This window comes from Poseidonocella sedimentorum, from assembly GCF_900116005.1.
Lineage (GTDB): Bacteria > Pseudomonadota > Alphaproteobacteria > Rhodobacterales > Rhodobacteraceae > Poseidonocella > Poseidonocella sedimentorum.
This window is the reverse complement of record NZ_FOYI01000016.1, coordinates 1-54,025: the sequence shown is the minus strand read 5'-3', so window position 1 is coordinate 54,025 and position 54,025 is coordinate 1. Positions and strand designations below refer to the sequence as shown.

40 protein-coding genes and 1 pseudogene are annotated in these 54,025 nt (G+C 68.7%); 25 read left to right on the top strand and 16 right to left on the bottom strand.

The annotated features are described in order from the left end of the window. Positions 1-610 (top strand): annotated as a pseudogene (locus tag BM353_RS17000) (hypothetical protein); the annotation flags it as partial. An 87-nt stretch (positions 611-697) separates the two neighbouring features. Here BM353_RS17000 and BM353_RS15565 read toward each other — a convergent pair. The 3 genes from BM353_RS15565 to xrtD all read right to left on the bottom strand — a co-directional run bounded on the left by BM353_RS15565 (position 698) and on the right by xrtD (position 5,157). Then, entirely contained in the window at positions 698-1,498 is an 801-nt protein-coding gene (locus tag BM353_RS15565; protein WP_143104199.1) for a sulfotransferase, read from the bottom strand. Between the two features lie 234 nt (positions 1,499-1,732). Next, complete coding sequence (locus BM353_RS15560; RefSeq protein WP_092082507.1) at positions 1,733-3,367, bottom strand: glycosyltransferase family 2 protein; 1,635 nt, start codon at positions 3,365-3,367, stop codon at positions 1,733-1,735. A 191-nt stretch (positions 3,368-3,558) separates the two neighbouring features. Then, positions 3,559-5,157, bottom strand: a complete 1,599-nt coding sequence (gene xrtD, locus BM353_RS15555; RefSeq protein WP_092082505.1) for a VPLPA-CTERM-specific exosortase XrtD — start codon at positions 5,155-5,157, stop codon at positions 3,559-3,561. Between the two features lie 143 nt (positions 5,158-5,300). Between xrtD and BM353_RS15550 the strand changes: the two genes are divergently transcribed. Then, positions 5,301-6,353, top strand: a complete 1,053-nt coding sequence (locus tag BM353_RS15550; RefSeq protein ID WP_092082503.1) for a glycosyltransferase family 2 protein — start codon at positions 5,301-5,303, stop codon at positions 6,351-6,353. A 124-nt stretch (positions 6,354-6,477) separates the two neighbouring features. On the opposite strand, the gene BM353_RS15545 is transcribed toward BM353_RS15550, so the two are convergent. After that, entirely contained in the window at positions 6,478-7,053 is a 576-nt protein-coding gene (locus tag BM353_RS15545) for a VPLPA-CTERM sorting domain-containing protein (protein WP_092082501.1), read from the bottom strand. 590 nt (positions 7,054-7,643) lie between these two features. Here BM353_RS15545 and BM353_RS15540 point away from each other — a divergent pair. The 5 genes from BM353_RS15540 to BM353_RS15520 are packed head-to-tail and all read left to right on the top strand — an operon-like array spanning position 7,644 to position 13,459. Further along, on the top strand, positions 7,644-8,765 hold the full coding sequence (locus tag BM353_RS15540) for a Gfo/Idh/MocA family protein (RefSeq protein ID WP_092082499.1): 1,122 nt from the start codon (positions 7,644-7,646) through the stop codon (positions 8,763-8,765). Next, positions 8,762-10,072, top strand: a complete 1,311-nt coding sequence (locus BM353_RS15535) for a Gfo/Idh/MocA family protein (RefSeq protein WP_177220575.1) — start codon at positions 8,762-8,764, stop codon at positions 10,070-10,072. Before BM353_RS15540 ends, BM353_RS15535 begins: the two co-directional genes overlap by 4 nt. 42 nt (positions 10,073-10,114) lie before the next feature. After that, a complete protein-coding gene (locus BM353_RS15530) occupies positions 10,115-11,422 on the top strand; it encodes a glycosyltransferase (RefSeq protein ID WP_092082517.1) in 1,308 nt (435 codons plus the stop codon). Further along, positions 11,415-12,500 carry a glycosyltransferase family 2 protein gene (locus BM353_RS15525; protein ID WP_092082495.1) on the top strand — a complete coding sequence of 362 codons (1,086 nt, stop codon included), beginning with the start codon at positions 11,415-11,417 and terminating at the stop codon, positions 12,498-12,500. Before BM353_RS15530 ends, BM353_RS15525 begins: the two co-directional genes overlap by 8 nt. A 23-nt stretch (positions 12,501-12,523) precedes the next feature. Then, positions 12,524-13,459, top strand: coding sequence for a glycosyltransferase family 2 protein (locus BM353_RS15520; RefSeq protein ID WP_092082493.1), 936 nt, complete (start codon positions 12,524-12,526; stop codon positions 13,457-13,459). 86 nt (positions 13,460-13,545) lie between these two features. Here BM353_RS15520 and BM353_RS15515 read toward each other — a convergent pair whose 3' ends face one another. The 5 genes from BM353_RS15515 to BM353_RS15495 form a co-directional block, all read right to left on the bottom strand. After that, entirely contained in the window at positions 13,546-15,789 is a 2,244-nt protein-coding gene (locus BM353_RS15515; RefSeq protein WP_177220574.1) for a PKD domain-containing protein, read from the bottom strand. Then, positions 15,789-17,648 carry a hypothetical protein gene (locus BM353_RS16995; protein WP_092082489.1) on the bottom strand — a complete coding sequence of 620 codons (1,860 nt, stop codon included), beginning with the start codon at positions 17,646-17,648 and terminating at the stop codon, positions 15,789-15,791. The genes BM353_RS15515 and BM353_RS16995 overlap by 1 nt, the downstream gene beginning before the upstream one ends. Then, a complete protein-coding gene (locus BM353_RS15505) occupies positions 17,648-17,908 on the bottom strand; it encodes a spike base protein, RCAP_Rcc01079 family (protein WP_092082487.1) in 261 nt (86 codons plus the stop codon). Before BM353_RS15505 ends, BM353_RS16995 begins: the two co-directional genes overlap by 1 nt. 279 nt (positions 17,909-18,187) lie before the next feature. Beyond that, on the bottom strand, positions 18,188-20,653 hold the full coding sequence (locus BM353_RS15500; RefSeq protein ID WP_092082485.1) for a tetratricopeptide repeat protein: 2,466 nt from the start codon (positions 20,651-20,653) through the stop codon (positions 18,188-18,190). Positions 20,654-20,981: 328 nt separating this feature from the next. Then, positions 20,982-21,626: a sugar transferase gene (locus BM353_RS15495; protein ID WP_092082483.1), complete on the bottom strand. Its 645-nt coding sequence runs from the start codon at positions 21,624-21,626 to the stop codon at positions 20,982-20,984. A 1,249-nt stretch (positions 21,627-22,875) separates the two neighbouring features. On the opposite strand from BM353_RS15495, the gene BM353_RS15490 reads away from it, so the two are divergent. The 3 genes from BM353_RS15490 to BM353_RS15480 are packed head-to-tail and all read left to right on the top strand — an operon-like array spanning position 22,876 to position 26,224. Beyond that, positions 22,876-23,775, top strand: coding sequence for an ExeA family protein (locus tag BM353_RS15490; protein WP_092082481.1), 900 nt, complete (start codon positions 22,876-22,878; stop codon positions 23,773-23,775). Further along, on the top strand, positions 23,772-25,325 hold the full coding sequence (locus BM353_RS15485; protein WP_092082479.1) for a GumC family protein: 1,554 nt from the start codon (positions 23,772-23,774) through the stop codon (positions 25,323-25,325). The genes BM353_RS15490 and BM353_RS15485 overlap by 4 nt, the downstream gene beginning before the upstream one ends. A gap of 59 nt (positions 25,326-25,384) precedes the next feature. Beyond that, positions 25,385-26,224: a CpsD/CapB family tyrosine-protein kinase gene (locus tag BM353_RS15480; RefSeq protein ID WP_092082477.1), complete on the top strand. Its 840-nt coding sequence runs from the start codon at positions 25,385-25,387 to the stop codon at positions 26,222-26,224. 38 nt (positions 26,225-26,262) lie between these two features. Here BM353_RS15480 and BM353_RS15475 read toward each other — a convergent pair whose 3' ends face one another. Further along, the gene (locus BM353_RS15475) at positions 26,263-27,072 is read right to left on the bottom strand and encodes a polysaccharide pyruvyl transferase family protein (RefSeq protein ID WP_177220573.1); all 810 of its coding nucleotides are present in this window, start codon (positions 27,070-27,072) and stop codon (positions 26,263-26,265) included. Positions 27,073-27,222: 150 nt separating this feature from the next. Between BM353_RS15475 and BM353_RS15470 the strand changes: the two genes are divergently transcribed. The 10 genes from BM353_RS15470 to BM353_RS15430 all read left to right on the top strand — a co-directional run bounded on the left by BM353_RS15470 (position 27,223) and on the right by BM353_RS15430 (position 40,699). Next, positions 27,223-28,386 (top strand): glycosyltransferase, encoded by a 1,164-nt coding sequence (locus BM353_RS15470; RefSeq protein ID WP_177220572.1) that lies wholly within the window; start codon positions 27,223-27,225, stop codon positions 28,384-28,386. Positions 28,387-28,557: 171 nt separating this feature from the next. After that, positions 28,558-29,163: a polysaccharide biosynthesis/export family protein gene (locus tag BM353_RS15465; RefSeq protein WP_092082472.1), complete on the top strand. Its 606-nt coding sequence runs from the start codon at positions 28,558-28,560 to the stop codon at positions 29,161-29,163. An 8-nt stretch (positions 29,164-29,171) separates the two neighbouring features. After that, a complete protein-coding gene (locus tag BM353_RS15460; RefSeq protein ID WP_092082470.1) occupies positions 29,172-30,569 on the top strand; it encodes a porin in 1,398 nt (465 codons plus the stop codon). Positions 30,570-30,597: 28 nt separating this feature from the next. Then, positions 30,598-31,281 (top strand): rhomboid family intramembrane serine protease, encoded by a 684-nt coding sequence (locus tag BM353_RS15455; RefSeq protein WP_092082515.1) that lies wholly within the window; start codon positions 30,598-30,600, stop codon positions 31,279-31,281. 363 nt (positions 31,282-31,644) lie between these two features. After that, positions 31,645-31,890 carry a hypothetical protein gene (locus tag BM353_RS16740; protein ID WP_143104195.1) on the top strand — a complete coding sequence of 82 codons (246 nt, stop codon included), beginning with the start codon at positions 31,645-31,647 and terminating at the stop codon, positions 31,888-31,890. 30 nt (positions 31,891-31,920) lie between these two features. Then, a complete protein-coding gene (locus tag BM353_RS15450) occupies positions 31,921-35,322 on the top strand; it encodes an Ig-like domain-containing protein (RefSeq protein ID WP_092082468.1) in 3,402 nt (1,133 codons plus the stop codon). Positions 35,323-35,448: 126 nt separating this feature from the next. Beyond that, entirely contained in the window at positions 35,449-36,072 is a 624-nt protein-coding gene (locus BM353_RS15445) for a VPLPA-CTERM sorting domain-containing protein (RefSeq protein WP_143104194.1), read from the top strand. A gap of 191 nt (positions 36,073-36,263) precedes the next feature. Further along, positions 36,264-37,898: an exosortase E/protease, VPEID-CTERM system gene (xrtE, locus tag BM353_RS15440; RefSeq protein WP_092082465.1), complete on the top strand. Its 1,635-nt coding sequence runs from the start codon at positions 36,264-36,266 to the stop codon at positions 37,896-37,898. Between the two features lie 181 nt (positions 37,899-38,079). Further along, on the top strand, positions 38,080-39,507 hold the full coding sequence (locus BM353_RS15435) for a mannose-1-phosphate guanylyltransferase/mannose-6-phosphate isomerase (RefSeq protein ID WP_092082464.1): 1,428 nt from the start codon (positions 38,080-38,082) through the stop codon (positions 39,505-39,507). A 25-nt stretch (positions 39,508-39,532) separates the two neighbouring features. Next, entirely contained in the window at positions 39,533-40,699 is a 1,167-nt protein-coding gene (locus BM353_RS15430; protein WP_092082513.1) for a nucleotide sugar dehydrogenase, read from the top strand. Between the two features lie 82 nt (positions 40,700-40,781). Here the strand turns inward: BM353_RS15430 and BM353_RS15425 are convergent, their stop codons facing one another. The 4 genes from BM353_RS15425 to BM353_RS15410 form a co-directional block, all read right to left on the bottom strand. Then, positions 40,782-41,909, bottom strand: a complete 1,128-nt coding sequence (locus tag BM353_RS15425) for a glycosyltransferase (protein ID WP_092082462.1) — start codon at positions 41,907-41,909, stop codon at positions 40,782-40,784. 79 nt (positions 41,910-41,988) lie between these two features. Continuing rightward, a complete protein-coding gene (locus tag BM353_RS15420; RefSeq protein ID WP_092082460.1) occupies positions 41,989-42,960 on the bottom strand; it encodes a glycosyltransferase family 2 protein in 972 nt (323 codons plus the stop codon). Positions 42,961-42,964: 4 nt separating this feature from the next. Beyond that, positions 42,965-44,524 carry a hypothetical protein gene (locus BM353_RS15415; protein ID WP_092082458.1) on the bottom strand — a complete coding sequence of 520 codons (1,560 nt, stop codon included), beginning with the start codon at positions 44,522-44,524 and terminating at the stop codon, positions 42,965-42,967. Between the two features lie 7 nt (positions 44,525-44,531). Next, complete coding sequence (locus BM353_RS15410; RefSeq protein ID WP_425439427.1) at positions 44,532-45,422, bottom strand: WecB/TagA/CpsF family glycosyltransferase; 891 nt, start codon at positions 45,420-45,422, stop codon at positions 44,532-44,534. A gap of 300 nt (positions 45,423-45,722) precedes the next feature. On the opposite strand from BM353_RS15410, the gene BM353_RS15405 reads away from it, so the two are divergent. The 3 genes from BM353_RS15405 (at position 45,723) to BM353_RS15395 (ending at position 49,044) form a co-directional block, all read left to right on the top strand. Next, on the top strand, positions 45,723-46,418 hold the full coding sequence (locus tag BM353_RS15405) for a VPLPA-CTERM sorting domain-containing protein (protein WP_092082456.1): 696 nt from the start codon (positions 45,723-45,725) through the stop codon (positions 46,416-46,418). 173 nt (positions 46,419-46,591) lie between these two features. Continuing rightward, complete coding sequence (locus BM353_RS15400) at positions 46,592-47,677, top strand: polysaccharide pyruvyl transferase family protein (protein ID WP_177220571.1); 1,086 nt, start codon at positions 46,592-46,594, stop codon at positions 47,675-47,677. Beyond that, on the top strand, positions 47,677-49,044 hold the full coding sequence (locus BM353_RS15395; RefSeq protein ID WP_092082452.1) for an oligosaccharide flippase family protein: 1,368 nt from the start codon (positions 47,677-47,679) through the stop codon (positions 49,042-49,044). The genes BM353_RS15400 and BM353_RS15395 overlap by 1 nt, the downstream gene beginning before the upstream one ends. Before the next feature lie 248 nt (positions 49,045-49,292). Here the strand turns inward: BM353_RS15395 and BM353_RS15390 are convergent, their stop codons facing one another. Together BM353_RS15390 and BM353_RS15385 are read right to left on the bottom strand one after the other, a co-directional pair. Then, positions 49,293-50,351 carry a ParB/RepB/Spo0J family partition protein gene (locus tag BM353_RS15390; protein WP_092082450.1) on the bottom strand — a complete coding sequence of 353 codons (1,059 nt, stop codon included), beginning with the start codon at positions 50,349-50,351 and terminating at the stop codon, positions 49,293-49,295. A 128-nt stretch (positions 50,352-50,479) separates the two neighbouring features. Further along, positions 50,480-51,874, bottom strand: a complete 1,395-nt coding sequence (locus BM353_RS15385; RefSeq protein ID WP_092082449.1) for an AAA family ATPase — start codon at positions 51,872-51,874, stop codon at positions 50,480-50,482. A gap of 437 nt (positions 51,875-52,311) precedes the next feature. Between BM353_RS15385 and BM353_RS15380 the strand changes: the two genes are divergently transcribed. Continuing rightward, the gene (locus tag BM353_RS15380) at positions 52,312-53,337 is read left to right on the top strand and encodes a replication initiator protein A (protein ID WP_092082447.1); all 1,026 of its coding nucleotides are present in this window, start codon (positions 52,312-52,314) and stop codon (positions 53,335-53,337) included. A 136-nt stretch (positions 53,338-53,473) separates the two neighbouring features. Continuing rightward, positions 53,474-54,025: acyltransferase family protein (locus BM353_RS15375; RefSeq protein WP_143104193.1), on the top strand; the 552-nt coding region annotated here is incomplete at its 3' end.

The window sequence follows — 54,025 nt, the reverse complement described above, 5'->3', positions numbered from 1 at the left end:
GGGGGGGGGGGGGCGTCTCCTCCTGTCGGCGGCGCTCTGCGGGGCGCTCCTTGCGCTGGCCGGCGGGGCGGGGGGCTACATCGCGCCGCGCGGCTTCCTCGGGCTGCATCTTGAGAAATTCGCGCTCGGCATCCTCTCGGCCCTGGCGCTCGACCGGGCCATGGGCGCGGGCTGGCGGCTCTCGCGGGGGGTCGTTGCGGCGCTCTTCGCTCTGGGCCTTGTGCTGACCCTTTCGGTGCTGGAGCGCAAATGGCTGCTACCCTACGGCGTCTGGTACTGGAGCATGTGGACGATCTGCGCCTGGCACATGGGCGGCAATGCGCTGGCCGGGTTCGGATCGCGCATCCTCACCGCGCGGCCGACGCTCTGGCTGGGCCGGATGAGCTATTCGGTCTACCTGTCGCACATGCTGTTGATCGTGCTGCTGGTGCGGCTGCTGCACATGCTCGGCCTCTCCCAGGGCTGGCTCGGCGCGGCGCTGCTGCTGGGGCTGCTGGTGCCGGTGACGCTGCTGGTCTCGTGGCTGAGCTACCTGTGGATCGAGAAACCCTTCAACGATTTCGGCCGCCAACTGCGCTACAGCCCGCGCCAGAGATCCACCGGGGTGTAGCCATGGCGCCGGAAAAGAGCAGGGCCCCGGACGGCGGCGGGTTTGGCGCGCCGTTGCGCGAATAGCAGCAGGCAGCGGGGCGCCCTCTCAGGCGGGGGCCTTGGCGGGTTTTGGGGCGCGCAGGCGGGCGATGTCTGCCTTGGCGCTCCAGCCGGGCAGGGCGCGGCGGGCGAGGGGGCCGGTTTCGCGCTCCAGCAGGCCCTCCAGGTAACTGTCCTCCAGCCCGTCAAGCAGGCCCGAGCGGACTCTGGTGGCATAGGCGTGGGTCGTCTTGGGGGCGGGCCCCGGCTCCAGCCCGCAGAAGGCGGCGATCTCGGCCGCGCGGGGGCCGATCTCCTCGGTGCGCAGGATCAGAAGCTGCGCCGGCGGAACCTTGTCAAGCGCCGCGCCCACCGATTGCTGCCAGTAGCCCAGATAGGCCGAGATCGGGTAGAGCCCGGCGGCGGCCAGCGCGGCCTCTTCGGGCGGGTGGCCCGAGCGGGGGCCGAAGCGCCAGGTGCGGAAGCGTTTCCAGGCCTCGGTCGGATCGTGCAGCACGCTGTGGTCGACCATCGAGCGCAGCCAGAGCCCCGGCGCGCGCACCGTGAGGATGAAGCGGCTGTCGGGGAAGAGCGCGAGCAACTCGTCGATCAGGTAGGCGTTGACCGAGGAGCTGTCGATCTTGAGCCCGCGCAGCGCGTCGCGCAGGCGCAAGACCCGGTTGAGCGGGGCGCCGTCGCCGGTCTCGGCCTTGTGCAGGATGCGCGGGATCAGCCGGTTGGCGTCGGCCTCGTGGCCGCAGCGGACGCGGGAGTCGAACATCTCCGAGAGCGTGTGCGTTCCGGTCTTGGAGGCGCCCAGCCCGTAGACGCGCACGCCCGTGCGGCGGGGCCGGGAGAGTTGGCGCATCTGTTTGCGAAAGATGGCCGGGAGGTGCTTGATGTGGATCACAGGCAGCAATCCTCGGTGGTGGCGCAGGGCAACAGAAGTCGAGGATATTGAGATCAGAATGCCGCGTCGGGCGGATGGTGCCAAGAGGGCAAGACTACGGAGGCGCGGCGCGCGGGGTCGGGGCGGGGCGATTGCCCCAGAGTTGTGCAACTCGGGGGGCCAAGGTCGGGGGGTGCAGAAGGTCGGGGGGGTTCAGCCGCCCGGCCCCTCCCGCAGGATGCGCGCGGGCACGCCGCCGGCGACCGCGCCGGGCGGCACGTCGCGCCGCACCACCGCATTGGCCCCGATGACCGCGCCTTCGCCCACCAGCACCGCGCCGAGGATCACCGCGCCCGCGCCGATGTCGGCGCCATCGGCGATCACCGGGCGATCCTGCAGCCGCCCCGTGTCGGGGATGCCCAGCGTCGTGTTCTGGCGCAGGGTCACGTCATCGCCGATCCATTGCGCCACCAGCACCATGCCGCCGAAATGCTCCAGCTTGACCCGCCGCCCGACCCGGACGGTATAGGGCAGCATGATGCCGCCGCGGATCTCGCAGCGCTTGGCCATCGCCCGGTATAGCAGCGTCAGCGGCGCGCGCAGCAGCCGCGAGCGCACCCCCATCCGCCAGTTGCCGAACCGGTGCCAGAAGAGCGCCCAGAACCCCTGCGCGCCCCAGTCGCGCCCGTGGGTGCGGAAATCCTCGGCCACCAGCGCGCGGAAGCCAAGGCCGGGGGGGTTGGCGTTTTCGGTGCCCGGGTTGGGGGCGAAGCGGGGGTCTTCGGCGGCGCGGGCGCAGAGGGTTTCCTTTGCCGCGCCGTCCTCTGTCTCGCCCGGCGGGGAGAGCAGCGCGCGCCCCGAGATCAGCGGGCGCAGCACCTCGCGCGTCATGTCGCCGAAGAACCGCTGCGGCGCGCGCGGGACCTGCCGGCGCAGGGCGGCGAGCCCGCGGTTGAGCGCGGCCCCCAGCATCCATGAGAGCGCGGCCAGCAGCGCGCCCGCGCGCCCGTAAGTCTTGGCGTAATAGTGGCGCCAGGAGTGGTACCAATAGGCCGGGCGCGGGCGGCTGCGGGCCTCGCCGCTGCGCACCTGGGTCGCGGCGCCCTCGGCGTGAATCACCTGCGCGCGCGGGACATAGAGCGTCTGGTAGCCGGCCCGCGCGATCCGGTGCATCAGCTCAACCTCTTCGAAATAAAGGAAAAACGCCGGATCGAAGCCCTCAAGCTCTTCCAGTACCGACCAGCGGAACATGACCGCCGCGCCCGCGACCCAGTCCACCGGCCCCTCCGGATGATCGGGCGGCAGCGCCACGCGCGCGCGGTTCAGGAGCCGGTCGACGGGGCCGAAATTCAGCGCGCGGGAAAACTCCCCCGCGGCCGAGGGGAAGCGGAAGGCGGCGGTGACGGCCTCGCCCGAGGGCAGCGCGATCCCCGCCCCGGCGGCCCCGGCGCGCGGCTCGGCCTCCAGCGCGCTGGCGAGGATGTCGACGGCCTCGTTGTCGAGCCGCGCATCGGGGTTGAGCAGGAAGACGAATGCGGGCGGGGTGGGGCGCTCGGCCAGTGCCCGGATCACGAGGTTGTTGCCGCGCCCGAAGCCGTGGTTGTCGGGCTCGAGATAAAGCGTCACCCGGCCCGCATGTTCCGGCCCGCCGAAGGCCGCCTCCAGCCGGGCCGCGTCATCGCCCGGCGAGGCATTGTCGACGATATGCACATCCACCCGCCGCCCACCGTGATCATGACCGAGCACGCTTTGAGCGCTCTCGATAGTGAGATCGGCGGTGCCGTAATTGACGATGATGACGGAGATTTCGGCCATCTGGGCCGGTGCGTCCGAAGCGGGGGAGGTCATGGCGTGTCATCCTTCGACGCAGGGGCAGGGGCGCACAGCCGGGCGCGCGCCCGGGGCATCGATCAGCTCAAGGGGTTAGGGGAACGGAGCCCGGAGGCAAGCGATTTCTCTCGCCCCGGGGCGCGGGCGCGGGGGCCCGGGCGGCGGCTGCGCGCCCGGCAGGCAGACAGAGCCGCGGCGGGCGCGCCATCTCAGGGGATGAAACGCGGCAGCACGCCGCGCACCTCCCCCAGCACCTCCATCAGCCGCGCCTCGGCGGCGGCGTCGGTCTCTTCGGGGCGGATCAGCGTCGTCAGCCGGACCAGCGCGCCATCGGTGCGCCCGGTGCGGATGCCATCGACCATGAGGTAGAACTTGGCGGCGAAATCCCAGGCGATCTTCCGGCCCTTCTGGTCGAACCAGTAATACACCATCATCCGGGTCTCGCCCTTCTGGATGATCGCGCGGTTGATGTTGAAATCGGTGTCGAGCCCGAGACGGGGGGCCACGTCCGTCCGCTCCAGCCAGGCGATCTCCCAGCCCGCGCCGGGCAGGCAGATCTCGGGGCTGTGGACCCCGCCGCGGCTCTGGTCTTCGTACCAGGCGGAGAAGAACCCGACCGTGGCCGCAGCGCCGGGGCGGATCAGGGTGACGGAGCGGTAATCATCGGCGCCGAGCGTGCGCGCCACATCGGGGCTCAGGATCTCCGGCGGGCCCGATTGCTCCCAGGCGCCGAGCGTGCGCGGGAAGGTGGCAAAGCCGTCGCGGGCGATGCGGCCGCTCTCGCGCTCGGGCATCAGCGCCATCGCGCCCACCGCCAGAACCATCGCCAGAGCCGTCGCGATCATCGCCGGCGAGGGCCGCAGATAGCCCAGCCGCCAGACCTGTGCCGCCATGCCCTCGGTTTCCAGATCGAGCGCTTCGGAGAGGCTCATCTTCTTGGGGTTGATCAGCAGCATGATCCAGGCCAGCCCGAAGAGCAGCACGATACAGATCAGGAAGATCACCCAGCCTTCGAAGAAATGGGTGAAGCCTTCGAGCCATTCGACCCCGAGCCGATCCGCCAGCAGCCCCGCCACCGCGATCCGCACCGAGTTCATCAGCACCGTGATCGGCACAGCCGAGATCAGCAGCACCGCCTTTTGCCAGCCCGGGCCGCGATAGAGCACGGCGAAGATGTAGGAAAAGCTCAGGATCGGGAACAGGTAGCGCAGCCCCGAACAGGCCTCGGCCACGTGCAGCTTGAGCACGCCGAGGTCGATGATGTTGCCTTCGAGGAACACCGGCACCGAGAGCGCCTGAAGCATCCAGACGCCGAGCTCGGAGGAGATATATTGCAGCGAGGTCGAGAGCTTGTAGTAAACCACGCCGGGCAGCGGCAGCATGTAGACCAGGTGCAGCACCGAGGGCCAGAAGACCCAGCCCGTGCGCCAGCCGAAGCTCACCAGAAGGATGCCCGCCGTCCAGACGATCGTGGCATAGGCCACCAGATCGGAGATATTGGCCAGCTTGCCCAGGGTCGCGAGCGCGATCGACAGCAGGATGACGGCCACCCCCGGCCAGCGGTCGCGCTTGGGGCCCGGCTCGGCGGGCACCTGACGCAAGTGGCGCAGGAAGAGCAGCAACGACAGGATCGGGATCAGCGGCCCGTGGCTGTATTCCGGCAGGCTCCAGGCGCGCAAGAGCGCGTCGAGCCCGTCGGCGAAAAACACCCCGGCGCCGATCAGGGCGATCAGGAACCAGAACACTCCCCAGGAAGCGAAATCGCGCGGACCGGCCGCGGGATGAGCGAGGGAACCTGTGACCGACATTCCATGTCCTCAAATAAACGCAAGCTATGGCTACCTTGTTACGCCAAGCTCACCTAGAAAAGAAGTGGCCGGGAATACAACCCATTGGCCGCATCAGATCATGATGTTGTGAGTTTGTCGTAAACGCATGAAGGGGCGCGGCCATGACGCAGAACGGCGGGGCGATCCGGCTCGATATCGGGATTTTCGCCCATAACGAGGCACAGACGCTGCCCCGGCTCCTCGCCGAGCTGACGCGCCAGAGCCTGTTTGACGCGGAGGGCATCGATCTGCGCGTGCTCGTGCTGGCCAATGGCTGCACCGACGGGACAGCCGCCGCCGCCGAGGCCGCCCGCGCCGCGCTGCCCGAGGCGATGGGCGCGCGGATCGTGATCCATGATTTCCCCCAGGGCGGCAAATCGCGCACCGTGACCCGCTTTCTGCGCGACTGCGCCCGGCCCGAGGCCGATCTCGTCGGGTTCATGGATGCCGATATCCTCCTGCCCGCGCCCGATACGCTGGAGCGCATGGCCGCGGCGCTCATCGCCCGGCCCGAGTTGCAGGTCTTTGTCAGCCGGCCGGTCAAGGATGTGACCCATTTCAAGCTCGATGTCGGCCCGGTCGCGCGGCTCATCGCCTCGGCCGGGGACGGGCTCACCGATTTCCGCCGCTCGATCTGCGGCCAGCTCTACATGATGCGCGCGGGGCTCGCCCGGCGCATGGCGTTGCCCGCGGGCCTGCCGGTGGAGGATGGATTCGTGCGGGCGATGGTGCTGACCGATCTGTTCACCGGGCCGGAGGATTTCACGCGGATCGACGGCGACCCGGCGGTGTTTCATGTCTACGAGTCGATCCGGGGCGTCGGCGAGCTGCTGCACCACCAGACCCGGCTCGTGGTCGGCAGCGCGATCAACGCCGCGCTTTACGGCTATTTCAACCGCGAGGGGCTGCGGGGCGAGGCGCTCGGCGCGGTCCTGCGCGGCCCGGCGCAGGAGGAGGGCTGGCTCCCGGCGCGGCTCGACGCCGAGCTGCCGCGCCGGCCCTATGGCTATGTGCCGTTCAGCTTCGCCACCAATCGCCTCACCCGGTTCCGCCGCCAGGGCGCGCGCGGGCTGAAACCGCTGGTGATCGCGCTGGCGGGCACCGGGCTGGATGGTCTGGTCTATCTGCGGGCGAGCCTGCGCATGTGGCGCGGGCGGGGCGCGGGGTTCTGGTAAAGACGCGCGACGGGCGCAGCGGCCCCGGGGGGCGGTGCCCGTAAACGGCGCATAAAAAAATCCTGCCCCGAAGGGCAGGATCTGTCAGCCGCGGGGGGCTGGATTTTCGTCGCGAGAGCTGGGCTCAGGCTGCCTTGCGGCGGCGCAGGGCGCCGAAGCCGGCGAGGCCGCCCATCAGGAGCAGCGCGGACGCGGGCAGCGGAACCGCCTGGACGCCAACGGCGTCGACGTCGAAGCCATCGAGCGAACCACCGCCGACAGGCGAGGTGTCGACGATCTTGATCGAGTCGAGTTGGCCGGTGAAGCTCAGGGTTTCACCAGATGCGCTTGCGGAGCCTGCGTTGTTGGAGACCGAGCCGATGTAGGTTGCAACGCCGCCGAGGACTGCAAAGACGTCTGCGGTTTCGACGTGCTTGGCGACATCGCCGAAGGTCACTTCCCAAACGGTGGCCTTGACGCCGCCGAGGCCGCTGAAGCCGAGAACGATTTCCTGGCCGAGGCCGATGGAGAAGAAGCGGCCATCAGGCGCGCCGAGCGCGTTGTCGATGTCGGTCCGGGAACCGCCGGTCGAGATGCCATCGCTCACATCGCTGTCGGTGGAGGAGATGACGCTGTCGGCGTAGATGATGGTTGCAGCCGAGGCAGCGCCCGCGCTGAGCGCGATAATGGCACTGGCCGTGAGAGTTTTCAAAAGGTTCATAGTGGTTTCCTATACGTTTTACCGCTTACCGGCTTATTACTTTCACTTCGGACAACGCACCCCGCGCTCCGTGTGGATTTAAACTATCAAATCCCCCGACCCGCATCAACCAGTTCTTAACCTTTCGGCAACGCAGCATGATTTTTTTCGGGGGTGGCCGGCGACAATACCCGCTTGAGGCGAACACCGTTCACGGTTCTGCAATTATGCGTCGGGTTTGCATAAATTGTAAGCAGTTGAATCGATGGCAAAACCGTAAAATTGCAGGGAATCACGCGTCGCCCGCCGCGCCTTGCCCGCTATTCGGGCACAACCTCGGGCAGGGCGGCGCAAAGTGCATTTTTCGCATGGCGACAGGCATCCAGCCCCCCCCCCGGGCCGGGGCCGCATGATTCGCCCGGCCCTCCCGGCGCGCCGTTTCGGGGCCCCTCTGCCCAGCAGAGGAGCAGCCGCCGGGGCCCGGGCTGGCGGACCCGGTCCGGGGCGTGCTCGGCTGTTGAACCTGCGCCGGTCTTCTATAGAGTTCGGGGCAATTGCACCGGCGCGAGCCCTTCACCAGACCCCTTTTGCGAAAGACACCCCACACAGCCATGACCCAAGCCCAGCCTCAGGCCCGCCCGTTCCGCTGGGCCATTCTCGGGACAGGCGGTGTCGCGCGCAAATTCGCGCGGGATCTGCGCGCCGTGGCCGGGCCGGAGGCGCTGCATGTGGTCGCCTCGCGCCGCGCCGAGAACGCCCGCCGCTTTGCCGCCGATCTGGGGGTGGGGCAGGCCGCGCCCGACTATGAAACCGCCCTGCGCGCGGATGTGGAGGCGGTCTATATCGCCACGCCCGCCGCGCTGCACGAGGCCCATGCGCTCATGGCGATCGGCGCGGGCAAGGCCGTGCTGATCGAAAAGCCGCTCGCCCCCGATGCCGCCGCCGCCCGGCGCATCGCGGCGGCCGCAGACGCCGCCGGGGTCTTCTGCATGGAGGCCATGTGGACCCGGTTCCAACCCCTGCCCGGCGCGCTCAAGGCCCGGATCGAGGCGGGCGCGCTTGGCGAGATCCGCGGGCTCGACGGCCAGTTCATGGTGGCCAACCGGCCCGAGCCGGGGGTGAGCCTGTTTGACCCGGCCCAGGCGGGCGGCGCGCTCTTGCACCGCGGGATCTACCCGCTCTCGCTCGCGCGGTTCCTGCTTGGCCCGGTGGCCGAGCTCCGCACCCTGGGCCGGATCGGCGCGACCGGGGTGGATGAGGACAGCCTGTTGATCTTGCGCCACGAAAACGGCGCGCTCTCGTCCTTGCGCGCGAGCCTGCGCGCCAATGGCCATCCGGGCACATGGATCTACGGCACCGCCGCGACGCTGGAAATTCAGGGCCCCGTCTGGCGGCCCACCGGCGCGCGGCTGCACCCGGCGCATCCCGGCTCGGCCGGGCCCGGGGGGCCGCGGCGGCTCGAAGGGCTGCGCGAGAGCGGGGCGGGGCTGAAGCTCTCGGGGGCGCTGGCGCGGCTGCGCGGGCTGATCCGCCCGCCCGCCGCGATCCGCGCGCCTTTTGCCGGCAACGGCTATCGCCACGAGGCCGAAGCGGTCATGGAGGCGGTGCGCGCCGGCCGGACGCAGGATCCGCGCATGACCCCGCAGGAGAGCGCCGAGGTGCTCGACATCATCGACGCGGCGCGCGCCGCATGGGCCCCGGCACAGGGCGCAACCGGAAAGGACGAGGCATGAAGATCGGCGTGATCGGCTGCGGCTATGTCTTTGATCACTACATGACCACGCTCGGCCGCCACCCGGGGATCGAGATCGCCGGGCTGGCCGATCGCAACATGGCCCGCGCCGAGCAGGCGGGCGCCTTCTACGGGCTGCATGTCTACCCCGATGCGGCGGCGCTTCTGGCCGATCCCGAGGTCGAGATCGTGGCCAATTTCACCTCCATCGGCAGCCATTTCGACGTGAGCCGCGCGGCGCTGGAGGCGGGCAAGCATGTCTATTCCGAAAAGCCCTTCACCACCGGGATGGCGGAGGCGCGCGCGCTGGCCGAGCTGGCCGAGGCGCGGGGCCTGCGCCTGTCCTGCGCGCCGTCCAACGCGCTCTCGCCCACGGTCCAGACCCTGTGGAAAGCGGTGGAGGATGGCGTCGTGGGGCCCCCGCGCATCGTCTATGCCGAGTTTGACGACAACCCCGTCTACCTGCTCCAGCCCGAGACATGGGCAAGCCGCTCCGGCGCGCCGTGGCCGTATCTTCATGAATACGAGATGGGCTGCACCTGGGAGCACGCGGGCTATCACCTGACATGGATGTGCGCGCTCTTCGGCCCCGTCCGCCGGGTCACCGCCTTTTCCAAGGTGACGCTGCCGGACAAGACCGACCAGCCGCTCGACCCGGCCGACACGCCCGATTTCTCCGTCGCCACGCTCGATTTCGAAAGCGGCGTGGTGGGGCGGCTGACCTGTTCCATCGCCGCGCCCACCGATCACCGGATGCGCATCATCGGCGAGAAGGGCGTGCTCGAGGCCGACACCTACCGCGACTATACCTGCCCGGTGCGGCTGGAGCCGTTCACGAATTTTTCGCTCAAGGCCCGCAACTTGCGCGCCGTGCGAACCAATTCGATTCTCCAGAGCCTCTTTGGCGTGGGCGGCCGGCGCCTGCCGCTGGTGGCGGCCCCGCCCCCGGGCAACACCCGCATCCCCCGCGATGGCGGCAACCCGCTTTCGCCCAAGACATGGATCGCCCGGCTGCGCGCCGCGCAGCGCGGCCAGCAGGACAAATGCCTCGGCCTTGCCGAGCTCGCCGAGGCGATCCGCACCGAGCGGCCCCAGTTCCCGCCGCCCGACTTCACGCTGCACCTGACCGAGCTGACGCTCGCGATTCAGGGCGCCGGCCCCGACGGCGCGAGCCAGGACATCGAGACCCGCTTCGCGCCCATCGCCCTGCCCGAAGCCACCCGCCGCCACGCGCCGGACTACCGCCCCTACATGCGCCCCGCCGCCTTGCCGCGGACGCTCCAGAAACTCCTTTCCGCACGAGGCTGATCCATGGACGGACAGGCAGACACCGGGCCCGAGGGCCGGATCATGACGGCTGGCGAGGGGGCTCTGCCCCGCATCGCCTATCTCACCGGCCAGTACCCCGAGGTCTCGCTGACCTTCATCCAGCGCGAGATCGCGGCCCTGCGCGAGTTGGGGGCCGAGGTGCTGACCTGTTCGATCCGGCGCACCCCGCCCGAACAGCACCCGGGCCCCGAGGAAAAGGCCGAGGCCCGCGCCACATTCCACGTGCTGGCCACCGCGAAAAACCCGCTGAAACTCCTCGCGGCCCAAAGCTATGCCCTGACCCGGCCGGGGCGGTACTTTCGCGCGCTCAAACTGGCCTGGGCCACCCGCTCGCCGGGACTGAAGGCCACGCTCTACCAGCTCATCTTCTTTCTGGAGGCGACCGTCCTCGCCCGCCATCTGGAGCGCGAAAAGGTCGGGCATCTGCACAACCATTTCGTCTTCGGCAGCGCCACCGTGGCGATGCTCGCCTCCGAGCTCACCGGCATCCCCTACAGCTTCACCCTGCACGGGCCGGCCGACCTCTTCGAGCCCTACCGCTGGGCGCTGGCCGAGAAGGTCGCGCGCGCGCGCTTCGTCGCCACGATCAGCCATTTCGCCCGCAGTCAGGTGATGTTCTTCTCCGACCCCGAGCATTGGCACAAGATCCGCATCATCCACTGCGGCGTCCACCCCGAGCGCTATGAGGCGGGAGAGGTGGCGGAAGAGGTCGGCCAAACCAAAGACGATCGCACCGAGCTGCTCTTCGTGGGCCGGCTCGCGCCGGTCAAGGGGATCCGCGTGCTCTTCGAGGCGGTGAAACGGCTCGCGCCCGAGATGCCGGGGCTGCGGCTCACGCTGGTGGGTGACGGGCCGGACCGGGCGGGGCTCGAGGCCGCCGCCGCGCCCTTGGGCGATCTGGTGCGCTTCACCGGCTACATGTCGCAAGGCGAGGTCGCGGCGGAAATGGCCAAGACCGATATCTTCGTGCTGCCGAGCTTCGCCGAGGGCGTGCCCGTGGTGCTGATGGAAGCGCTGGCGAGCCGCCGCCCGGTGATCGCCACGCAGGTCGCCGGGGTGGGCGAGCTGGTGCGCGATGGCGAGACCGGGTTCATGGTCCCGCCGGGGGACGTCGAGAGCCTGATGGACCGGATCCGCGCGCTGGCCGCCGACCCCGCGGCCCGCGCCGCGATGGGCGCCGCGGGCCGCGAGACGGTCGCGGCGGAGTTCGACATCCGCACCGAGGCCGCGCGCATGGCCACGCTGATGGCGGGCCGCGCGGGCGCGCATCTGCGGCCCCCGCCCTTTGCGCCCCGGGGCCCATCCGAGGGGAGCGAGACCGATGGCTGAGGCCGCAACCGACACGCCGACACCCCCCCTGACATGGGGCCTGACCATCGCCACCAAGGACCGGCTGGAGGTGCTCCGGCGCTGTGTCGAGCTGGCGCTGACCCAGAGCTGGCCGCCGGTCGAGGTGGTGGTGGCCGATTCCAGCGCCGACTGGGCCCAGCACGCGGAGGTGATCGGCGAGATCGTGGCGCGCGTCCGCCCCGACACGCGGCTGGTCTACATGCAGGGCGAGGCGCCCTCGCTCACGGTCCAGCGCAACCAGGCGGCGCGCGCGGCCGAGGCCGATATCCTCTTCATGATCGACGACGATTCCCTGATGCACCCCGACTGCGCGGCGGAAATCATGGCGGTCTATGCCGCCGATACAGGGCGCAAGGTGGCCGGGATCCAGGCCTCTGAATCGCCGCATCAGCCGGGGCAGGGGATCGAAGGCGCGCAGAAGACCAACATCAACGTCGACGGGGTGCGCAAGAAATCCGCGCTCCTGCATTGGGTGCTGGGCAAGCTTCTGATGATGAACAAGACGGCCGTCTTCATCCCCTATGACAAGACCTATCATGAAGGCGCGGTGCCGCCGGAACTCGCGGGGTTCAAGGTCGTGCCGACGGCGCTGTTCGGGGGGTTCCGGATGACCTTCCGGCGCAGCGCGGTGCTGGCCTCGCCCTTCGAGCCCGCCTTGCGCTATTACTGCCCGATCGAGGATCTCGACGGCAGCTACCGGATCTCGCGCGCAGGCCTTCTGCTCACCTGCCACACCGCCAAGCTGCACCATTTCGTGAGCGCCGCGGGCCGGCTCAACCGGCACCAGGTGGCCTATCTGCTCTCGCTCAACCTCGCGGTGATGCTCCGCCGCCATGCCCCCGATCAGGGCTGGGCGCGACGTGCCTACCGGCGGCGAATGGCCCACCGGATGGCGGTGGACCTCCTCAAGGATCTGGGCATGCGCCGCTTCGGCCTGCCCCAGTCGCGCGGCTCCTTCGCCGCCTGGCGCCAGGCGCGCGCGGTCTGGTCCATGGCGCCCGAGGCGCTCGAAACCTGGTATCCCGCCCATCAGGAGCGGATCGTCAAAGGCCCGTGACGGGCAGAGAGAGGCGCCTTTTCATGTCAGAGACGACCCCCGCACCGACGTCCTACGTCCTCATCTCGCCCTGCCGCAATGAGGCCGGGTACATGCGCCGCACGCTGGACTCAGTGGTGGCGCAATCGGTGACCCCGGCGCTGTGGGTGATCGTCGATGACGGCTCGACCGACGAAACCCCCGCGATCCTCGCCGAGTATGCCGCCGCCCATGACTGGATCCGCGTCGTGGCCAAGCCCGACCGCGGGCATCGCGCCGTGGGGCCGGGCGTCATCGAGGCGTTTTATGCGGGCTACGCAACGATCGATCCGGGCGATTATGCTTTCTCCTGCAAGCTCGATCTCGATCTCGACCTGCCGCCACGCTACTTCGAGATCCTCATGGCGCGGATGGCCGAGGATCCCCGCATCGGGACCTGTTCGGGCAAGCCCTATGTGCGCCACGGCGGCGCGCTCGTCTCCGAACGGCGCGGCGACGAGATGAGCGTGGGGATGACCAAGTTCTACCGGCGGGAGTGTTTCGAGGATATCAGCGGCTATGTCCGCGAGGTGATGTGGGACGCGATCGACTGTCACACGGCGCGGATGCGCGGCTGGCGCGCGGTGAGCTGGGACGAGCCGGAGCTGCGGTTCGAGCACCTGCGGCCCATGGGCTCCAGCCAGACCTCGATCTGGACGGGCAAGCGCCGCCACGGGTTCGGCCAGTGGTTCATGGGCTCCGATCCGCTGTTCTACGCCGCGACCTGCGCCTTCCGCATGGCCGAGCGGCCCTACGTTCTGGGCGGGCTGGCGATGATGCAGGGCTATCTCGGGGCCTGGTGGCGCGGCGAGCGGCAGCTTGACGACCCCGAGCTCCGGGCCTTCATCCGCGACTACCAGCGCCGGGCGCTTTTCAAGGGCAAGGCCCGCGCGGTGGCCGAGATCGAGGCCGAACGGGCCGGGCTGCGCGCCGCCGGCTGAGCCGGTCCCCCCCCCGCAAGACGCAAAACCCCCCGGCCGTTGCGGGCCGGGGGGCGTTGGCGTCGTCCTGTCAGACGGGCGCGGTCTCAGCTTTCGAGCGCGGGCTCGAAGGCCCCGGGCGAGGCGGTCTCGCGGGAAAGCCCGGCGAGGATCTCGGCCCGGCGGGTGCCGGTGAAATCATCGAGCGCGGTGGCGCCTTCGGCCGTCCCGATCGCCGGACAGCCGCTGAGCAGCGCCGGCACGAACCCGTTGGCCTCGTTGCTGTAGGAGGTGTCGATCGTCTCGAACCCGTCAAACGGCGCGAGCCGCCCGAGATAGCGCGGGGTGAACTTCTGCGTCAGATCGATCCCCGGCACCGCCCCGACCCCGGGCGCGTTGGGCCCGTGGAAGAGGTTGTCGCTGAAACTCACGTCGCGGAAATCGGCCGACCGTGTCGGCACGAAGTTGGACGGGATCGCGCTCGCCCCCCGCAGGTCGATGCAGGTGTTGTTGCGCAGCACCACCGGGAAGTCATAGGCCAGCCCCTTGTTGGGCCGCTCGCGGTAGTAATCGGCGGTGATCGGCGCCTCGTGATCGAACACGTCGCGCACGTTGAGGTATTGCTCGACGGCGTAGCCTTCGGAGGTCTGGTCCCCGTAGATGGCGACGTTGTTTTCGATGAGCCCGCCGTGGTTGGTCGAGATGAACCCGCCGGACGCAATCACATGCAGGCACTTTGACATCTTGAGATCCATGAAGGGCGAGCCGGTGGTGCCCGCCGTGGGCCCGACGCTGAGGCTGGAGCCCTCGGTCATGATCTGGCTGATGTTGAGCGCATAGCCCGGATCGCCCACCGCGTTGACGCGCATGCACAGCTGGATCGCCGAGGTCGAGCCCCAGTTGTTGCTGCTGAAGAGATCGCTTTGCAGGATCGCCGCGTCGCCCCGGTTGTAGTTGGTCCGGTAGGGGCCGTGGTCGGCGTAGAACCGACCGTCCTCGGGGTTGGCCCCCTTGTAGTCGTGCACCCGCAGGGTCATCGGGTTTTGCGCGATGGTACAGCCGATGACCGCATGGCGGTCCGAGACGCTCTGGAAGATGCCGTAATCGAGCCAGTTGGTGATCGCGCAGCTCGACATGACCCATTTCAGCCCGTCGCTGGGGTAGAGGCCGATGCCCCAGCCGCTGAACGAACAGTCGTGCACGGTCAGATCGTCGAGCCCCTGCATCCGCACCGCCACGTCAGGGCGGACCGTACCGGGATCGGAGGGATCATAGTGGCCTACGAAATCAAGACCGTAGAGCGCGTAGTCAAGTTCGCCCCCGCCGCCCCAGAAATAGGTCAGGGACTCGGTGATGACCGGGTCGGGCCCGGTGCCGCAGGGGCCGATATGCATCTTGTTGGGGCGGTTGAGTCGTTGGGTCAGATCATAGCTGTAGCCGCGTTCGAGCAGGATGCGGAAGGCGCCGTCGGTGTTGGTCCAGTAGGGTTTGGCCTCCGACAGGCTGGTCACGTAGCGACACAAGGGCGGACCGATGTCGGTCATGCCGCTGGGAGCCACCACGATGGTGTTGGTGCCGCTGAAGATCTCGTCGGGATCCCACACCGTGATCGGGTAGGGGGCCGAGGTGACGCTGTTGCCCGCGCGGTCGGTCACGGTCAGGGTGACATCGAACACCCCTGGTGTCTCATAGGTATGGGCGCCCACGTGATCGTAGGAGGTGTTGGCGCCTGTCCCGTGCACGGTCTCGAAATCCGGGCGCATGCGTCTGTGCGTGCTGCCCGGATCGCCGTAGTTCCACTCCCAGTGAAGATCGTGCGACGGGTTGAGACAGCCGAACCCGAAGACCTCGGCGGTAAAGACGAAGCCGGCGGGCGCGGTGCCCGAGGTGCGGTGGCAATAGATCTCGATGCTCGGCGTGTCGGTCTGGGCCGGATCGACCTTCTTGGGCGCGGACCATGCGCCGCGGATATCGGTGCCGCGCGCGTCCGGATCGCGCCAGATCGAGGCGATCTCGACCGTATGGCCCGACCCCGTGGCGGGGATGCGGATGTGGCGCGGCTTGCCGGTGCGGGTCGCGAAGCGCAGGGGCTGCTCCTCCACCCCGTTGACCCGGACGCGGAAGCCCTCGAGCTCGTAGCCCTCCTCGACGGGCAGGGCCTTCAGATCGACCAGCGCGGTATCGCCGGTCAGGCTCGGCTCGGGCGTCAGGGTCCACTGTTCGGGCGCCGGTGCCGCCAGCATCGAGGCGCGCGACTGGTAATTCAACTGGGCGACCGCGGATTTGCCAAGCGTCATCGTGACCGCGGTACCGGACAGCAGCCCGGAAATGAAACCTCGTCTTCCAGGCATCACAGAGCCTCCGCTGAAAAATTGTCCAGGCGCATGGTGGCGCCACGGTAATGTGAGATCCCGGTCGAACCAAGGCCGGTCAGCCGGGTGTCGGTGCGGCTGATCACGGTGATGCCGTCCCACTGCACATTCAGGCTGTCGCCGACACATTCGAGCACCAGCGGATAGGTCGCATTGTCCTCGGCGTCCACGATGGCGCTCTGGGCCAGAAGGGTCGCCGTGCCGTTGACCAGCACGTAGAGATCGACGCGACCGATCGCCCGGTTGTAGCGCGCAAGATAGGCCCCGAAGCTGTCCTCGCTGCCCGATGCCCGCGCGACGATCCCCGCCGCGCCGCCGCCCGTGCCGGTGAAGACCTCGGTCGAGACCCGGACATCGTCGAAGGTCACGCCCCCCGCAAGGTAGTAGACGCTGCCGCCGCTGGTGGCGTTGAGGGCAAGCGCGTCGCCGGAGACAACCGGCTCGACATTGCTGCCAAGCGCGAGGCTCCAGCCGTGGCCGGTATCGCCCAAATGCGCTTCCAGCCCGGTGCCGCTCGCGGCGGTGAACGTGTCGGCAAGCGCGGTGGTGGCGATCTCCACCGGCGCCGTCAGCGCGGCGTCGCTCGTGCCGAGACTGTCGCTCGCGGTCTCTTCGCGCAGCAGGCACAGGCCCGCATCGCCGGGCGCGACCGTGTAGACGGCCTCGTCGGCGCCCGCGATCGCCACGCGATCCTCCGGCCCTTCGATGGCCGGATCGTAGCGATACCACTGGTAGGCCCGGCTCTCCACGCCGTCGGACCCTTCCGATACCGCCAGCGCATCGGGCGCGGTGAGCGCCTGACCGATGACCGGAATGCCGGAGATCGGCGCCGTATCGAGGAGGATCGGGCGGGTGACGTAGTCCGCGAGATCGAGGGAATAGACACCGTTATAGGGCGCGTCCGACCCGGTGAAATCCAGCGTCTGAAGGCCGCGGACGGCAATCGGATTGCGCTCCAGTTCGATATCGGCGTCGACGATCTGGGCGCGCAGGGCATATTCGACCGTGACCGGCGCGGCGACAAAGCTCGCACTGTTGCCGAGCGTATCGGTGACCGTGACGGAAAAGCCCGCCTGCTGATCCTCGGCGAGCGGGGCGTCTGGCGCGGTGGCATCGCCAAGGACGCTGACCACCACATCGGCGATCGGCGCGGCCGGCGAGGTGAAATTCTCCGGGGCGACCATCTCGGCGTAGCCGTCCATCTGCTCCAGGCTGAGCCCGTCCCAGATCGGGGCCATCGCGGGAACCTGCGCGGCACTGAACGCCGCCGCCTCCAGCGCGACCTCGACCACATCGGACAGGCGCGTGCCGAAACTGTTGGTCCACTCCACCTGATAGCGCAGCAGGCCCGGGGCCTCGCCCGCGCTGTCCCAGCTGGTGCCGGACAGGGTAGCACTCCGGTCGACACCGTCGAGCGTCAGAAGCACGATCCGCGCGCTTGCGCCGGGCCCTGCGGCGCCGGTGTCGAGCGCGACCACCTGGCCCACCGTCAGCGGCCCCACGGGGGCGGGCTGGGCGCTGATTTCCAGCGCGGTCTGGGCGATCGGCGCGGTGGTCTCGAACCGGGCCCCGCCCGACCAGGCGGTGACATACAGCAGCGTGCCATCTGCCGCGCCGGTATAGGCCGGCGCCGGGCCGGTCCCGTATTCGTCGCCCTGCGGCGTCGCGCCCCAGGACAGGCTGTCGATCGGGCGGCCGTCGGAGAGCGACGCACGAAGGTCCGCCGCCCCGCCTGCGGGGCTGACCTCCCCGACGAGACCGTCGAGGATCAATGTGACAACACCGGGCCTGACCATCGTGCCGGTGCTGCCCAGATCGAGGCTGACGCTGATATTCATCAGTAAAGCGCGACGATGCCGGTGGCGTCGGTGCCGGTGGCCCAGATCCGCCGGGCGCGGATCGGGAAGGCGATCCCGGCCGCGACGAAGAGGGTCGCGGTATCGCCGTGCACCGTGGTGATGCGCAGGGTGCCCGACGTCGTCACGTTGCAGCAGCGGCTCGCCACCGGGAGATCGGCGTTGTCATCGGGTGTCACCTCCAGCATGCGCGACGGAGGGCTCGACAGACCTTCGGAAAACTGGCTGAACTTGTCGGTCATTTCTCGATCCTTTTGTTACGAACTGTCGTCTTCACCACGAGCGGCACGGCGCCTCACAGCGCCCTGCCACCCACACAGCCCGCAGCCTCCCCGCGGCGAAGCCCGGCCGTCCGCACCATCTAGCCATCAGCAAAGATAAGAAATTCCAACCCGTGCGTACGCCCGGGGCGTTGGGGCGGAAAACGCCTCAACGCCCCGGGTGTAAGCGCTTTGAGATCAGAGTCTTGGGGCGTTAACCCTTTTCCCCGGAGGGCGTTCAGGGCGCGCGCCGCAAGGGGCCTACTGGGCGGCCACGGCGGCCTCCAGATCAGCGATATAGGCGTTGATGTCGTCGGTCAGGACCGCCGAACCCAGCGGGCCCACCTCCTGAATCGCCCGCCGCATCTGCGTCAGCGCCTCGCTCTTGCGGCCAAGCGCGTCATAGACGACCCCGAGGTGGAACTGCACGGTGGCATCCTTCGGCAGCTCTTCGGCCGCGGGTTCGAGATAATCCAGCGCCGCCTCCGCATCCCCCGTCCGGAACAGGATCCAGCCATAGGTATCCTGCAGCGCGGGGATCGTCGTGCCGTTGAGCCGCCGGGCGATGAGGCGCGCGCGTTCAAGGCTCTCGTCGTCCTCGCGATAGGTCGCGAGCAGGCTGGCGAGGTTGTTGGCGATGATCATCGAGCTGGAATCCGTATCATACAGCTGCTGATAGATGTCGATCGCGCCGTCGATATCGCCCTGTTCCTGCAACAGCGAGGCCTTGGCCCAGAGCAGATCCGGCGAGGCGGGGTTGGCGGCGATGCCCGCGTCGAGCGTCTCGGCCACGGCGTCGTTCCCCGCGCTCACACTTTGCATCCGCGCCAGCTGGATCCAGGCGAGATCGGCATCGGGCGCCTGCGCGACCAGCTCGGTCAGCGTCTGCGTCGCGGCCTCGATCTCGCCGGCCATGGCCTCGGCGAGCCCCTTGAAATAGACGAAGGTCATGTTCTCGGGGTTCTCGGCGATCAGATCGTTGATCAGCCGCAGCGCCTCCTGCGCTTCGCCGCTCTGCATATGGGCCTGGATCAGCGCGATCCGCGCGCTGTCGCCCTCGCCGTCCTCTTCGACAAGCTCGCGCAGGCGGGAAATCACCGTCCGGCCGCTGGAATCCCGGGCGATCAGCTCGATCTCGAAGTTCGAGGCGATGCCTGCCGCGCGCGGATCCTCCAGCTTCTCCAGCGCATCGACCACCTGGCGCACCCGCGAAAGATCATCGATCTGGAGATAGACCTGGCCCAGGGCCGAGAGCAGGTCGATATTGTCGGGCTGCAGCCGCAGCGCGCTGATCAGGGCGGTCTCGGCCTGCAGGTGCCGCTCGTCGGCGCGCAGGGCGGCGGCGTAGCGCAGCGCCTGTTCGGGCGCGTTGTTGGAGGCCTCGGCGGCGAGCGCGAGGAAATCCATCATCAGATCCTGCTTGCCGGCCCGCTGATAGGCCTCGGCCATGATCGTCATCGCCTCGAAATCGCGCTCCTGCTTGGCCAGGGCGAGCCGCATCGCGTTGACCGCCTCGTCGGTCTGGTCATCGGCGATCATCCAGCGCGCCTGCATCTTCAGCGCGCCCACCACTTCGGGATTGGTGTTCAGGATCTCCTCGACCAGCCGCCGGGCGCCGACCTCGTTGCCGTTGCGCGCCAGCATGTTGGCCAGCGTCACCCGCAGGTTTTCAAGATCCGCATCCGGCAGGGCCGCGGCCCCGTCCTCATCCGTCGCCGAGGCGCTGGCGATGATCTCCTCGAGATCGGCGATCGCCTCGTCCCGGGCCCCCGCATCGAAGCGCAGCGACGCGTGCAGCGCGCGCAGGGTATAGGCCTCGGGCCGCGCGGCGACAGCGCTGTCGAGCTCAGCCATGGCGACCTCGGGCGAGCGCAGTTGCAGCAGGAACTGCACCAGATTCACGAACGCGCCATCGTCCCCCTCGGGGGCGGCCTCGACCCGCGCGCGCAGGAAGGCCTCGGCCTCGTCGATCTTCTCGCGCGAGACCAGGTAGCGCAGCAGGTTGCCCTGCACGGCGGTGTCTTCGGGGAAGATCTCAACCATCTCGCGCAGCTGGGCTTCGAGCCCGGCCTCATCGCCGATCTGGCTGAGGACCTGCAGCTTGAGATTGAAATAGTTGCGCTCGTCGGGATCGGCGGCGATGGCCTTGTCGAGCTGCTCCAGCAGATCGTCAAAGCGCAGATCGGCGAGATAGCCGTCGAGCAGTATCCGGCGGATGACCTCATGGTCGGGCCGCTCGGCCTCGATCGCCTCGGCCTCGGCCACGATCGCGCTGCGCGCGGGGCTGTCCTCGGCCTGAACCGCCTCGCGGTAGCGCGTCGCCAGCGCGAGGATGCGCGCATCGGGATCGTCGGGCGCCTTGGCGATGGCATCGGGGGCGTAGCGGTCGAAGGTCTCCCAGCTGTTGGTCAGGAAGCTGATCTGGCCGAGGTTGACCAGCGCCTCGGTGTTCTCGGGGTCCTGTTCCACCACGCGCAGATATTCGCGATAGGCCGGCCGCAGCGCTCCGGCCTCCAGCTCCAGCCGGGCCAGCTCCAGCCGCGGCTCGATCAGCGTGTTGACCTCCTGCAGCGCGTTGCGGAACTCGACCCGCGCCCGCGCCGTATCACCCTCGGCGAGCAGCTCAAGCCCGCGTTCGTAATGCGCCTGGGCCTTTTCCTCCGGAGAGTCGCAGGCCGCGAGGGAGACGCAGAGAAGAAGCGAGACGACAAGATTGCGCAGTGTCACGGGAAATAACCTTCCAAAAAACGTGTTTGAGGCGAGTCTACAGGAGAGCGCCGGGTGCTTTCTACCGCTTAATAGGGGACCTATCTTAAAAGAGATGTGATGGAAAACACAGGATTTTTGACAAACCCTCACGGTTTTTACCCCGCCGTTTCCGCGCTGGCCGCCTGAAAAGGGGCCCCGAAAATGACGCAAACGGCGCGCCCGAGGCCGCCGGATCAGGGTGAGACTGCTGTGTCAGACTGTCTTGAGCGGTCGCCTGAGTGGCAGATTTGAGCGGCAGACTTGGGTGGGGGGCCGCCCGGGCCGGGCCCGTGGCGGCGGCCCGGTCTCAGTAGCCGGTGCCGCGCAGCACGACCGAGAAGGTGCGCCACATGACCGCAAGATCGGTCACCAGCGACAGTTCGCGCTCGTAGACGGCGTCATACTTGGAGCGGTCGCGGAAATCGCAGTGGTTGCGGTCCGAGATCTGCCAGAAGCCGGTGATGCCGGGGCGCAGGCGGTAGTAGCTGCGGCCGGGATAGAGCTCTTCCTGGGAGGGCATCATCGGGCGCGGGCCGACCAGCGACATGGAGCCGGTCAGAACGTTGAAGAGCTGCGGCAGCTCGTCGAGCGAGGTCTTGCGCAGGATGCGGCCGATGCGGGTGATGCGCATGTCCTTCTTGAGCTTTTGCGTCGCGTCCCATTCCGCGCGCAGCGCCGCGTCCTGCTCGAGGCATTTCGCCAGCATCGCATCGGCGTTGTGGACCATGGTGCGGATCTTGAGCATCCGGAACTGGCGGCCATGACGGCCGACCCGGGCTTGCGTGTAGAAGGGCGAATGTCCGTCGAGCGCGACCAGCAGCGCCATCAGCGCGATCACCGGAATCACGAAGGGCAGGCTGAGCAGGACCAGGGCCACATCAAAGGCCCGTTTGCCAATCGCGGCGTAGGAAAGCTTCGGAAAAGGTTGTTGCGTAACGTGGGCAAGTGCCATGGGCTGAGCCCCAATCTTCATCTTCAATGCGGTGTCTTGACTATCAAATGGCATAAACAACTCCGGATAAAAAAGAGCCTATCTTCACAGTACGCACTCAGAGACTGGAAAACGCCTCTCACTTCGGCAAACTTTTCGAGCACGCTTAATCATATAGCAAGGTTTGGTCTCAACCTGAAATGATTATCGTAAAATTTTCACGACAAGGGGCCCGCAGCGGGCCCTTGGCCGGCGCTTGCCGCGCCCGCCCGCGCTTCCGGGCGCGCGGGCGGCCCGATCGGGGGCGTGCGGCGGACTCGCAAGTTGCGGCGGCGCTTTGCGGGCGGGGCCTGCGCGGCGCCCCGGGGCGCGGGGCGGGCGCGGTCGGTCGGGGGCGGTGGCCCGGCCGCTCTGATCGCCCCCTCAGGACCGCGCGGATCGCCGGGCGGGGCGCATCGGTCCGCCCCCCGGGGCCCCCGGGGGATCGCCGCGTCGAGGCGGCGCGCGGAGGGCCCTGAGCCCGGGCGGGCGCGGCTTTGCGCAGCCTGAAATCCGCGCCTTTGCTGATATTTTGATCAGATTGCCTCAGATCGGGCAGGGGGCCGCCGGCGCTCATCCGCACGCGCCGGCCCCGGCACGCCCCCGCCAGCGCGGCGGCACGGGCCGCTCCGGAACCCCTCTCGCGCGGCGCGGCGCGGGCCGGATCGGGCCGGGCTCCGATTGCCCCGCCGGAGCCCGCCGCCAGCGAGGCCGCGAGCCGGGCCGCAGCCCCTCCGACGGACCGCCGGACGCGGGAAGCCCGAGGGGCGCCTTTGCCGCGCGGGGCAGGGGCCGCAGCCGCGCCGCCAGGCGCTTGCCGGAAATTTGGGCACCATGGGTGACGTTGGGTCACGCCGCACCGCCGCACCACCCCCGGGAGTGGGCGCCCCGATGCGATACCCGCTATGGGAGAAATGCCGCCCCCGCAGGCCCGCACCGGCGCGCATTTTTCCGAATCAGCGCGCCCCTGCCGGCGTCGCCCAACTGCAACGGGTGTTCCCTATCGGCGGGCACAGTCCTATATAAACTGTTGCAGACATTGCATTGTATAGAGGCATTCGGGGGTGCGAACGCGGTCGAAACACCCGAGCCGGCACATTTCCTGTAAATTCCGGAGAGGGTTGCGGCGGCGTTCGGGTTGTGGTGTGCGGGTTAAGGGTTTGTAGTTTCGGTCATGGCACAGTGCCGGCGCGCACGGATGTGCTGATGAAGGGTTAAGAACGGAAACACCATGGTTGCGGAGCTTTACACGGAATTCTTCGGCTTCACGGAGCGGCCTTTCACATTGCTGCCCGATCCCGATTTCCTGTTCTGGTCGGACCAGCACCAGCGCGCCTTCACCATCCTCGAATACGGCATCGCCACCTGCGCGCCGCTGACCGTCGTCACCGGCGAGGTCGGCGCGGGCAAGACCACCCTGATCCAGCAGCTCCTCGCCTCGCTCGAAGACGACATCACCGTGGGGCTCATTTCCAACGCCCAGGGCGGGCGCGGCGATCTGCTCCGCTGGGTGCTCTATGCGCTTGGCATCGACTGCGAGCCGACCGACGACTACATCGTCACCTTCAAGAAATTCCAGGACTTCGTGATCGGCGAATATGCCAAGGGCCGCCATGTGGTCCTGGTCATCGACGAGGCCCAGAACCTCTCGGTAGAGGCGCTCGAAGAGCTGCGCATGTTCACCAACATCAACGCCAACAAGGACGAGCTGCTACAGCTCATCCTCGTGGGCCAGCCCGAGCTGCGCGACATCATCGCCAGCCCCTCGCTGACCCAGTTCGCCCAGCGGGTCACCGCGACCTATCATCTGCGCCCGCTCGATGAGAAAACGACCAAGGATTACATCCAGCACCGGCTGCGCCACGCCGGCGGCACCGGCGAGGAGTTCTCGCCCTATGCCATCCGCAGCATCTATGAGGAGACCGGCGGCGTGCCGCGGCTGGTCAACAAGATGTGCGATCTCGCGCTGGTCTATGCCGCCTCGGGCACCCGGCCCGTGGTGGGCATCGACGTGATCCGCGAGCTGGTGGCCGACGGGCTCTTCATCCAGACCCGCCCGCCCACGGCCGAGGACCAGGATGTCTACCTGTTGCAAAACCCGATCAATCAGATGAACAAGGCCGCAGAATGATCCCCGATCTGAGATTTTACTTCCGGCTTCTGGTGCGCCGCTCGCCGGCCATGGCGGCGCTGTTCCTGCTCGCCTCCTGCATCGGGCTTCTGGTGGCGGTGCGCCAGCCCACCACCTACACCACCAGCGCCACGCTCCTCGTCGAGGCCCAGCAGATCCCCGACAGCATGGTCCGCTCCACCATCGACACCAACGCCACCGAGCAGCTCGAGGTGATCCAGCAGCGGCTGATGACCCGGACCAACCTGCTCGACGTGGCGCGCGCCGGCAATGTCTTTCCCAACCAGTCGGAGATGAGCCCCGACGAGGTGGTCTCGCAGATGCAGTCGCGCACCTTCATCCGCCGCAGCAGCGGACGCGACCGCGCCACGCTCATGACCCTGGGCTTTCGCGGCGACAGCCCGCGCCAGGTCGCGGCGGTGGTCAACCAGTACGTGACCATCGTTCTGGAGGCCAACAGCAGCTTCCGCGCCGAACGGGCCGAAAACACGCTGGATTTCTTCGAACAGGAAGTCAGCAACTTCTCCGCCGAGCTCAACAACCGCAGCGAACAGATCGTCTCCTTCAAGAACCAGAACGCCGACGCGCTGCCCGAGAACCTGAATTTCCGGCTCGAACGCCAGTCCTTCCTGCAAGAGCGGCTGGCCCGCGCCGAGCGCGATCTCGATGCGCTCACCGCGCAGCGCGCCAACACCATCCGGCTGTTTGAAAACAGCGGGTTGGTGAGCGCCAATGCCGCCCCCGACAGCCCCGAGGAAGCCCAGCTGCGCGCCCTGCGCAACGATCTGCGCAGGGCGCTGAGCATCTATTCCGAACAGAACCCGCGCGTGGTCCTGCTGCGCAACCAGATCAACGCCCTCGCCGCGCAGATCCAGGCCCAGGACGCCGAAGCCGAGGCCGAGGCGCCCGAAGACGCGCCTGGGGAAAGCCCCCCCGCGCCGGCCACCCCGCTGGACATCTCGCTCGCCGAGATCGACACCCGCATGGACACGCTGCGCGCGGAGATCACCACCATCAACGAGGAGCTGACCGAGCTTCAGGGCTCGATCGAGCGCACCCCGGCCATCCGCATCGCGCTCGAGGCGATGGAGCGCGACCAGCAAAACACCCGCAACCTCTACAACAGCGCCGTGCAGCGCCTGTCGGAGGCGCGCATGGGCGAGCGCATCGAGCTTTCGGCACGCGGCGAGCGCATCACCGTGCTGGAGCCCGCCGCCGTCCCGACCCAGCCCTCGGGCCCCAACCGGCTCAAGATCGCGGGCATGGGGATTTTCGTGGGGCTGAGCCTCGCGGGGGGGCTGTTCTTGCTGCTGGAGATCCTCAACCAGTCGATCCGCCGCCCCTCGGAGATCGAGAGCTCGCTGGAGATCACCCCACTGGTCACGATCCCGAGCTTCGAATCCGCCTCGCACCGCTACTGGCGGCGGGTGGCGCTTCTGGGCAGTACCGCCGTGGTGGTGGTGCTGGTGCCGGTGGCGCTCTGGGCGATCGACACCCATTACATGCCGCTCGACGTGCTCTTCGCCAAGCTCAAGAACAAGTTGCTGTAAGCGCGCCGCGCTCCAGCACACCACCCCTTCCCGCAACAGGCCCCGGATAGGCACCCGTCATGGAAAAACTGCAAAAAGCGCTGAGCAAGGCCCGGCAGGACCGCGCGGCCCAGGGCGCCGCCCCCCGGCGCGCCGCCCCGGACACCCCGGCGGCCTCCGCCGCCGCGCGCGCCCCGGCCCCCTCGGCCACCGATGCCGCCTGGGCCGGGCTCGCCCCGATCGAGCTCGACGACGCGCATCTGACCGAAAACATGGTCATGACCTACAGCGCCCGGCCCGACGCGAACCCCTTCGACGTGCTGCGCACCAAGATCTTCCTCGCCATGCGCGAGAACGGCTGGAAGCGCCTCGCCGTGACCTCGCCGGACGTGGGCTGCGGCAAGACCACGATCGCGTGCAACCTCGCCGTCGGCTTCGCCCGCCAGCGCGAGGTCCGCGCGATGCTCTTCGATACCGATCTGCGCCGCCCCAACATCTCCAAGGTGCTCGGCTGCACGCCCGAGCATGACCTGCCGCAAATGCTCTCGGGGGAGGTCAGCCCGCAGGAACAGTTCCTGCGCCTGCGCGACAATGTCGCCCTGTCGCTGACGCGCAGCCCGGTGGAGGACCCCTCGCAGGTCCTGCTCGCCAACAGCACGGCGCGCAGCCTCTCGGAGGTCGAGACCCTCTTCGATCCCGACATCATGATCTTCGATCTGCCGCCGATGCTGGTCACAGATGATGCCCGCGCGGTGTTGAAGAACGTCGATTGCGCCCTGATCGTGGTGCGCTCGGAAAAGACGCGCATGGCGCGGCTCGACCAGTGCGAACGCGAGATCGCCGAATACACCAACGTGCTCGGCGTCGCGCTCAATGACTGTCGCAACGTCAGCCGCGAAGACAGCCACTACGGATATTGATCACGGGGGAGGGGCCAGCGCGCCCGGCCGGCAGGGGCTCAGGAAAAGAGCTCGGCGGGGAAGGCCCCGATCATCCGCTGGGCCTCGATCACTGGCGGCGCATGGGCCGGCGCCGAGAGCGCCTCGGGCAGGCTGTCATAGAGCGGCAACGCGTCCCGCCCCGTCCCGCGCAGGTAATCCTCGTATTTGAACGGCGCCTCCGCCGAGGAGCGCAAAAGCCGCGCGGGCACGCCGAAGGCCTCGGCCATGATGAAGCCGTGCAGCGAGGTCGCCACCACCATCTCGCTCTCGTAAAGCGCGCGCAGCACCTCCCAGATCGGGCGCCGCGCATCCAGCAGCCGCCCCTCGCGCAGTTTGGGCCGCGGATCGTTGAGGTTGGGCACCACCGTGAGCCCGCGCCGCCCGCGCTGCCAGCCCTGCATCCGGTCGGCGAACAGCTCGGGGATCAGCAGCGCCGGATCGCCATAGATCTCCGGCGCCGCGATGCCGCGCTCTTCGAGGAAGGCCCGGGTCAGCGGCCCGCGCACCATGCGCACATCGAGCGTGGTGAAGCGGTGCATCTCGGCGCCGACCTTGCCGTTGCGGCCCGCGCCCCAGACGATATCGCCGTCCTGGGCGTAATGCAGCACCGAGCCCACCGAGAGCAGCTTGCGCCGGGTCCCGATCTCCTCGAACGAGAGCGGCGCCGGCCCGGCGATCCCGGCCCGCTCCAGCAGGCGCGCCACCACCATCGGCCCGATCAGGTCACCGAAATTGTTGAGCGGCGCGTAAAACGGCAGCCGCCGGCCGATACGGCCCCGAAAACGGCGTTTGACGGGATTCCAACAGGCGATCTCTGGCTGTGTCATGGGCGCATCTTTGCCCGCCCCATGCGCGGGAGAAAAGCGATTTCTGACAAAGCGATGCCCCATCCCGCCCACACGTTGACACCGCCGCCTGCGAAACGGCATTAACGGGCTGTTCCCGCAACGCCGCCCGAGGGGGTCAAGCCGCTGCCCGTGTCCTCCCGATCCGATCCCGATACCGCTCAGGACGCCGCCGCCTTTGCCGCCCGTCTGCAGGACGACCACGCCCGCCGCCGGCAGGGGCGCCAGATCCTGCGCACCGCCGCCTGGAAGGCCGCGCATCCGCGGGGGCGGGTCGTGCTCTTCGGCCCGGCGGTGTTCGAAAACCCCTACCAGACCCTGCTCTACAGCGCCTTCGGCGGGCGAGTCGTCCCCGCGAGCCCGCAGCGCGCGCCGCTCTACCGCCGGCTGGGGCTGGCCGATGTCTATCACCTGCACTGGGACGAGTTTCACCTCGCGCCAGAGCCCGGGCCCGGATCCGACGGCGCCCGGCCCGACTACTGCGCGCCGCTGGCGGCGTTTCGCGCCCGGGGCGGGCGGCTGGTCTGGACGGTGCACAACGCCGAGGCCCACAGCGGCATGACGCCCGAGCGCGCCGCGCTCTTCGAGGCCGGGCGCGCCTTCCTCGGCCGCGAGGCGGACCTGATCCACGTTCACAGCGCCCAGGCGCGGGAGCTGATCTGCGAGCGCTACGGCGCCGATCCCGCCCGGGTCGCGCTCCTGCCGCACCCGGCCTATACCGGCTGGTACTCCGCGCCCGCGCCCGGGGCCAACGTTCCCGCCGCGCGCTTCCTCGCCTTCGGCGCTTTCCGCGAAAACAAAGGGCTGGACCTGATCCTCGAGGGCGCGCGCCGGGCCGCGCAGCAGACCGACCTTGGCGGGCTGCACATCGCCGGGCGCGGCGCCGAACGCGCCACCGAGATCGCCCCCGGCATCAGCGCCGAGGGGGTCGCGCTCCAGCTCTCGCCCGGCTTCGTGCCCGATACGGCGATCGCAGGCCTCTTCAGCGCGGCGGAGTTCTGCGTCTTCGGCTTCTCCAGCATCCTGACCTCGGGCTCGCTGATGCTGGCGCTCACCTTCGGCACGGTGCCGATCGTGCCGGACCTGCCGGCGATGCGCGCGGTGCTGCCCGCGCCCTTCCGGCCGCTGTTCTTCGCCCCCGGCGATGCCGCCGACCTCGCCCGGGTGATGGCCGCCGCCGCCGCGATGCCCGGGGAGCAGCGCGCCGCGCTGCGCGCCGAGGCGCTCGGCCTTGCCCAGACGCTGCACCCCCGCACCGTTTCGGCCCGGCTGGAGGCGGCGATCGCCGCGCTCTGAGGCGCGCCCCGAGACGAGCCACCAAGGGGCCCCTATACTATAAACGTGTGTGCCCTGCCGGGCACGGTAGCGCCCGCGATGGGCGCGGGGCCGGGTTTTGCCTTTCCCTCACCCGGATGGCGGGGCTATCACAAGGGCAACAAACCCCAAAACAAGCTTTGAGGCGCCCCCGTGAAACAGTTTCTATTCGCCGTTCTCGCGCTGCTGCTGTCGGTCGTCTCCGTCAGCGCGCAAAACAGCTATCGTCTGAAACCGGGCGATACGCTCACCGTCGAGGTGCTGGAGGATCCCCAGCTCAACCGCTCCGTTCTGGTCCTGCCCGATGGCAGCATCAACTTCCCCTTTGCCGGGCAGGTCAGCGCCGCGGGCCGCACCGTGGGCCAGGTCCAGCAGGCGATCACCAGCGGCATCGCCCCGAATTTCGCCTCGCCCCCCACCGTCTTCGTCACCGTCAGCGGGCTGGTGCCCGAAAGCGCGCCCCTCCTCGAGACCGAAGAGACGATCAACGTCTTCTTCACCGGCGAGGTCCGCTCGCCCGGGCTGATCGAGGTCGCGCCGGGCACGACCTTCCTGCAGGCCTTCGCGCTCAACGGCGGGCTGACCGAGTTCGCCGCCACCAAGCGCGTGCAGCTGCGCCGGACAGACCCGAGCACCCTGCGCCAGGCGGTCTATGTCATCAACTACCGCGCGCTCTCCGACGGGGCCGCCATGCCGCGCGATATCGTGCTGCGGGACGGGGATGTGATCCTCGTGCCCGAACGCCGCCTCTTCGAATAGGCGCCGCCATGCCGCCGCTTTCAGGATCCGCCCGGCCGCGCCCGCTGCGGCCGCTCGTGCTCGCCGGCGGGCTCGCCGCGGTCTCGGCGGTGGCGCTTTTGCGCGCCGAGCAGGGCTGGGCCGATCAGGGGCTCACCGCCACCGTCGACATCGCCCAGCGGCTCGAACAGACCAGCAGCTCCGACGGTGACAGCGACGAGGGCCTGCGCGCCCTGACCACGCTGGGCTTCGGGCTCCAGAGCATCACCCGCGGCCAGGAGCTCACCGTCAGCGCCTCCACGTCGCTGGCCTATCACTTTGATCCGACCCCGCCGCAGGACTCCTTCGACACCGAAAGCAGCGCTCTGCGCTTTGGCTATACCGCGCGCACCCGCGACGCCGAGCTGGCCCTCACCGGCGCCTACAGCCAGGCCGACATCCGCGACGCGGTCTTTGCGCTCGACACCGAAACCGACGAGATCGTCGTGCTCTCGGAGGGCACGCGCGAGTCGCTCTCCTTCGGGGCCGATCTCGACCTCTGGACCACCGGGCCGCTGGGGCTGGAGCTCGGCGCCAGCCGCCGCGTGCTCACCTACGACAGCGATGACAGCTCGCTCAACGACAGCACCGTCGAGAGCCTGCGCGCCGCGCTGGTGCTGCGCAGCATGCCCAACCTGACCGCGCGGTTCTTCGTCCGCCACTCCAGCACCGACGAGAGCGGCGCCGGGGCGACCGACAGCGAAAGCCTCTCCTACGGGGCCAGCGCCGAGTATGACATCGACCGGCTGACCCGCGTCTCGGCGAGCCTCTCGCAGCAGGACACCGAGCGCACCGAGACCGATGGCGACACCAGCCGCACCGAGGGGCTCGGCCTCTCGCTCGGCCTGACCCGGGCGCTGCCGGACGGGTCGCTGAGCTTTTCGGTCTCGCAATCCCAGAGCGACAACGGCACCCGCCACCAGATCCGCTTCGGCCGCAGCCTCTCGCTGCCGCGCACGACCCTGTCCTTCTCGCTCGGCGCGACCCGGACCGAGGGCTTCACCACCCACGCGCTGGCCGGGGTCGAGTTGGAACACCGGATCGACCGGCTGGGCGCGCTCAGCGTCGCGCTGAGCCAGTCCGCGACCACCAACTCCGACGATGACGAGGCCGTCGCCACCCGGCTTTCGGTCAGCTACGACCACACCCTCTCGCCGCGCGCGGCGCTGAGCGCCGGGCTGGCGCTGGTGCAGGAGGACGTGCTCGACAGCCGCGACGGCGACGCAAGCTCGATGCGCCTCAACCTCTCCTACAGCCACGCGGTGGGGGCCGACTGGCGGCTGGTCTCGGGCTACAGTTTCACCCGCACCCGCGAAGAGGGGGCCGAGGACGAAGACAGCAGCCGCATCCACCTCGGCCTGCAAAAGAGCTTTGCCTTCCGGCCGTGACGCGGCGCGCGCGCCCGCCGCCACGCAGATGAGCCCGCCCGCGCCGCCCTGGCGCAACGCGGCCCTATTGGTGATCGCGGGCAGCTGCGTGCTGGTCGAAGCGCTGCTGATGCTGAGCGATCTGGGCCTCCTGGGCCCGCCGCGGCTGCGCCAGACGGTCTATGAATACGCCGGCTTCTGGCCCGGGCTGCTCGACACCTGGCAGCCCAACTACCCGCTCCAGCCCTACGCGATGTTCCTCACCTATGCCTTCCTGCACAGCGGCCCCGTCCACATGGCCGTCAACATGCTCACGCTGATCAGCCTGAGCGCCCCGGTGGTGGCGCGGGTCGGGCGGCGCGGCTTCGTGATGCTCTATGTCGCGGCGGTTCTGGGGGGCGGGCTCGGCTTCGGCCTTCTGGCCGAGACGGTGCGGCCGATGGTGGGCGCCTCGGGCGGGCTCTTCGGCCTCGCCGGCGGGATCCTCGCCTGGAACTACGTCGATCGCTTCACCGCCCGCGAGCGGCTCTGGCCGGTGCTGCGCGGGGTGGCGTGGCTGCTCTTGCTCAACCTGGTGCTGTGGTGGCTGATGAACGGGCTGCTGGCCTGGGAGACCCACCTCGGCGGCTTCGTCTTCGGCTGGATCACCGCGCTGCTGATCGACCCGCGCGGCCAGCCGCCCGAGACCGACGGGACCGGAGCCGGAGGCGGTGCCGGAGCGGGCGAGACCTGAGCCGGCCGGGCCCGTGGGCGCCGAAGGGGCACCGAACGCAGGGATAATAGTCCGGTAATCGTTCTTATGCTAATTGCGGGGCGAAGTGACGTTACGACACAAATCGTGCAGCTTCGGGATTTTCGACGATTTTTTCCCCCAAAAACCCCCTGAATCGCGCCTATTCGCCCAAAAATGTAGCTTTTCCGGCAACAATCCGCCTATTTATTCGCAATGCGCGCGACTTGGTTAACAGTTTCATCTTATTGAAAAACCGCCCCTATAGCGGGGGCCCGGTGCATCTCGCCCCCCGTCCCGCACGGTGAGCGTTAATCTGTCGTTTTCTTGTTTTGGGTTTTTCGGTCTATAGCGCGCTCTTCACGAGTGCCCAAACCATACCTCCGCATCGGCCATGTCTTCGGCCGACCCCGGAACCCGGCAGGATGTGCCCCGCTTCGGGCCTGCCTCGCAGTTGGAGAGACCACGCACGAAGACCCCGTTCTGACCCATCAACTCCCGGCCCATGATCTCCCGACCCACGATCTGCGGCCCACGATCCGGCGCGAGGCCGCCCGCCCGCTCCGCATCGTGGCCCTGATCGTGGCCTTGCTGCGCCCGCCGTCACCCTGACCAGTATCCAAGATAAGAAGCCCCGCCGACATGACCGACAGCCTCCAGACCGACCTTGCGAGCGACACCGTGCTCGACAATGCCATCTCCGCCGTCACCCTGCTGCCCGAAACCCTTGAGGACGCGCTCGGCGATACGCTTGGCGGCATCGCCGGCGATCTCGTCTCCGGGCTGCTGCCGGATGTCCCCCTCGTGGCGAGCGTCATCGGCGGCCGGGTCACGACGCTGGATCTGCCCCAGTCCGCCTTCGCGGCGGATATCGTCGGGGTGCGCGTGCTGGAGGCGCCCGAGGCGGGCAATCTCACGGTCAATCCCGACAACAGCCTCGCGCTGGTCATGACCGGCCACAACAACAGCCAGACCGAGCTGCTCGACGCCAAGCTGGAGGTGATCCACGCCGACGGCACGACCAGCCAGCTCGACATCGCCCTCACGGTAGCGCCGACGCTGCAGGAGGCCGGCTGGGGCGAGGGCGATCACTACATGCTCCAGACCGACGCCGCGGGCGATGTGGTGGTCGAGCACGGCACCGAACACCGCAAGATCTATGTCTCGGACAGCGACGCCGCGCTCTCGCGCGCCGATATCGCCGCGATGGAAGGGCTCGACGAGAGCGACATCACCGGCAACTGGCTCTCCAAGCATCCCAGCTATGGCAGCAGCCCCGCAACCGCGCTCAAGGCCGATGCGGGCATGGCGCTGTGGTACGAGATCACCGACCGCGACAACGATCCCAACTCGCACTGGCTGCTGTTCGAACGCGGCTATGACTACGGCGATGTGGGCCGGCTCGTGGCGCGGGGCGCGATGGGCGAATCCGAGCTCCACCCCCAGCTCATCGGCGCCTATGGCGAGGGCGACCGCCCGGTCATCGCCTCGCAGGTCCAGCTCTTCCAGGATGCCAGCGAAAATATCGTGGTGCGCGATCTGGCGCTCACCGACGGCGCCATGGTCTTCGGCTCCGACAACGTGCTCTTCGACAACGTCCAGATCAGCGGCGACGAACTCAATGTCCAGAAGATGGACGGCTTCACCCTACGCAATTCCGAAGTGCTCGACGTGGTGCACGACACGCCCGTCAACGACTCCGACACTTGGGACGCCCTGCCCAACCGCAAATCAGGGATCTATGTCTCGCAAAGCTCGGGCGTGTTGCTGGAGACCACGCTTTATGACCACAACGGCTGGGTCGAGGGCTATGACTACAACCTCTCCACCGATGGCGTGCAGCCGCCGAGCATCTACAGCCACAACGTCTATATCCAGTACAACAACACCGACGTCACCTTCCGCGACAACATCACCATGCGCGCCGCCTCCTTCGGCGCCCAGATCCGCTCGGGCGGCTATATCGAGGACAACGTCTTTCTCGACAACAACGCCGCGCTGAACAACTTCGGCGGCAACTACGGCGGCGCGGGCTATATCGGCAACTACTCGCTTTATGCCGACAACCTCATCACCTCCGGCGCCCACAAGACCATCGCCGAGCTGCAGGGCGCGCTGACCCTCGGGCTGGGGGATTTCGGCAATCTGTCGGGCATGGTCGACACCATCATCGCCCATCTGGCCGATCCCGCCAACGCGGCCGAACAGCTCGAGAAATACATCACCCACACCGCGCTCCAGCTCAGCAGCGTGGCCGAGCACCCGGTCTACAACGACACGATCGTCTACAACTGGGTCGGCGGCAAACACATCGACGACGCCGACGAGATGCACCAGAACATCGACGGGCTCGACACCGACCTGCTCGACGCGACCACGATCCAGCTCTTCACCGCCGCCCTTCTGGGCACCGATACCGCCAGCATCGCCGATCTGGCCGAGTACCTGCGCGCCACCGCCGATGGCGAGAGCCTGAGCGCCGATGACATCATCGCCTTCTTCCAGGCCGGGTTCGGCATCGCCCCCGAGGCCCGCACCGAGGCCGAGACGCTGCGCTTCGTGCCCAACCCGCTGAGCGACGGCATCCGCTGGGACAACCGCCTCAACTGGAGCACCGAGGACCTGCCCGGCACGGTGGCAGGCGACAGCGTCGCGCTGGCCGGCAACTGGGTCACCTACGGCGGCACCACCACGCTCGACGGGCTCGATCTGGGCGCGGGCGGCCGGCTCTCGGTCAGCCAGGGCTACCTCGCCACCGGCAGCCTCTCGACCGGCGGCGGGACCGCGCGGGTCGAGATCGACGGCGCGGGCCAGCTCTGGTCGGGGGCCTATGGCGGCGCGGGCCTGCTGGAGCTCGACGTGGCCGGCGGGCGCTTTGCCAACACCGGCGATTTCACCGGCCGGGCCGAACTCACCCTCTCCGACAACGCCCAGGCGATCCTGGCCAGCGCGGGCGGGCTCTTCTCGCTGGGCGCCGGCAGCAGCCTGACCCTTGCGGGCAGCGCGCTCACCGCGGGCGTCGACGGCGCCGAGGACGGCGAGGCCGCGCTGGTCTTCGACGAGGCCGCCGCGCTGCGCTTCATCGCCGATGCCGAGGGCTTCTCCAGCCTGACCGAATTCTACAGCGGCCACTTCTCCGCCCCCGCCGAGATCCACTCCACCCTGGAGCTGGGCGGCGCGACCCTGACCCTCGACGTGAGCGCCTTCACCGCCACCACCACCCAGACGCTGATCGAGGTCGACGCGCTGAGCGGCAGTTTCGGCGAGATCAAGCTGGTCGGCCTTGGCGCCAAGCGCGACGCGCTGCTGGCCTACAACTACGAACACGACACCGTGTCCCTCACCCTCGGCGAAGCCTCCAAGGGCAGCGGGACGCTCACCATCTCCACCACCCACGAGGACGGCTGGGTCCCCAATGCCGGGCCCGAGGCGGCGGCGGACAGCTACGAGACCGGCTATGGCGAGCGGCTCGTCATCACCACCGGGCGCGGGCTTCTGGCCAATGACGCGGATCCCGACGGCGACACCCTCGCCACCCTCATCGAGACCGGCCCGGCCAACGGCGCGCTGCGGCTCGGGGCGGCGGGTGGCTTTCTCTACACCCCCGATGCCGGCTTCAGCGGCACCGACAGCTTCACCTACCTGCTCTCGGACGGGCGCGGCGGGCAGGACAGCGCCACCGTGTCGATCACCGTGGGCACCTGGCTCGACAGCCTCGACCGGGTGGAGGGCACCAACGGGCGCGATTTCCTGATCGGCAGCGACGCCGACGAGGTCATCGATTCCCAGGGCGGCCGGGCCGACACGCTGACCGGCGGCGGCGGCGCGGATGTGTTCGACCTCACTGCGGCCTTCGGCGACGGCACGCGCAACAGCCGCACCATCGCCGATTTCACCCCCGGCGAGGACCTGCTCGACCTGGGCGGCCACGAGATCACCGCCGTGCGCGTCGCCAGCACCCGCACCCTGCTCTACGTGGGCGAGGAGCGCGATACTGTCATTCTGAAAGGCATCAACACTTTCGACGACGATTTTCTGCTGTAATTTGGCGAAGATCGGTTGTTTTAGGCTCCGGGCGCGTCTAGGTTCCAAGCCAAGACAGCCCCGGACCACGGGCTAAGAACGCGGGGGCGTATTGTGTTTTCCATCGGTCGAATTTTGTTCGGTAAGGTGTCGTTGGGCGCTACCGCGGCCCTCACCTCAGCCATCGCTTTTGTCGGGACCCTGGGGGTTCTGATCCTGCCGGGGCAGGCCGCGCTGCTCAATCTCGAGAGTTTCGGCTACAGCCGCGGCAGCGAGATCGCCCGCGTCGAGCCGGGCGAGGCGCTCTCCTTCCTGCCCGATTTCTTCGCCGCGACCTCCGGCGATCTGACCATCTCGCTGGAAAGCTTTGATCTGACCGACCCGAGCGAGGCCACCTTCGTCCTCTTCGACAGCGCCGCGCTCCTCGACAGCCTGACCGACGATGGCGGGGCGAGCGCCTTTGGCGACGAGGCCGCCGGCACCAGCGCGCCCGGCAGCGACGGGATCTTCCAGTTCCTGTTCGAAAACGTCCTCGGGGACGGGGTCTTCGCCGGCTATGACGGCGGCGCGGTCCTGTTCGAGATCGCCGCCCCCGGGCTGAGCCTGACCAATGACATCGACACGGGCGAGGCGGTGTTCGTGGTGACCGAGCTCGAGAAAATCGAGCCGGACGACCCCGATCCCACCCCCTCCAGCGTGCCACTTCCGGCCAGCGGGCTGTTGCTCCTGGGCGGTCTGGCCGCCCTCACCCGCGCCCGCCGCTCCTCCTGAGATCCTGTGCCTAAGACCTTGGCCTGAGACCCTGCGCCTGACGCCCCGTCGCTGACCGCCGTCGCCGCAGGCAGGCCCTTGCGCGCGCGGCATTGACAAGTCCGGCCGATCGCGGTCCGGTTCGGGCGGCGCCCCCGCCGCGGGGCGCGCAGGACAGCACCGGCCCGGCCCCGAGACAGAAGGAGAGCAGGATGGCCACGGACATGCCGATCTCCGACGGCCCTGCCCCCGCCTCCGCCCTTGTGCTGGCCGGAGCGCTGCTGGTGGCCGAACTGGCGCTCATCGCCATGGTCTACAAACACGGCATCGATTTCACCTGTCACCTCAACTGGCCCGGCGTGGCCTGCCGGGCGGCCAATGCCTCGATGCTGAGCCTCTACGGGCTGGCGGCGGTGCTGTGCTTCTTCGCCCTGCTGACCCCGGCGCCGATCCGCGCGCTTCTGGCCGAGGCCGGACAGGCCGGGCGCTGGCCGCTGGGCCTGAGCCTTGTGGGGCTGGCGATCTGCATGATCCCGGTGGCCTTCCTGCGCGAGGGCGACGGGACCTCGACGCTCCGGCTGACCTTCGGCTTCTGGGTGCCGGGCTTTGCGCTGCTGCTGGGCGGGATGCTGCGCTACGTGGCGCCGCCGCGGCGCTGGCGCGCGCTCTGGGCCGGCCACGGCTGGACGCTTCTGGCCATCGGGCTCGCCGGGGTGGCCGCGCCGCAACTCGCCATCGCCGTGCGCCCGTTGTGGAACCTCGAGAGCATCTCCGGCCTGACCTTCGCCGCGGTCTCGGCGCTGGTGCAATCGCTGGGCTACGAGGTCGGCGCCGACCCGGCCACGCGGGTCATCGGCGCCGAGGGCTTCTTCATCAACGTGGCCCCGGTCTGTTCGGGGATCGAGGGGCTCGCGCTTGTCACCCTCTTCTCCACGATCTTCTTCGTGCTGTTCCGCGCCGAGCTGCGCTTTCCCCATGCGCTGCTGATCTACCCGGTGGGGCTCGCGGTCAGCATGGTGCTCAACGTGGTGCGGATCTCGGCGCTGCTGATCCTCGGGATCGAGGGCTTCCCCGAGCTCGCCGTCGGCGGCTTCCACAGCCACGCCGGCTGGCTCATGTTCACCCTGGTCGCCATCGGCATCGTGATCACCGCGCGCTCCGTGCCCGCGCTCCAGAAATTTCCCGCAACCAGATCCGCAACCGGCCCCACAACCGGCCCCACCGCGGCCCCTGCCCTCGCGCCGCCGCCGCTGCTGCGCGATCCGCAGGCGGCGCGCATCCTGCCCTTCGCGATCTTCATGCTCAGCGCCCTGCTGGCCCAGGCCTTCAGCACCGCCCCCGGCGTGGTCTACCCGCTGCGCGCTCTGGCCATGGCGGCGGCGCTCTTCGCCTTCCGCCACGTGCTGCCGCCCCGCCCCGCGACCCTCCCCCTCCCCGCGCTCGCGGTGGGCGCGGCGATCGGGATCGGCTGGGTCGCCCTGCCCTATCCCGTGGACGATCCCACCCCGTCCTATGCCGGGCTCACCGGGCTCTGGCTCATGGGCTGGATGGTCCTGCGCGCGGCGGGCACGATCCTGCTGGTGCCGGTGATCGAGGAGCTGTTCTTCCGCGACTATCTCGACGGCAAGCTGCGGCCCCGCGTCGGGCCGGTGCTCGCGGCGCTGGTGACGGCCGGGCTCTTCGCCGCGCTGCATGACCGCTGGATCGAGGCGTTTGCCGCGGGGCTCGCGCTGTCCTGGGTGATGCGCCGGCGGGGCGAGGTGTGGGATGCGATCGCGGCCCATGCGCTGGCCAATGCCATCGTCTTCGCCGCCGCGCTCGCCACCGGGCGGATGCACATCATCTGAGCCGCGCGCGGGCGCAATTGCCACGCTTTGCCCCGCGCGCGCCCCCCGGCGCGGCAAAGCGCTTGCGGGCCCGCCGCCCCTTCCCCTAGAACCCCCTCAAGGGTCTTTATGGTTTGTCTTTACGCTTCAAAGATATTTTCCCGTCAGACCTTCGCGAGACGCACTGACACAGAGGACCAACATGGCGCGGGTTCATCCCATCTTGCTCTGCGGAGGGGCGGGCACACGCCTCTGGCCGCTGTCTCGCAAATCCTACCCCAAGCAGTTTTCCAAACTGATCGGCGACGAAAGCCTGTTTCAGGCCTCGGCCCGACGGCTCTCGGGGCCCGGCTTCGAAGCGCCGGTGATCGTCACCGCCGACGCCTTCCGCTTCATCGTCTCCGAACAGCTCTCGGCCATCGACCAGCCCGCGCAGGCGATCCTGATCGAGCCCGAGGGGCGCAACACCGCGCCCGCGATCCTTTCCGCCGCGCTCTGGCTCGCGGCGCGCGACCCCGAGGCGATGATGCTCGTCGCCCCCTCCGATCACGTGATCCCCGATGCCGCGCGCTTCCGCGAGACCGTGGACGCCGCCCTGCCCCGCGCCGAAGCGGGCGATCTGGTGACCTTCGGCATCGCGCCCTCGCGCCCCGAAACCGGCTACGGCTATCTCGAGCTCGCCCCCGGGGCGGACGCGGGCGCCAGCGCGCCCCAGACCCTCGCGGGTTTTGTCGAGAAACCCGATGCCGCCCGCGCCGCCGAGATGCTCGTGGCGGGTAATTTCCTGTGGAACGCGGGCATTTTCCTGTTTTCGGTCAAGACGATCCTCGCCGCCTTCGAGGCCCACGCGCCCGGGCTCATGGCCGGCGTGCGCGCCGCGGTCGAGGGGGCCACGGCCGATCTCGGCTTCACCCGCCTCGCGCCCGAACCCTGGGCCGGGCTGGAGGATATCTCGATCGACTACGCGGTGATGGAACGCGCCGGCAACCTCGCGGCGATGCCCTATTCCGGGGTCTGGTCCGACCTTGGCGGCTGGGAGGCGGTCTGGCTGGAAAGCGGCCCCGACGAGAGCGGCAACGTCTGCTCGACCAACGCCACCGCCATCGACTGCCGCGACACCCTGCTGCGCAGCGAGTCCGAGGCGCTCGAGGTCGTGGGCATCGGGCTGGAGGACATCGTCGCCGTGGCGATGCGCGACGCGGTGCTCGTGGCGCGCAAATCCGACGGCCAGCGCGTCAAGGAGGCCGTCGCCGCGCTCAAGGCCAAGGGCGCCAAACAGGCCATGGACTTCCCCATCGACCACCGCCCCTGGGGCTGGTTCGAGAGCCTCGTGATCGGCGGCCGGTTCCAGGTCAAGCGCATCGTCGTCCACCCGGGCGCCTCGCTCAGCCTGCAAAGCCACCACCACCGCTCCGAACACTGGATCGTCGTGGAGGGCACCGCCAAGGTCACCATCGACGACGAGGTCCGTCTGGTCACCGAGAACGAAGGCGTCTACATCCCGCTAGGCGCCGTGCACCGCATGGAAAACCCCGGCAAGGTGCCGATGGCGCTGATCGAGATCCAGACCGGGGCCTATCTGGGAGAGGACGATATCGTGCGATACGAGGATGCATATGCCCGGAGCTGAGCAAACCCGCGCCCCCGAGGGCGGCCTGCGGATCGCGGTCGCCGGGATCGGCTATGTGGGCCTGTCGATGGCCGTGCTGCTAGCGCAGCGCAACGATGTCACCGCGATCGACATCGACGAAGGTAAGGTGGCCCAGGTCAACGCGCGCCAGAGCCCCATCGGCGACCGCGAGATCGAGGAGTATCTGGCCGAGCGCCCGCTGCGCCTCAGCGCCACAACCGACCCCGAAACCGCCTATGCGGGGGCCGATTACGTCATCGTGGCCACCCCCACGAACTACGACCCCCAGACCAACTTCTTCACCACCACCTCGGTCGAGGCCGTCGTCGCCGATGTGATGCGCATCAACCCCGAGGCGGTGATCGTGCTGAAATCCACCATCCCGGTGGGCTATACCGACAAGCTCCGCGGCGAGACCGGCAGCGGCCAGATCATCTTCAGCCCCGAGTTCCTGCGCGAGGGCAAGGCGCTCTACGACAACCTCCACCCCTCGCGGATCGTGGTCGGCGAGGACAGCCCCCGCGCCCACCGTTTCGCCGCCCTGCTGCAGGAGGGCGCGATCAAGACGGATGTGCCCGTGCTCTACACCTCCGCTGCCGAGGCCGAGGCGATCAAGCTCTTCGCCAACACCTACCTCGCCATGCGCGTGGCCTATTTCAACGAGCTCGACAGCTACGCGCTCGTCCATGGCATGGACAGCCGCAACATCATCCGCGGCGTGGGGCTCGATCCGCGCATCGGCGATCACTACAACAACCCCTCCTTCGGCTACGGCGGCTATTGCCTGCCCAAGGACACCAAGCAGCTGCTGGCCAACTACCAGGCCGTGCCGCAGAACCTGATGCAGGCCATCGTCGACGCCAACCGCACCCGCAAGGATTTCATCTCCGAACAGATCCTCGCCCGCAGCCCCGCCCGCGTCGGCGTCTACCGGCTGGTGATGAAGGAAGGCTCCGACAACTTCCGCCAGAGCTCGATCCAGGGGATCATGAAGCGGATCAAGGCCAAGGGTGTGGAGGTCATCGTCTACGAGCCCGAGCTGGCCGACGAGGATTTCTACGGCTCCGAAGTGACCCACGATCTCGACCGGCTCAAACAGAGCTGCGACGTGATCATCGCCAACCGCCACGCCCCCGAGCTGGCCGATGTGGCGGACAAGATCTTCACCCGGGATCTCTTCGGCTCCGACTGACGCCCGCCCCCGGAGGCGGGCCCGAATGGCCGCCCCGCGCTGATCTCAGGTCGGCGCGGGGCGCGGCCTTTATCCGATCAAGTCACTGATCTGAAAACAGAAAATCCATGTCATCGACGAAGCGCTCTTCGGCGATATACGCGGCGATCCGGGCGTGGGCGGTGCGGGCGATGCGGCTCCGGGTCTCCTCATCGGCGAGCGCGCCGCGCAGGGTCTCTTCCAGATCGGCGAAATCCCAGCGGATCGGCAGGTAGGTCTCGCCCGGATCGTAAAGCTCCGGCGCGGTCTCCAGATGGCCCATGTCGGGCTTGACCAGCACCGCCCCGGCCTGAAACGCCTCCACATCGCGCCAGCAAAGCTCGCCATAGCCAAACGGGCTGAAGCAGAGCCGCGCATCGGCCAGCTCGGCCATGAACTCCGGCAGCGAGAGCGATCCCGGCGGCGAGAGGCTGAGCCCCTCGATCCCCGCGATCCGCGCCTGCGCCGCCGCCCGCATCGCGCTGTACCAGGGCGTGCCGCGCGCGCCGAGCCGGGACTGCACGTCGAGCCCCCGCCCCGCCTGCGGCGGCGGGGGCGTGTCGAACCCGCTCATGAAGCGCGGCGCGGTGAAGAAACTGGGGCAGAGCCGAAGCCGGTCCAGCAGCGCCTCGGGCACGGCCCGCTCGACGGGCGGGCCCGGATCGATGCCGTAGAGCGCGCTGTAATATTCGGTGAGGTTGGTGTCCCCCCGCCAGGCGCGCAGGTAGAGCCGCCGGTCGCGGAAGAGCGATTTCTTGAGGTAAAACCGGATGTGATCGGCCAGCACCGGGCCGAGGCGCAGATCGTTATGGGCAAAGGAATCGAGGAAGGAGAGCCGCGCGCGCGGGTGGTGGGCGGCGAAGCGCTCCAGCGCCTGCGCCAGCGCCTCGGGCGGGGTGGTGAACCACGGCTGGATCAGGACCACATCGGCCTCCGGCCCCCGCGCCCCCGTCAGGAACCGCTCCACCGGCAGGCAGCGGACGGCGGCGCCATGACGGCGGGCGAAGGCTTCGGCGTAGTGGACGAAGGGATAGACCTGCGACCAGCAGATCGCGCTTGTGGTGTAGTAGATCAGCACCCGGCAGCGCGCGCCGCGCGGGAAGGGCCGGGCGAGCCAGCGCGCCGCCACCGGCCGGGCGCGCCCCGCCATCGCCGCGCCCGCGCGCCGGTCGAGATCGGCGGTGGCCCTCATGAGCGCGGGGGCCTGTCCGGCGCGGACGGGGTCAAGGGCAACAGGGGCTGCGGCATCTGGGACATCTGGTGGCGGGCTCCTACTTGTACTCGATCAGCCGGTTCTGGCGGCCGCGCGCGCGGCTCAGGTAGAACTCCGCCGCCCCGAGCGCCTCGGGGATCTTGCCCAGCGTGAGAAAGACCGCCTGCGCCGCCGGTCTGCCCTGTCGCATCAGGCGCAGCACCTGCAGCGGCCAGACCAGCAGCAGCAGCCAGCCCCAGGGGCTCAGCGCCCCGGCGAGCAGCGTCAGGAGCGGCAGCGCGGCGCCCCAGAGCAGCGCCCGGCGGGTCTGGGCCACGTTGTGGCGCGTGGGGCCCTTCCCGTGCAGCGCCGCGCCCTGGGCATAGGCATGGCCTGCCCGGCGGGTGCGTTTCCACCACTGGCCAAAGCGGGTGATGGCCGCGTCATGCAGGGTCATCTCGGCATCGAGCCGCCAGATTTTCCACCCCGCCAGCCGCAGCCGCACGCAAAGCTCGGGCTCCTCTCCGGCGATCAGCGCGGGGTTGTAGCCGCCCACCGCCGCCAGCGCCGCGCGCCGCATCAGCGCGTCGCCCCCGCAGGCGCGGGCCTCGCCCACGGGCGTGTCCCATTCCATATCGGTCAGGCGGTTGTAGAGCGTGGCCTCGGGGAAGCGCTCGCGCCGGCGCCCGCAGACGACGGCCACCTCCGGGCGCACCGCAAGGAAGGCCGCCGCTTCGGCGATCCAGCCGGGCTGGACCTCGCAATCGCCATCGACGAATTGCACCAGATCGGGGGGCTCGCCGCCCTCGGTCAGCCGCGCGAGCCCGGCGTTGCGCGCCCGCGCCGCGGTGAAGGGGATGTCGGTGTCGAGCGCGACCACCTCGGCCCCGAGCGCCCTTGCGGCGGCGACGCTGTCATCGGTGGAGCCGGAATCCACGTAGACCAGCCGCGCGAGCCCTCCAAGCGAGCGCAGGCAAAGCTCCAGCCGCGCGCCCTCGTTGCGCCCGATCACCACCGCGCCGATGCGGGTCGGGGAGGTCTCATAGGGCATGGGCTCAGGCCTTTCGCGGGCTGCGCGCCCGCCCGGTGGCGGGGCCGGCGAAACGGGTGTAGCGCGTCCGGCGCGGCGGGTCGGCGGCGGGATCGCGGGCGGTCACGAGGCCGGGATCGGGGCTGGCGTCTGGCGCGGCGGGCGCGCCCCCCCGCCAGCGGCGCCCGGCGCGCAGCGAGACCGGGGCGGGCATGGCATCGTCAGGCTGGACCCGCGCCAGTTCGACCCGCCCGATCAGCGCCCCGGCCAGCAGCCAGGTCAGCGGGGTGAGGCCCGCGTTGGGCAGAAGGTCCACAAGGTTGGCCGCGAGCACCAGACAGAGCCCCGCCGTCGCCGCGTCGATCTCGAAGCTGCGCCGTCGCAGCGCCAGCAGCAGCAGCGCCCCGGCCAGCAGGCCGAATTCGCCGAAATAGCGCGTGAGCCCGCCGAGCCCCATGGCGATGACCCAGCGGCCATCGGTGATCGACAGATCGCGCCCGTCCTCGTCATAGACCCGCGCGCGCCCCCAGCCGCCCCAGCCCAGCACCGGGCGCTCCATCGCCTTGTCGAGCAGCGCGTCCTCGTTGTTGATGCGGAATTGCAGCGAGCCGGCGCGCTCGGCCGAGATGCCGCGGGCAAATTCCACCACCCGGTCCACCGGGACGATATCGGCGCTGCGCAGCGGCGGGTAGAAGATCACCAGCGCCGCGATCGCCGCCGCGACCAGCATCTGGAGCCGCACGCTCAGAAAAAGTATCACCGGCAGCAGCACGATCACGATCATCAGCGCGCCGAGCGTCTTGGACAGGCCCAGCGTCACCAGCAGCACAAGCCCCGCCCCGAGGTAGCGCGGGCGCGTCTCGGGCGGCGCGGCGCGCCAGGCGGCAAAGGCCGCGAGCGTGGCGCAGGCAAAGAAGATCCCGAGCCAGAGACCGTGTTCGAGAAAGACCAGCGGGCGGTAGCCCCCGGCGCGGAGCTGCTGGTCCCAGCTGCGCGCGCCGATGCCGTAGATCTGGGCGCTGAGCTGGGGCGACATGCGGATTTCCCACAGCGCGAGAATGGCGTAGCCCGCCCCGGCGATGGCGAGGATCCCGAGCAGCATCCGGTGGCTCTCGGGCGTGGCGAGATACTTGCGCGCCAGAAGCAGCGGCAGGAGGCCGATCACCGCGGTCATCACCGAGGAGAAGGAATCATACATCCCGAGCCCGGGCAGCCCGCCGGCGGTGAAGCGGATCGGATCGCCGTTGGCCAGCGGGGTCAGGAAGGCCCCGCCCACCATCATCAGCAGCAGGACCTGGATCGGCCGGCTGCGCGGCACCAGCCCCGCCAGCCCGGCCTCCCCCGCCCGCCGCCGCGCCGCCGCGCCCTGGGGCCGGAGCAGAAACAGCATCGCGCAGGCCGCGAGCGACGGGATGGAGCTTTTCTCCAGCGTCGGCAGCACCGGCAGGTTGAGGCCCACATGTTCGGGCAGGAAGAGGTAGCCCAAGAGGATCGTCAGCACCAGCGCCCGCGGCCGGTCGAACCGTTGGAACAGGATATAGGCGACGACGGGCCAGACGAAGAGAACGGGAAGCGGCGGGATCATCCGGCTGTCATCCGCCCTGTTCGGCGCCCTGTGCGGCCCCTGCCCGCCGGCTGCGCAGCGCCAACACCGTGAGCCGCGGCAGGAGCGCGATACAGGCGCCATAGCGCGCCGCCAGCCGGGAGGGGTTCTGCGCCAGCCGCCAGAGCCATTCCGCCGCGATCCGGCGCACCCAGAGCGGCGCGCGCACCTGCGCCCCGGAAATGAAATCGAGCCCCGCGCCGATCGACATGAACCCCATGCCGGGCAGGGCCGCAGCCGCATGAGCGGCGAAAATCTCCTGTTTCGGCGCGCCGAGGGCGAGGAAACACAGGCCCGCGCCGCTCTCGCGGAGCGCGGCGATGCAGTCCGCGGCGCCCGGGCCGGTCGGGTCGAACCCCATCGGCGGGGCGATCCGCGCCGCCACCCGAAGCCCCGGATGCGCCGCCTCGAGCGCCGCGCCCGCCTCCGCCAGCGAGGCCTCCGTCGCCCCCAGAAGCGCCACCGGCACCCCATGGGCCGCCGCCAGCGCCGCCACCGGCGCGATCAGCTCCGAGCCCGGCAGAAGCTCCACCTCGCGCCCCGCGAGCCGCGAGAACCACACGATCGGGTTGCCGTCGGCGGTGATGTGGCTGTGGCGGGCATAGGCCGCGCGAAAGGCCGGATCGCGCTGGAGCTTGACCACGTGATCGAGGTTGAGCGTCGCTACTGTGAAGCCGCGCCCCTCGCGCAGATGGGCCTCGATATCGCCCAGAAACCCCGCGCGCGTGGCCATGTTCACCGCCACCCGCCGCGCGGGATCACCAGAGCCGTCACCAGATTCGGGACCGGATTCGGGGCCAGATACGCGGCCGGATTCGGGGCCAGATTCGGGACCAGGCTCGGCCTCGGAGCCGCCCCGCAGGTTGGACCAGTCAAACATGGTGCTGCCTTTTCATGCCCTTGCGGTATCACAACTCCCCCAGCCGCAAAAGCCGCGCCGCGGGGTCGCGCGCGACCCTGTCAGAGATTTGTTTAACATGCCTATAAGCCGGTCTTCCCCGCCCCTCCATCCCGCGCGGTTTCGCGCCCCCCCGCGCGCGCGCCCCGCCGCCGGGGGATGGTTAACCAAAGGTTGCAAGTTTTTTGTCTTCGCGGCGGAATCACTATATCCTTTCGGATAGGTATTTTTTGAAGACTTTGAAGGGAGCTTGGTATGGCGTCTGCTGCGCCGCCGTGGGTCATGAGTACGGCTGTCATCCGCCTTCTGGGCGCTCTTGTGGTCTGCCTGCTGGCCACGGCCGGCACCGCCCGCACCATCACCTACGAGTTCGATCTCCAGCTCCGCGCCATCACCTACGACTGGATCGAGCGCGCCATCGTCCCCGATGACCCGCGCTACGGCTATGGCCCTCCGATTATCTACGACTACGACGTCACCGGCGACCGCTACGGCGAGATCCGCGGCGGCCAGCGCCTGCGCGCGACCTTCGATGACATCACGGGCAATCTCGACATGCTCGAACGCTGTATCGGCGGCTTCACCGATTGCCGCGATCTGGGCCGCTATGACTACATCGCCGGCGATGTGGATTTATTCCACATCTCGAGCCTCTACGGCTGCTGCGTCGGGAGGTACAATTTCACCGATGGGCCCTGGGGGTTCTTCTCGCCCCAAGGGATGAGTTACACCTACACAAGCGATGACCGCCAATACACCTCCGACCACACCGGACACTACCTCTACTCCGGCCCGACGTACGAATGGGACATCATCAACCTCGCCCGCTGGGATGATGCCGCACCGCTGGAAGAGCCGCCGCACATGCCCCTGCCCGGGGGGTTGCCGCTGATGGTGGCGGGGATCGCGGGGCTGGGGCTGTTGCGCAAACGGGCGCAAGCCATACAGGCAAACGCGGCGGGCAAACGCCCCGGATAGGGCAGGATGGACACGGCCCCGCCCCCTGCCCCGCGCGCGCGCCGCGGGCTCGGTTGACCTTCACGAAATCGCAACGATAGATGGCCACGGATACCGGCGGGGCCCGCAGCACATCGGGCGGCGCCCCCCGCCGCGCACATGACCCCCGGGCGAGCCGGGCAAAGGAGCCGCAGATGCAAACCGAGACGGGCCAAAGCGCGCCCTCCCCCCAGGTGGCCGCTGGCGCCACCTCGACCACCGGCGGCGCCCCCTCGCCCGCCGATCTGCACACCCGCGCCATGATCGACCGTTTCGCGGGGGCCGTGGCCGGCTTCCTCGCCCCCGGCGCGCCCTATGCGCTGCTCGATTTCCCCGATCACCCCAACGTCGGCGACAGCGCGATCTACACCGGCGAGCTGGAGTTCTTCGACGCCCACGCCGGCCGCCCCGCCGATTACGTCTGCTCGCTCACCAGCTACCGCGAGGACGTGGACGACTTCTGCCCCGAGGGGCCGCTCTTCATCCACGGCGGCGGCAATTTCGGCAGCGTCTGGCGCAAGCACCAGATGTTCCGCCACGCCATCATCGACCGCTACCGCCACCGCCAGGTGATCCAGATGGCCCAGTCGGTCCACTACGCCGCCCATGACGGCGAGACGCTGGAAGAGACCAAACGCCTCATCGGCCAGCACCCCGATTTCACCATGCTCGTGCGCGACACCCCGAGCTTCGAGTTCGTGGAACGCGAATTCGACTGCCCCGTGGTGATGTGTCCCGACGCGGCGCATAACATGTGGCACCTCAAGGCCCCCGCCGCGCCCGAGGCCCGGATCCTGTCGCTGCTGCGGCTCGACAAGGAGAAGGTCAACGACGATATCCTGCCCTATCTCGAAACCCGCGGCCCGGTCGATGACTGGCGGCCCCAGTTCCGCGCCCGCTCGCCGCTCGACCGGGTGGTGGAGAAAGTCCTCGCCCCCGCCCTGCCCCGCAGCACCGCGCTCATGCGCCGCCGCGAGGCGATGTACCGCCGCCAGGCGTGGTACCGGGTCAATTACGGGGTGCGGCTTCTGGCGCGCGGCGAGCTGGTGGTCAGCGACCGGCTGCACGCCCACCTGCTCTGCGGGCTGATGCGCAAACCCCACATCTCGCTCGACAACATGTACGGCAAGATCCAGCGCTATATCGAGGCCTGGGGGTCCGACGGGCTGGTGACGCAGGTCTCGGGGCTGGAGCCGCTCAAGGCCGCGCTCGCCGCCGCCCAGCCGGAGAGCGCCGCCTGATGCGCGCCGCCACGGCCCGGCTGTCGGCCTTGATGCGCGGCGATGGCCTCAAGGCGCTCGCCCTGCGCGGCACGGCGATTTCCGTGCTCAACTTCGGCGGCCAGAACGCCCTGCGCCTGCTGTCCAACATCGTCCTGACGCGGCTGCTCTTCCCCGAGGCCTTCGGGCTGATGGCGATCGTGGGCGTCTTCACCACCGGGGTGCAGATGTTCTCGGACCTTGGCCTCAAGGCCTCGATCATCCAGAGCAAACGCGGCGACGATCCCGATTTTCTCAACACCGTCTGGACGATGCAGATCCTGCGCGGGATCGTGCTCTGCCTTGCCTGCGCCGCGCTCGCCTGGCCGGTGGCGCGGATCTACGACGAGCCGCTGCTGATACCGATGCTGCTGGCGATGGGGCTGAGCCCGCTGATGTCGGGTTTCGTGACCACCAACCTCGCCACCGCGCGGCGCAATCTCCACCTGATGCGCCAGACGGTGATCCAGCTCGTCTCGCAGGCGGCGGGCATCGTCTTCATGGTGCTCTTCGCGCTCGCCTTCCGCTCGGTCTGGGCGCTGGTCTTCGGCAGCCTCTTCACCGTCGCGGTGCGGCTTGTGCTCTACCAGATCTACCTGCCCGGTCTGCGCAACCGGCTGCGGTGGGAGCCCGAGGCGGTGCGCGAGGTGTTCCATTTCGGCAAGTTCATCTTCCTCAGCACGCTCGCCACCTTCGCCATCACCCAGAGCGACAAGGCGATCCTCGGGGTCTACATCTCCACCGCGCTGCTGGGGATCTACAACATCGGCTATATCCTCGGCGTGCTGCCCTTCACGCTGATGCGGGTGGTGACGCGGGCGGTGATCTTTCCGCTCTACCGCAAGCGCCCGCCGCGGGAGAGCGCCGAGAACGCGCGACACATGCTGCGCGCCCGGCGGCTGCTGATCCTCGCGATCCTCGGCTGCAACGCGGTGCTGGCCCTCATCGCGCGCGATCTGGTCGATCTGCTCTATGACCCGCGCTACGCGCTCGCCGGGCCGATCATCGTGATGATCTGTCTCGCGGCGATCCCGCAGATCGTCTTCGAGGGCTATGCCAACGCGCTCATGTCGATGGGCGACTCGCGCCGGATGTTCCAGATCCAGTCGGTGACCGCCATCGTGCAGGTGGGGTTCATAATCGCCACGATCGGCCCCTTCGGCATCATGGCGGCGATCCTCGCGCCGGGCATCGCCGCGCTGGCGACCTACCCGCTGCTGATCCGCTTCATGCGCCCCTACAAGGCGCTGGACCTGACCGGCGACATCCTCTTTCTCGGGGGGGGGCTTGCGCTCAACGGGGCGATCTGCTGGCTCAACCGCGATGCCTTGCCGCTCCTGCTGCCCTGAGGTTTCGCGCGCGAAAGACGCCCCATTAAGTCATTGAAAATAAAAAATTTTTCGGAGTAAAAAACCGGAATTACCCTTACAAAACGGAGCGCCGGGGCCCTGCTCGGTTCATCCCATCGCCGCCCCAAGGTTTCGCATGCGAAACCTGTCGCGTGATCTGGATTTCGCATGCGAAACGGCTCCTGTATGCCGGCGGATTTCGCACGCGAAACCGCTACTTTAGGTTGACGGGTTTCGCATGCGAAACCCTAGCACCCCGCGAGCCAGGCCTCCAGATCCTCAACAAGCTCCGGCGTCACCGCCGCACCCGACAGGACCACCCTGCCCGCCCGGGCCTCCAGCGTGACGCCCGGCGCAACCTCGCGGCGCGCGCGGCCCTTTTCCGGTGTGGCTGTGGATGTCTCGGCCCGCCCCCCAGAGCGCGCACCAGAGCGCCGCAGCGCCGCCTCCAGCGCCGCGCGCTCCTCGGCGGCGGTCTCGGGCGGGGTCTTGCGCAGCGCGTCCTTGAGCCGCGCGGTGAAGCCCTCCTGCCCCTCGCAGGCCGCCACCAGCGCCAGCCCCAGCTTTTCCGGGATCGCCTCGGGGAACCGCAGCGCGCCGCCGAGCGCCCCGTGCAGCCGCACGAAGCTGCCGATCTTGGAGCGCTTGGCCGGGGCCGCGTTGGCAAAGAGCGTCGCGATCGCCGTGGCCGTGTCGGGATAGACCCCGATCCGCGCCGCCTCATGGGCCAGATGCGCACGCTCGTAGAAGCTCAAGGCGGCCCGGATCTCGTTTTCCTCGACCATCGCCACGTAGCTCTCCGAGACCGAGCCGATCGGCTTGATCAGCGCGTCGATCTTGTCGAACCGGGTCTCGCCCGTCTCCTCGCGGAGCGCCTTGATCGCCTGAAGCCGCCGCCAGCCGGAGATCAGCCCGTAGCCCGCCCCGCCCCGGTCCACCACCTCGATCGGCGTCTGCTGGCCGCGCGCCTTCAGGCTCGCCTTGAGGCTGGCAAGCTCGGCCTCGTCCAGCGCCAGCCGGTCGCGCACCAGATGATCGGCGGTGATCGCATCGAGCGCCAGCCGCTGCACGATCCGCCCCTCGTCGCGGGCACGGCTCATCTCGGCCGAAAGCTCCTCGAGCGCCGCCTGCGCCGCGCTGGCGCCGGCCACCTGGGCAATCGGCGCGCGCGGCTTGGGCGCAACGCCCATCGGATAGCGCTGGAACACCGACTTGGTTTCCAGATCGGCGGGCGGCGTGTCGGCCAGACTCTCGGGCGCCGCCTCTGCGGGGCGGGTCGCGGGGGTCAGTCTCTTGCGCTTGGCCATGGCGGGATCCTTTCAGAAGCGGGCAGGGGCTGCCTCAAATGTTGCGGGCGACATGTTTCGGTCGAAATGTTTCGCATGCGAAAACGCGGCGCGCGGAGGGGTGGGCGGGAAGAGCAGGGCAGGGCCCCTCATTCCGCCGCCGTCACGCCCGCATCCCGGGCGGCCAGCTCATCGCGCCGCCAGATCCCCAGAAGGAGCGTCTTGAAGGCCGCATAGCTCGCATCGAAGGTCGCGCGGCCGCGGGCATAGGTCTCGCGGTTGAAATCGCGGTAATCGGCCTCGTAGATGCCGTTCACGCTCTCGCCCGCCTGCCCGATCAGCGCGGTGTAATCCTGCCGGAAGGGCGAGAGGGTCCGGCCCAGATAGGCCTGGATGAGACCGGCCATCTCCGCCTGCTGCGCCCCGTCATAGCGGGTGATGACCGCCTGCACCGCGTCCCACTCGAAGGCCATCTCGGGCCGGCCAAGCGCCCGGGCGGCGATGTTCTCGCCCTCCTCGATGGACTGGAACGTGGAATGCAGCATGTCGAAGAAACGGCCCGTGCTGTCAAACTCAAGGAAAGACGCGCCCATCGGTACCAGCAGGATATCGGCCGCCGAGAGCCCGTTGATCGTCAGGTAGCCAAGGGCAGGGGGGGTGTCGAGAAAGACGAGGTCATAGTCATCGAGGATCCCGTCGGCCTCCAACCCCTCCACCAGCGCGTCCCAGAGCTTCCAGCCGCGGCTTTGCATCCGCCAGACCGGGATCTGGAACTCCGACCAGTAGAGGTTGAGCTGGGCGCCGATGAGGTCGATGTTGGGCCAGTGGGTGGGCTGGACAAGCGCGCCCGCGCGCATCTTCAGCGCCTCCGAGAGCGTGTCGTCCAGCGCCACGGGGGCCTCGCCCCGGTCGATCCGGCGCTGGTTGTCGGCCTGCTGGGCGCGGGCGTAGTGGCGCGCCAGAAGGGGGAAGACGGTGGACCATTCATCCTCCACCGTGCCGCCGAAGATCGAGGTCATCGAGCCCTGGCTGTCCAGATCGATCACCAGCACGCGGTAGCCGTCGAGCGCCGCCGACATGGCCAGATGGGCGCAGGTCGAGGTCTTGCCGACGCCGCCCTTGAAATTGGCCACGGCCACGATCTTGGCCGGCTGACCCTCGGGGCGATAGGGGACATAGTCCTTGGTCTTGGACCCCTCGGCGCCGAAATGGGCGCGCAGGCGCAAAACCTCGTCGAGGGTGAACCACTTCGCCCCGCCCTCGGTCTTGGCGATGCCCTGGGGCAGGTCCGGGTTCTGGCGCAGCACGCGGCGGAAATGGGCGGCGGCCACGGGGATGAGATACTTGGTGATCTCCCAGGTCGAGAACAGGCGCAGCTCCTTGCGCCCGGCCTCGTTCAGCCCTCGGTCCACCAGATCCTGCCGCCCGCGCTGGCAGGCTTCGGCGATGGCGGCAAACCCGCCCGTATCGGTCGGCGCCCCAAGTTCCGAGAGTGCCCGATCGGGCGAGATGTTGAAATAGGGAGGGGGGGTGTCGCTGCTCATGTCGCCCTCGATGTTATGTGTTTTCCAAAGTGTACCGCGAAACGCGTCACACGCAAGGAGCGATGTCACATGCTCTGTCTTTTCTTAGCAATTTCAGGGGGGTTTTATCCGTGTGCCCGGCCGGGGCGCGGGTGCGGAAAAGAATTTCTGGTTATATTTGGGTTATATGAGAGTTACGGGGCAAGCCTTCTCTTTGGATTTTCCGTGAAATCAGGGCAATAGGGCTCTTTTCGAACTGCGGGGTGACTCTGATCCCACGATAAGGCGACTCTGAAACCCCGCTGCTGTGACTCCGATCCCCCGATGGCGCGCGCGCTCGTGCTGGACGGGGGCCTTGTGGATAACTAGGCTGGGCGTCAATGAAACGACGAATCCCAAACGGGCCCCGCCAAGAGGGTAACCGGGATCGCGCTTGAGCAGGTAACGGGACGAACGGCATGGCCGCGACGACAGGGCAGGGGGCTTTGGCCTCATCGCTGCACGGTGTGCAGCAGACGCGGGATTTCTTCGTCTGCGATTTCTTCGGGGTCAGCCCGAAACACGATCTGGCCAGCATGGAGCATCCGATCTTCTCGCTCTCCACCCGGCCCGACCGGCGCATCCTGAGCTACACCCACAACGACGCCGAGATCACCATCACCCCCAGCGTGAAGGGCCGCGCGACGATCTTCGACGCCGACATCCTGATCTTCTGCATCTCCCAGCTCATGGCCGGGATCAACGCCGGGCGGGCGGTCTCGCGCACGCTCACCCTCACCGCGCATGACCTTCTGCAAGCCACCCGCCGCGAGACCTCCGGCGATGGTTACCGCCGGCTGCGCGATGCCTTCGAGCGGCTCGCCGGCACCCGCATCACCACCAACATCGCCACCGGGCCCAAGAGCGACCGCACCGAGGTGACCTCGGGCTTCGGACTGATCGAAAGCTGGGAGATCGTGCGCCGCACCCGGGCGGGGCGGATGGTCAGCGTGAGCGTGACGCTCTCCGACTGGCTCTTCCGCGCGGTGCTGTCGAAATCGGTGCTCACGCTGAGCCGCGACTATTTCACCTTGCGCAAACCGCTGGAGCGGCGGCTCTACGAGCTCGCGCGCAAACACTGCGGCCGCCAACCCGAATGGCGCGCCTCGGTCGAGACGCTGCTGAAGAAGTCCGGCTCCTCAAGCCCCCGCCGCGTCTTCCGCGCCATGCTGCGCGAGATCATCCGCGCCGACACCCTGCCCGACTACCAGCTCACCGAAGAGCCCGGCGACATCATCGCCGTCACCCCGCGCGCGGCCGCTCAAACTGCTGTAACGGAACCCGCATCCGCCCCCCTCGCGCCAGAGACGCTCGACGCCGCCCGCAAGCGCCGCCCCGGCGAGGACGTCTACGCGCTCGAGGCCCAGTGGCGCGCCACGCTCCGCACCGCCCCCCGCACCCCCGACCGCGCCTTCCTCGACTGGCTCGCCCGCAGCCCGGGGTGAGCGCTTAACAGGCAGCGCGAGGCTCCACGCACGCGGCGCCCCCGCCGCCTGCATTTCCCGTGCCGGGTTCCGGGTGCCCTGTGCTATGGTCGCCCTGCGATTGGACGACAGCTATTTCCTGAATTCGGATTGACGCATGAAATATGTAAAAGAACTCGAAGGCCTGCGCGGCATCATGGCGCTCTGGGTCGTGATCGGCCACTGGTCCACCACCGCCGACATCCCCACCGCCATCGGTCAGACCAAGCTCTATAATGGCTACGCGGTCGATGTCTTCATCATCCTCAGCGGCTTCGCCATCACCGCGATGCTGCTCAAGCGCTCGGACCCCTATCCCGACTACCTCGGCAAACGCTTTTTCCGAATCTTTCCGATCTATCTCTTTTATCTCGGGCTCTCGATCCTGCTCGCCGGGGTCGCGCTCGACACCTGGCAGATGGCCGCGGGCGAGGGCTACATGAACGCCCGCCGCGTCGACATCGCGCAGAACTCGATCGACAACGCCCTGCCGCACAGCCTCGCCCATCTCGTGGCGCTGCACGGGGTGGTCCCGGCCGACTGGCTGCCCGATACCGATTTCGCCTTTCTGGGCCAGGCCTGGAGCATCTCGCTGGAATGGCAGTTCTACCTCGTGGCGCCGCTGCTGATCGGGGCGCTCATGCTGCCGCTCAGGGGCCTGTCCGGGCTT

Excerpts from the sequence above, each read along its gene's own strand:
- BM353_RS15410 (WP_425439427.1), bottom strand. The coding sequence starts at position 45,422 with ATGTTTGACTGGTCCAACCTGCGGGGCGGCTCCGAGGCCGAGCCTGGT.
- BM353_RS15515 (WP_177220574.1), bottom strand. The coding sequence starts at position 15,789 with ATGCCTGGAAGACGAGGTTTCATTTCCGGGCTGCTGTCCGGTACCGCG.
- BM353_RS15540 (WP_092082499.1), top strand. The coding sequence starts at position 7,644 with ATGACCCAAGCCCAGCCTCAGGCCCGCCCGTTCCGCTGGGCCATTCTC.
- BM353_RS15560 (WP_092082507.1), bottom strand. The coding sequence starts at position 3,367 with ATGACCTCCCCCGCTTCGGACGCACCGGCCCAGATGGCCGAAATCTCC.
- BM353_RS15460 (WP_092082470.1), top strand. The coding sequence starts at position 29,172 with ATGCCGCCGCTTTCAGGATCCGCCCGGCCGCGCCCGCTGCGGCCGCTC.
- xrtD (WP_092082505.1), bottom strand. The coding sequence starts at position 5,157 with ATGTCGGTCACAGGTTCCCTCGCTCATCCCGCGGCCGGTCCGCGCGAT.
- BM353_RS15485 (WP_092082479.1), top strand. The coding sequence starts at position 23,772 with ATGATCCCCGATCTGAGATTTTACTTCCGGCTTCTGGTGCGCCGCTCG.
- BM353_RS16995 (WP_092082489.1), bottom strand. The coding sequence starts at position 17,648 with ATGAATATCAGCGTCAGCCTCGATCTGGGCAGCACCGGCACGATGGTC.
- BM353_RS15390 (WP_092082450.1), bottom strand. The coding sequence starts at position 50,351 with ATGGCCAAGCGCAAGAGACTGACCCCCGCGACCCGCCCCGCAGAGGCG.
- BM353_RS15495 (WP_092082483.1), bottom strand. The coding sequence starts at position 21,626 with ATGGCACTTGCCCACGTTACGCAACAACCTTTTCCGAAGCTTTCCTAC.
- BM353_RS15400 (WP_177220571.1), top strand. The coding sequence starts at position 46,592 with ATGCAAACCGAGACGGGCCAAAGCGCGCCCTCCCCCCAGGTGGCCGCT.
- BM353_RS15505 (WP_092082487.1), bottom strand. The coding sequence starts at position 17,908 with ATGACCGACAAGTTCAGCCAGTTTTCCGAAGGTCTGTCGAGCCCTCCG.
- xrtE (WP_092082465.1), top strand. The coding sequence starts at position 36,264 with ATGGCCACGGACATGCCGATCTCCGACGGCCCTGCCCCCGCCTCCGCC.
- BM353_RS15455 (WP_092082515.1), top strand. The coding sequence starts at position 30,598 with ATGAGCCCGCCCGCGCCGCCCTGGCGCAACGCGGCCCTATTGGTGATC.
- BM353_RS15435 (WP_092082464.1), top strand. The coding sequence starts at position 38,080 with ATGGCGCGGGTTCATCCCATCTTGCTCTGCGGAGGGGCGGGCACACGC.
- BM353_RS15395 (WP_092082452.1), top strand. The coding sequence starts at position 47,677 with ATGCGCGCCGCCACGGCCCGGCTGTCGGCCTTGATGCGCGGCGATGGC.
- BM353_RS15530 (WP_092082517.1), top strand. The coding sequence starts at position 10,115 with ATGACGGCTGGCGAGGGGGCTCTGCCCCGCATCGCCTATCTCACCGGC.
- BM353_RS15420 (WP_092082460.1), bottom strand. The coding sequence starts at position 42,960 with ATGCCCTATGAGACCTCCCCGACCCGCATCGGCGCGGTGGTGATCGGG.
- BM353_RS15450 (WP_092082468.1), top strand. The coding sequence starts at position 31,921 with ATGACCGACAGCCTCCAGACCGACCTTGCGAGCGACACCGTGCTCGAC.
- BM353_RS15550 (WP_092082503.1), top strand. The coding sequence starts at position 5,301 with ATGACGCAGAACGGCGGGGCGATCCGGCTCGATATCGGGATTTTCGCC.
- BM353_RS15545 (WP_092082501.1), bottom strand. The coding sequence starts at position 7,053 with ATGAACCTTTTGAAAACTCTCACGGCCAGTGCCATTATCGCGCTCAGC.
- BM353_RS15425 (WP_092082462.1), bottom strand. The coding sequence starts at position 41,909 with ATGAGGGCCACCGCCGATCTCGACCGGCGCGCGGGCGCGGCGATGGCG.
- BM353_RS15415 (WP_092082458.1), bottom strand. The coding sequence starts at position 44,524 with ATGATCCCGCCGCTTCCCGTTCTCTTCGTCTGGCCCGTCGTCGCCTAT.
- BM353_RS15525 (WP_092082495.1), top strand. The coding sequence starts at position 11,415 with ATGGCTGAGGCCGCAACCGACACGCCGACACCCCCCCTGACATGGGGC.
- BM353_RS15405 (WP_092082456.1), top strand. The coding sequence starts at position 45,723 with ATGAGTACGGCTGTCATCCGCCTTCTGGGCGCTCTTGTGGTCTGCCTG.
- BM353_RS15480 (WP_092082477.1), top strand. The coding sequence starts at position 25,385 with ATGGAAAAACTGCAAAAAGCGCTGAGCAAGGCCCGGCAGGACCGCGCG.
- BM353_RS15490 (WP_092082481.1), top strand. The coding sequence starts at position 22,876 with ATGGTTGCGGAGCTTTACACGGAATTCTTCGGCTTCACGGAGCGGCCT.
- BM353_RS15380 (WP_092082447.1), top strand. The coding sequence starts at position 52,312 with ATGGCCGCGACGACAGGGCAGGGGGCTTTGGCCTCATCGCTGCACGGT.
- BM353_RS15520 (WP_092082493.1), top strand. The coding sequence starts at position 12,524 with ATGTCAGAGACGACCCCCGCACCGACGTCCTACGTCCTCATCTCGCCC.
- BM353_RS15535 (WP_177220575.1), top strand. The coding sequence starts at position 8,762 with ATGAAGATCGGCGTGATCGGCTGCGGCTATGTCTTTGATCACTACATG.
- BM353_RS15385 (WP_092082449.1), bottom strand. The coding sequence starts at position 51,874 with ATGAGCAGCGACACCCCCCCTCCCTATTTCAACATCTCGCCCGATCGG.
- BM353_RS15475 (WP_177220573.1), bottom strand. The coding sequence starts at position 27,072 with ATGACACAGCCAGAGATCGCCTGTTGGAATCCCGTCAAACGCCGTTTT.
- BM353_RS15565 (WP_143104199.1), bottom strand. The coding sequence starts at position 1,498 with ATGCGCCAACTCTCCCGGCCCCGCCGCACGGGCGTGCGCGTCTACGGG.